General features: G+C 72.4%; 49 protein-coding genes and 1 riboswitch (2 of these 50 cut by a window edge). Of the genes, 30 read left to right on the top strand and 19 right to left on the bottom strand.

What is annotated here, in order from left to right; all coding sequences use genetic code 11:
• The 4 genes from OG439_RS25430 to OG439_RS25415 all read right to left on the bottom strand — a co-directional run.
• On the bottom strand, positions 1-192 hold the start of the coding sequence (locus OG439_RS25430) for an MFS transporter (protein ID WP_326943357.1). The gene continues 1,110 nt to the left of window position 1, outside the view; the window shows 192 of its 1,302 coding nt (coding positions 1-192); its start codon is at positions 190-192; the stop codon falls past the left edge of the window.
• 70 nt (positions 193-262) lie between these two features.
• Positions 263-700: a MarR family winged helix-turn-helix transcriptional regulator gene (locus tag OG439_RS25425; protein WP_326943356.1), complete on the bottom strand. Its 438-nt coding sequence runs from the start codon at positions 698-700 to the stop codon at positions 263-265.
• 74 nt (positions 701-774) lie between these two features.
• Positions 775-1,830 carry a hypothetical protein gene (locus OG439_RS25420; RefSeq protein WP_326943355.1) on the bottom strand — a complete coding sequence of 352 codons (1,056 nt, stop codon included), beginning with the start codon at positions 1,828-1,830 and terminating at the stop codon, positions 775-777.
• 19 nt (positions 1,831-1,849) lie between these two features.
• Positions 1,850-2,170, bottom strand: coding sequence for a hypothetical protein (locus tag OG439_RS25415; RefSeq protein WP_326943354.1), 321 nt, complete (start codon positions 2,168-2,170; stop codon positions 1,850-1,852).
• 56 nt (positions 2,171-2,226) lie between these two features.
• Here OG439_RS25415 and OG439_RS25410 point away from each other — a divergent pair, with 56 nt between their 5' ends.
• Entirely contained in the window at positions 2,227-4,851 is a 2,625-nt protein-coding gene (locus tag OG439_RS25410) for a valine--tRNA ligase (protein WP_326943353.1), read from the top strand.
• A gap of 316 nt (positions 4,852-5,167) precedes the next feature.
• Here the strand turns inward: OG439_RS25410 and OG439_RS25405 are convergent, their stop codons facing one another.
• Positions 5,168-6,157 carry a hypothetical protein gene (locus tag OG439_RS25405; RefSeq protein WP_326943352.1) on the bottom strand — a complete coding sequence of 330 codons (990 nt, stop codon included), beginning with the start codon at positions 6,155-6,157 and terminating at the stop codon, positions 5,168-5,170.
• Between the two features lie 57 nt (positions 6,158-6,214).
• Positions 6,215-7,102, bottom strand: coding sequence for a LysR family transcriptional regulator (locus OG439_RS25400; RefSeq protein WP_326943351.1), 888 nt, complete (start codon positions 7,100-7,102; stop codon positions 6,215-6,217).
• Positions 7,103-7,207: 105 nt separating this feature from the next.
• On the opposite strand from OG439_RS25400, the gene OG439_RS25395 reads away from it, so the two are divergent.
• Positions 7,208-7,984 (top strand): alpha/beta fold hydrolase, encoded by a 777-nt coding sequence (locus tag OG439_RS25395; RefSeq protein WP_326943350.1) that lies wholly within the window; start codon positions 7,208-7,210, stop codon positions 7,982-7,984.
• Between the two features lie 16 nt (positions 7,985-8,000).
• The gene (locus OG439_RS25390; RefSeq protein WP_326943349.1) at positions 8,001-8,804 is read left to right on the top strand and encodes an alpha/beta fold hydrolase; all 804 of its coding nucleotides are present in this window, start codon (positions 8,001-8,003) and stop codon (positions 8,802-8,804) included.
• A 52-nt stretch (positions 8,805-8,856) separates the two neighbouring features.
• On the opposite strand, the gene OG439_RS25385 is transcribed toward OG439_RS25390, so the two are convergent.
• Together OG439_RS25385 and OG439_RS25380 are read right to left on the bottom strand one after the other, a co-directional pair.
• Positions 8,857-9,741, bottom strand: a complete 885-nt coding sequence (locus OG439_RS25385; protein ID WP_326943348.1) for an SGNH/GDSL hydrolase family protein — start codon at positions 9,739-9,741, stop codon at positions 8,857-8,859.
• A gap of 85 nt (positions 9,742-9,826) precedes the next feature.
• Positions 9,827-10,456: a class I SAM-dependent methyltransferase gene (locus tag OG439_RS25380; RefSeq protein WP_326943347.1), complete on the bottom strand. Its 630-nt coding sequence runs from the start codon at positions 10,454-10,456 to the stop codon at positions 9,827-9,829.
• 73 nt (positions 10,457-10,529) lie between these two features.
• Between OG439_RS25380 and folC the strand changes: the two genes are divergently transcribed.
• Positions 10,530-12,185 carry a bifunctional tetrahydrofolate synthase/dihydrofolate synthase gene (gene folC, locus OG439_RS25375; protein WP_326943346.1) on the top strand — a complete coding sequence of 552 codons (1,656 nt, stop codon included), beginning with the start codon at positions 10,530-10,532 and terminating at the stop codon, positions 12,183-12,185.
• A gap of 38 nt (positions 12,186-12,223) precedes the next feature.
• Positions 12,224-12,583 carry a DUF4233 domain-containing protein gene (locus OG439_RS25370; RefSeq protein WP_247064493.1) on the top strand — a complete coding sequence of 120 codons (360 nt, stop codon included), beginning with the start codon at positions 12,224-12,226 and terminating at the stop codon, positions 12,581-12,583.
• 1 nt (position 12,584) lies between these two features.
• Here the strand turns inward: OG439_RS25370 and OG439_RS25365 are convergent, their stop codons facing one another.
• Positions 12,585-14,942, bottom strand: coding sequence for a penicillin acylase family protein (locus OG439_RS25365; protein WP_326943345.1), 2,358 nt, complete (start codon positions 14,940-14,942; stop codon positions 12,585-12,587).
• Between the two features lie 123 nt (positions 14,943-15,065).
• On the opposite strand from OG439_RS25365, the gene OG439_RS25360 reads away from it, so the two are divergent.
• Positions 15,066-16,613 carry an alkaline phosphatase D family protein gene (locus OG439_RS25360; protein WP_326943344.1) on the top strand — a complete coding sequence of 516 codons (1,548 nt, stop codon included), beginning with the start codon at positions 15,066-15,068 and terminating at the stop codon, positions 16,611-16,613.
• Positions 16,614-16,675: 62 nt separating this feature from the next.
• Here OG439_RS25360 and OG439_RS25355 read toward each other — a convergent pair whose 3' ends face one another.
• Positions 16,676-17,881 (bottom strand): IS30 family transposase, encoded by a 1,206-nt coding sequence (locus tag OG439_RS25355; protein WP_326943343.1) that lies wholly within the window; start codon positions 17,879-17,881, stop codon positions 16,676-16,678.
• A 161-nt stretch (positions 17,882-18,042) separates the two neighbouring features.
• On the opposite strand from OG439_RS25355, the gene ndk reads away from it, so the two are divergent.
• The 6 genes from ndk (at position 18,043) to OG439_RS25325 (ending at position 25,656) form a co-directional block, all read left to right on the top strand.
• A complete protein-coding gene (ndk, locus tag OG439_RS25350) occupies positions 18,043-18,453 on the top strand; it encodes a nucleoside-diphosphate kinase (protein WP_247055230.1) in 411 nt (136 codons plus the stop codon).
• A 49-nt stretch (positions 18,454-18,502) separates the two neighbouring features.
• Entirely contained in the window at positions 18,503-19,234 is a 732-nt protein-coding gene (locus OG439_RS25345) for a maleylpyruvate isomerase family mycothiol-dependent enzyme (RefSeq protein ID WP_326943342.1), read from the top strand.
• A 111-nt stretch (positions 19,235-19,345) separates the two neighbouring features.
• The gene (locus tag OG439_RS25340; RefSeq protein ID WP_326943341.1) at positions 19,346-22,693 is read left to right on the top strand and encodes a phosphodiester glycosidase family protein; all 3,348 of its coding nucleotides are present in this window, start codon (positions 19,346-19,348) and stop codon (positions 22,691-22,693) included.
• 41 nt (positions 22,694-22,734) lie between these two features.
• Positions 22,735-23,679 carry an ABC transporter ATP-binding protein gene (locus tag OG439_RS25335; protein WP_326943340.1) on the top strand — a complete coding sequence of 315 codons (945 nt, stop codon included), beginning with the start codon at positions 22,735-22,737 and terminating at the stop codon, positions 23,677-23,679.
• A 340-nt stretch (positions 23,680-24,019) separates the two neighbouring features.
• Positions 24,020-24,826, top strand: coding sequence for an ABC transporter permease (locus OG439_RS25330; RefSeq protein WP_247055223.1), 807 nt, complete (start codon positions 24,020-24,022; stop codon positions 24,824-24,826).
• Positions 24,826-25,656 carry an ABC transporter permease gene (locus OG439_RS25325; RefSeq protein ID WP_326943339.1) on the top strand — a complete coding sequence of 277 codons (831 nt, stop codon included), beginning with the start codon at positions 24,826-24,828 and terminating at the stop codon, positions 25,654-25,656. The genes OG439_RS25330 and OG439_RS25325 overlap by 1 nt, the downstream gene beginning before the upstream one ends.
• Before the next feature lie 6 nt (positions 25,657-25,662).
• On the opposite strand, the gene OG439_RS25320 is transcribed toward OG439_RS25325, so the two are convergent.
• Complete coding sequence (locus tag OG439_RS25320) at positions 25,663-27,093, bottom strand: S8 family peptidase (RefSeq protein ID WP_326943338.1); 1,431 nt, start codon at positions 27,091-27,093, stop codon at positions 25,663-25,665.
• A gap of 537 nt (positions 27,094-27,630) precedes the next feature.
• On the opposite strand from OG439_RS25320, the gene OG439_RS25315 reads away from it, so the two are divergent.
• From OG439_RS25315 to OG439_RS25290, 6 genes are all read left to right on the top strand, one after another.
• Positions 27,631-30,711: a translation initiation factor IF-2 N-terminal domain-containing protein gene (locus OG439_RS25315; protein ID WP_326943337.1), complete on the top strand. Its 3,081-nt coding sequence runs from the start codon at positions 27,631-27,633 to the stop codon at positions 30,709-30,711.
• A gap of 163 nt (positions 30,712-30,874) precedes the next feature.
• Positions 30,875-31,189, top strand: coding sequence for a 50S ribosomal protein L21 (gene rplU, locus OG439_RS25310; protein WP_247064489.1), 315 nt, complete (start codon positions 30,875-30,877; stop codon positions 31,187-31,189).
• Between the two features lie 42 nt (positions 31,190-31,231).
• A complete protein-coding gene (gene rpmA / locus OG439_RS25305; protein WP_155545674.1) occupies positions 31,232-31,492 on the top strand; it encodes a 50S ribosomal protein L27 in 261 nt (86 codons plus the stop codon).
• Positions 31,493-31,599: 107 nt separating this feature from the next.
• Positions 31,600-33,060 carry a GTPase ObgE gene (gene obgE, locus OG439_RS25300; protein ID WP_247055215.1) on the top strand — a complete coding sequence of 487 codons (1,461 nt, stop codon included), beginning with the start codon at positions 31,600-31,602 and terminating at the stop codon, positions 33,058-33,060.
• A complete protein-coding gene (gene proB, locus OG439_RS25295; protein WP_326943336.1) occupies positions 33,057-34,166 on the top strand; it encodes a glutamate 5-kinase in 1,110 nt (369 codons plus the stop codon). The genes obgE and proB overlap by 4 nt, the downstream gene beginning before the upstream one ends.
• A 50-nt stretch (positions 34,167-34,216) precedes the next feature.
• The gene (locus OG439_RS25290; protein ID WP_326943335.1) at positions 34,217-35,692 is read left to right on the top strand and encodes a class I adenylate-forming enzyme family protein; all 1,476 of its coding nucleotides are present in this window, start codon (positions 34,217-34,219) and stop codon (positions 35,690-35,692) included.
• An 8-nt stretch (positions 35,693-35,700) separates the two neighbouring features.
• Here OG439_RS25290 and OG439_RS25285 read toward each other — a convergent pair whose 3' ends face one another.
• Positions 35,701-36,165, bottom strand: coding sequence for an SRPBCC family protein (locus tag OG439_RS25285; protein WP_326943334.1), 465 nt, complete (start codon positions 36,163-36,165; stop codon positions 35,701-35,703).
• Between the two features lie 95 nt (positions 36,166-36,260).
• Here OG439_RS25285 and OG439_RS25280 point away from each other — a divergent pair, with 95 nt between their 5' ends.
• On the top strand, positions 36,261-39,116 hold the full coding sequence (locus OG439_RS25280) for an AfsR/SARP family transcriptional regulator (protein ID WP_326943333.1): 2,856 nt from the start codon (positions 36,261-36,263) through the stop codon (positions 39,114-39,116).
• A 70-nt stretch (positions 39,117-39,186) separates the two neighbouring features.
• Positions 39,187-39,729: a dihydrofolate reductase family protein gene (locus tag OG439_RS25275; RefSeq protein ID WP_326943332.1), complete on the top strand. Its 543-nt coding sequence runs from the start codon at positions 39,187-39,189 to the stop codon at positions 39,727-39,729.
• 21 nt (positions 39,730-39,750) lie between these two features.
• Here OG439_RS25275 and OG439_RS25270 read toward each other — a convergent pair whose 3' ends face one another.
• The 5 genes from OG439_RS25270 to OG439_RS25250 all read right to left on the bottom strand — a co-directional run bounded on the left by OG439_RS25270 (position 39,751) and on the right by OG439_RS25250 (position 46,667).
• Positions 39,751-40,140 carry a PPOX class F420-dependent oxidoreductase gene (locus OG439_RS25270; RefSeq protein ID WP_326943331.1) on the bottom strand — a complete coding sequence of 130 codons (390 nt, stop codon included), beginning with the start codon at positions 40,138-40,140 and terminating at the stop codon, positions 39,751-39,753.
• 12 nt (positions 40,141-40,152) lie between these two features.
• A complete protein-coding gene (argS, locus tag OG439_RS25265) occupies positions 40,153-41,874 on the bottom strand; it encodes an arginine--tRNA ligase (protein ID WP_326943330.1) in 1,722 nt (573 codons plus the stop codon).
• Between the two features lie 131 nt (positions 41,875-42,005).
• On the bottom strand, positions 42,006-43,277 hold the full coding sequence (locus OG439_RS25260) for an MFS transporter (protein ID WP_326943329.1): 1,272 nt from the start codon (positions 43,275-43,277) through the stop codon (positions 42,006-42,008).
• Between the two features lie 79 nt (positions 43,278-43,356).
• Positions 43,357-44,145, bottom strand: coding sequence for an alpha/beta hydrolase (locus OG439_RS25255; RefSeq protein WP_326943328.1), 789 nt, complete (start codon positions 44,143-44,145; stop codon positions 43,357-43,359).
• Between the two features lie 410 nt (positions 44,146-44,555).
• The gene (locus OG439_RS25250; protein WP_326943327.1) at positions 44,556-46,667 is read right to left on the bottom strand and encodes a RecQ family ATP-dependent DNA helicase; all 2,112 of its coding nucleotides are present in this window, start codon (positions 46,665-46,667) and stop codon (positions 44,556-44,558) included.
• A gap of 197 nt (positions 46,668-46,864) precedes the next feature.
• On the opposite strand from OG439_RS25250, the gene nadD reads away from it, so the two are divergent.
• The 7 genes from nadD (at position 46,865) to OG439_RS25215 (ending at position 53,338) form a co-directional block, all read left to right on the top strand.
• Entirely contained in the window at positions 46,865-47,434 is a 570-nt protein-coding gene (gene nadD, locus OG439_RS25245) for a nicotinate-nucleotide adenylyltransferase (RefSeq protein ID WP_442792347.1), read from the top strand.
• Positions 47,435-47,494: 60 nt separating this feature from the next.
• Positions 47,495-47,890 (top strand): ribosome silencing factor, encoded by a 396-nt coding sequence (gene rsfS / locus OG439_RS25240; protein ID WP_247055190.1) that lies wholly within the window; start codon positions 47,495-47,497, stop codon positions 47,888-47,890.
• Positions 47,887-48,501, top strand: a complete 615-nt coding sequence (locus OG439_RS25235; RefSeq protein ID WP_247055188.1) for a histidine phosphatase family protein — start codon at positions 47,887-47,889, stop codon at positions 48,499-48,501. Before rsfS ends, OG439_RS25235 begins: the two co-directional genes overlap by 4 nt.
• Before the next feature lie 3 nt (positions 48,502-48,504).
• Complete coding sequence (gene octT / locus OG439_RS25230) at positions 48,505-49,233, top strand: diglucosylglycerate octanoyltransferase (RefSeq protein WP_326943325.1); 729 nt, start codon at positions 48,505-48,507, stop codon at positions 49,231-49,233.
• Positions 49,234-49,237: 4 nt separating this feature from the next.
• On the top strand, positions 49,238-50,101 hold the full coding sequence (locus OG439_RS25225; protein WP_247055183.1) for a DegV family protein: 864 nt from the start codon (positions 49,238-49,240) through the stop codon (positions 50,099-50,101).
• A 142-nt stretch (positions 50,102-50,243) separates the two neighbouring features.
• Positions 50,244-50,960, top strand: coding sequence for a ComEA family DNA-binding protein (locus OG439_RS25220; protein WP_326943324.1), 717 nt, complete (start codon positions 50,244-50,246; stop codon positions 50,958-50,960).
• On the top strand, positions 50,957-53,338 hold the full coding sequence (locus tag OG439_RS25215) for a ComEC/Rec2 family competence protein (RefSeq protein WP_326943323.1): 2,382 nt from the start codon (positions 50,957-50,959) through the stop codon (positions 53,336-53,338). Before OG439_RS25220 ends, OG439_RS25215 begins: the two co-directional genes overlap by 4 nt.
• A 62-nt stretch (positions 53,339-53,400) precedes the next feature.
• On the opposite strand, the gene thrC is transcribed toward OG439_RS25215, so the two are convergent.
• Positions 53,401-54,666, bottom strand: a complete 1,266-nt coding sequence (gene thrC / locus OG439_RS25210; RefSeq protein WP_247055177.1) for a threonine synthase — start codon at positions 54,664-54,666, stop codon at positions 53,401-53,403.
• Between the two features lie 12 nt (positions 54,667-54,678).
• Positions 54,679-54,812, bottom strand: a riboswitch (SAM riboswitch).
• A 136-nt stretch (positions 54,813-54,948) separates the two neighbouring features.
• On the opposite strand from thrC, the gene holA reads away from it, so the two are divergent.
• Positions 54,949-55,929, top strand: coding sequence for a DNA polymerase III subunit delta (gene holA, locus OG439_RS25205; RefSeq protein WP_247055175.1), 981 nt, complete (start codon positions 54,949-54,951; stop codon positions 55,927-55,929).
• Positions 55,930-55,980: 51 nt separating this feature from the next.
• Here the strand turns inward: holA and rpsT are convergent, their stop codons facing one another.
• Complete coding sequence (gene rpsT / locus OG439_RS25200) at positions 55,981-56,241, bottom strand: 30S ribosomal protein S20 (protein WP_247055174.1); 261 nt, start codon at positions 56,239-56,241, stop codon at positions 55,981-55,983.
• 350 nt (positions 56,242-56,591) lie between these two features.
• Here rpsT and OG439_RS25195 point away from each other — a divergent pair, with 350 nt between their 5' ends.
• Together OG439_RS25195 and OG439_RS25190 are read left to right on the top strand one after the other, a co-directional pair.
• Positions 56,592-57,473, top strand: coding sequence for a DMT family transporter (locus OG439_RS25195; RefSeq protein ID WP_326943322.1), 882 nt, complete (start codon positions 56,592-56,594; stop codon positions 57,471-57,473).
• A 23-nt stretch (positions 57,474-57,496) separates the two neighbouring features.
• A protein-coding gene (locus tag OG439_RS25190) for a VOC family protein (RefSeq protein WP_326943321.1) crosses the window boundary here: on the top strand, positions 57,497-57,671 show its beginning. The gene runs 200 nt beyond the window's last position; 175 of the gene's 375 nt are visible here — the first part of the coding sequence; it begins with the start codon at positions 57,497-57,499; its stop codon lies beyond the right edge, outside the window.

Below are 57,671 nucleotides of genomic sequence, written 5' to 3'. Positions count from 1 at the left end.
GAGCAGCACCCGGCGGGCGCCGTAGCGGTCCACCAGCAGCCCGACCACCGGCTGCCCGACGGCGGTGGCCAGGTAGAGCGCGGAGATCAGCCAGGCCGTCTGGCCGGGGCCGGCGCCGAAGCTCCGCCCGATCGGCACGAGCGCGACGGCGATGAGCGTGGAGTTGATCGGGTTGAGCACCGCCCCGGCCACCAGCGGGGTGACCAGGCGGGCGCCGAACTTGGCGGGAGCGGTGAGGGTGGTCGTGAGGACTCCTTCGGGGTCAGTGCTGGGCGACGCGCTGCAGCAGCGGCAGAGCGCGCACGACGGTTTCGAGCTCGGCGGGGGACAGCTCGTCCACCAGCGCCTGGGCGAGCCATTCCTCGCGGTGCTGGAAGACGCCGCGCACGGTGTCGGTGCCGGCGTCGGACAGGCTGATCACCACGCGGCGCCGGTCGCCCGGGTCGGGGGTGCGGGCGAGGTAGCCCAGCTCGTCGAGGACGCCGAGGGTGGCGGCCATCGACTGCTGCCGCACGTGCTCGGCGGCGGCCAGCTCGCCCTGCGTGGCGGGGCCCCTGCGGTAGAGCCGGTTGAGCACGGCGGACTGCGACGGCGTCAGGATTCCGGCGTTGTCGACCTGGCGCAGCCGGCGGTGCAGCTGCCCGACGACCCCGCGGATCCAGCCGGCGTTCTCGGCGACGTGCGGTGGTACTTCACCCATACCCACAGCTTAGACTGCACAGTCCAGACTGTGCATCTGGCTGTGACGCACTCCTCGGCGGGAGTGCGGGAGGGTCAGTCCTTGCAGCCGTGGACGTCGGGCATGGGGAGGCTCGGGTCGTAGGCGCCCGGCACGTCCTGGTCGTCGCCGGGCAGCCCGGGCTGGTCCGGGTTGGCGTAAGCGGGCGCGAGATAACCCTGCTTGAGCGCCTCGCAGCCGATCGAGTCGTAGAAGCTCCCCCCGCCGTCGCCGGGCCACAGGCCGCGGCTGCCCGCCGCGAAGTTCTTGCCCTGGCGGACGACGTAGCTCTCGTCCGACCGCACGAAACTCACGATCTCCCACGGGCCCTGCAGCCCGTCGGGGTGGACGTTGTCGAAGGCGTACGCGGTGACGTACTTGACGTCGACGACCAGCTCGCCCGGCTTCGCGCCGGCTTTCGCGGTCATCGAGCCGAACGTGCGCGGGCCCTGGTCGAGCAGGTGGTAGCCGTCGGCCAGCTCGGTGACGTAGGCCGAGAAGTCCGGCTTGGTCCCCAGCTCCTTCGCGATGGCGCCCTCGGCGTCCTTCGCGAACAGCGCCAGGTAGGCCGCGGTGTCGTGCCGGTCGAGCACGGCGGGGTCGAGCCGGGACGCCGTGATCGCCTGCTTCACCTTCGTGTAGGCGTCGCCGACCTGCGGCGCGGTGAACGACCCCATCGCGGCCGGCGCGGGGACGGTGATCCCGTCGATGCCCTTGCGCCAAGCGTCCGCCGGGGTCCGCGCGTACGCGTGCTTCAGGTCCACCGGCGCGTACTGGGCGACCGAGGTCGGGTTGACCGTCGTCGGCACCGGCGTATCCGGGGTGCCCGCTTCGCTCGCGGGTGTGCGCTGCCCGAGCGCCACGACCACCGCCGTCGTCACGGCCAGGATCAGCACGAACGCGACCAGGCCCCACCGGCGTCCCCGGCCCGGCGACGGCGCGTTCCGCCGGGCGCGCTTCTGCTGCTTGCGGAACTTCTTCCGGTCGCTCTTCGCCCCCAGCCAGGCGTCGGTCTGGGCGTGCTTGCGCCACTCCGGGTCCATCAGGTCCGGGTGCGTTTCGAGCAGGTTGTCCTCGTCCACGTGCTTCCCCCACAGTCGATGACTGATCATCGACGGAAGCGCGGGTTCGTTACGCGGAAGTGTGCAGCGAGGCGCCGAAGAACAGGAACGGGTCCTCGTTGACGCCGACGCCCTGGACCTGGTGCACGACGACGGCCGCCGCGACCAGCGCGACGACCAGCAGCAGGGCGAGCAGCCCCGGCCACCGGCTGCTGCCGGGCCGCTCGGTGCCGCCGGTCCGGCGGTCGCGCTTGCGGCGTTTCCTCAGGTCCTTCTTGGCGCCCAGCCAGGCGTCCCGCTCGGCGTACTTCTGCCAGTCGGGGTTCATCAGGTCCGGGTGCGTCTCGAGGCGCCGGTCGTCCGGATCCTGCGGTTGCTGAGGCTGTGCCATCCCGAGTGCCTTCCCCCTGGGTGACCCGCCGTGACGGGTTCGTAGACTTGTCCATTGTGACCGAGAACGCTCCGCAGCAGACCACCGACCTTCCGGGTGCCTGGGACCCGGCCGCCGAGGAAGCACCGATGTACGACCGCTGGGTAGCGGCCGGGTACTTCACGGCCGACGCCTCGTCGGAGAAGCCGCCGTTCTCGATCGTACTGCCGCCGCCGAACGTGACCGGTTCCCTGCACATGGGCCACGCGCTCAACCACACCCTGATGGACGCGATGAGCCGCCGCCGTCGGATGCAGGGCTACGAGGTGCTGTGGCTGCCGGGCATGGACCACGCCGGCATCGCGACGCAGAACGTCGTCGAGCGCCAGCTCGCCGGTGAGGGCCTTTCGCGCCACGACCTGGGCCGCGAGAAGTTCGTCGAGCGCGTCTGGGAGTGGAAGGCCGAGTACGGCGGCCGGATCCTCGGCCAGATGAAGCGCCTCGGCGACGGCGTCGACTGGTCGCGTGAGCGCTTCACGATGGACGAGAACCTGTCGAAGGCCGTCCAGACCGTGTTCAAGAACTTCTTCGACGAGGGCCTGATCTACCGCGCCGAGCGGATCATCAACTGGTGCCCGCGCTGCCAGACCGCGCTGTCGGACATCGAGGTCGACCACAACGACGACGACGGCGAGCTCGTGTCGATCCGCTACGGCGACGGCGAAGACGCGATCGTGGTGGCCACCACCCGCGCCGAGACGATGCTGGGCGACACCGCGGTCGCCGTCCACCCGGACGACGAGCGCTACGCGCACCTGGTCGGCACGACCGTCGAGCTGCCGCTCACCGGGCGCCGCATCCCGATCGTGGCCGACAAGCACGTCGACCCGGAGTTCGGCACCGGCGCGGTCAAGGTGACCCCGGCGCACGACCCGAACGACTTCGAGATCGGCCGCCGGCACGACCTGCCGATGCTCACGGTGATGAACGAGCGCGCCGAGATCACCGTGAAGGGCCCGTTCGAGGGGCTCGACCGCTTCGAGGCGCGGCCCGCGGTGGTCGCGGCGCTGCGCGAGCTCGGCCGGATCGTCGCGGAGAAGCGGCCGTACGTGCACGCCGTCGGGCACTGCTCGCGCTGCGACACGGTCGTCGAGCCGCGGCTGTCGCTGCAGTGGTGGGTCAAGGTCGAGGAGCTGGCCAAGCTGGCCGGCGACGCGGTCCGCGACGGCCGCACGAAGATCCACCCGCCGGAGCTGGGCAAGCGGTACTTCGACTGGGTCGACAACATGCACGACTGGACGATCTCGCGCCAGCTGTGGTGGGGCCACCGGATCCCGGTCTTCTACGGCCCGGACGGCGAAGTCGTCTGCGTCGGCCCGGACGAGCAGCCGCCGTCCGGCGAGGGCTGGACGCAGGACCCGGACGTCCTGGACACCTGGTTCTCCTCGGGCCTGTGGCCGATGTCGACGCTGGGCTGGCCCTCGTCGTCGTCCGACGACCTGGCCAAGTTCTACCCGACCAGTGTCCTGTCGACCGGCTACGACATCCTGTTCTTCTGGGTCGTCCGGATGATGATGTTCGGCGTGCACCAGATGGACGGCCGCCCGCCGTTCGACCACGTCTACCTGCACGGTCTCATCCGTGACGCGCAGGGCAAGAAGATGTCCAAGTCACGCGGCAACGTGATCGACCCGCTGGAGTGGATGGACGCCTACGGCGCCGACGCCACGAGGTTCACCCTGGCCCGCGGCGCCAACCCGGGCGCGGACATGGCGCTGGCCGACGAGTGGGCCGCGGGTTCCCGCAACTTCTGCACGAAGCTGTGGAACGCCACCAAGTTCGCGATGATGAACGGCGCGTCGGTCGCCGCACCGCTGCCCGCTGCCGCTGACTTGACGGAGTCGGACCGCTGGATCCTCGGCCGCCTGGGCGCACTGGTGTCCGAAGTGGACGGTCTGTTCGAGGACTTCCAGTTCGCCAAGGTGGCGGGCGCGCTCTACCAGTTCACCTGGAACGAGCTGTGCGACTGGTACCTGGAGCTGGCGAAGGTCCAGCTGTACCAAGGGGACTCCTCCCGGGTGTCCGCCACCCGAGCGGTGCTGGGCCACGTCCTGGACACGGTGCTGCGCTTACTGCACCCGTTCATCCCGTTCATCACCGAGAAGCTGTGGAAGGCGTTGACGGGCGGCGAGTCCCTGGTCGTCGCATCGTGGCCGGTCGCTTTCGCGGGCTACGCGGACCCGGTCGCCGACGCGCACATCGCCGACGTCCAGAAGCTGGTCACGGAGATCCGCCGCTTCCGCGCGGACCAGGGCCTCAAGCCGGGCCAGAAGGTCGCGTCCCGCCTGGGCGGCTACGCGGGCGGCCACGAGGAGGCGGTCCGGTCGCTGGTGCGCCTGACCGAGCCGTCGGACGGCTTCGCGGCGAGCGCGTCACTGGAGGTCGCCCTGGCGGACGGCGTGGTCACGGTGGAGCTGGACCTCTCGGGCACGGTCGACGTCGAGGCCGAGCGCAAGCGCCTGCAGAAGGACCTCGCGGCGGCCCAGAAGGAGCTGACCCAGACGGAGGCCAAGCTGGGCAACGAGGCGTTCATCGCCAAGGCCCCGGCCCCGGTGATCGACAAGATCAAGGTCCGCAAGCAAACGGCGGCCACAGACATCGACCGCATCACGGCGCGCCTGGCATCCCTCCCGGCTTCCTGACACGGTTCGGATCGAGCCCGCTACCCCCGTTCGGAGGTAGCGGGCTCTGTCGTACGCGGCGTGAACGCCGAACGAGAAGTGCTGACTCCGCGGAACTTCTTCTCGCCAAACGGCGCGTTGACAGCGGCCGTGGGTGAGGGGACAGTCGGACGGTGGTCGATGACCGGCTTCCCGGGACACCTGAGCTGCGCATGAAGCAGTACGAGTGCAAGGTGCCCGGTTGCGGCGAGCGGAAGCCCTCGGTCGGCAAGCCGGACTGCCCCAAACACAAGCTGCCGATGAGGTTGGTGCCGGACAAGGGGCACTGAATCAGGTCTTAGCCCGATTCGGAGGAGAAGATCACCTTGAGAGTCGTGCAGTATCCGCGTGCGCTCGTGATCGCTGCGGAGTAGCTGGCCACCGCCAAGATCAGGAACGCCGCAGCGGTCACCGCGGTGCCTGCTGCCGGGCTCCGGGCCGGCACCAGGAGCGCCAGCGTGAGTCCCATCAAGCCGAGGTGGACGAAGATCAGCGTGCAATACATGTCGAGCCGAGTGCGGAACTGGTCGTGGTGCAGCCGCAGCCGGGCGGGGATGGCGTCTCCCCGTCGCAGGACGAGGTCTTGGGTGTCCTCGTTCTCGCCGGTGATTTCTTCTTCGGTGGCGCGGAGGATGTTGCCCAGCTTGGTGGGCAGCATCCGGTGTGGGTTCGGGTAATCCAGCTGCGTCTGGCGGATCCTGGCGAGTCTGCCGACCACGTCGGGAGGTAGAAACATCTGCCAGTCGAACTCGGCGGCAAGTTGTTCGCGCTTGGGCGTGAGGTGCCTCGAATAGACGCTGTCTTCAGCCACGTCGATCAAGGACCGCTTGATCTCGCTCTCGAGCAATCGAGGTCTGACTGTCTCGAAAGCCCGCTTGGTCTGCCGGTCCAGCCTCGTGGCGAGCTTTTCACGCTTTTTTGCTTTGCGCCGAACCATTACCCGGTATAGGCCGAGCCACACGAGCGGTCCCTTCCAGTAGCCCTCGAAGAACCGGATCGCCGAGAACGAGAAAGCCTGGCTTACCAGGGCCGCCAGGACGAGCGCGAACAACAGCACGACCAGGATGCCCAAGGGTTTCGCCGTCAGCCCGACCACCGCGGCGCCGAGGTCGAAATTTCTCTGGCTCCGAAGCTGCACGAGAACGGCGCCGCAGCCGACCAGCATGGCTGCCGGCATCCAGGCACTGAGGCTGAGCTGGTCGAGCACCTTGCCGATGAACTGGGACAGGCCCTCAGGCGGCTTCTGCTCTTTCTCGGCAGGTTTGGTCCCCGGCTCGGAGTCACCCATCCGGACATGATGACGTATCGCGGACGCGGGACCGGGACAACCCGCCGTAGGGGCTGCTCAGCCGGCTTCGGTCGTCCGCGCGGCTTCGATCAGTGCCACCAGTTCCGGCGTGACCCGGCGGTCCGCGGGCGTCGCCAGGTACGTCGGCATTCGTGGTGCCGGGTCGCGCAACGGGCGGAACGCCACCCCCGGCACCGGCAGCAGGTTCGCGTGCGCCCGGTAGAAGACCGTCCAGTGTGGGCGGCCGAAGCCCAGCGTGCCCAAGGTGTCCTGCGCGGTCGTGAAGTCCTTGCCCATCAACGGCTCGAAACCCGCCTCGCGGCAGCAGGCGAGCACCAGGTCGTACAGCGGCTGGTTCCGCGAAGGCGGGCTCAGGCGTGCGGGGAGCGAAGCCAGCGAGGCGAAGGAAACGATGTCGCGAGAAGTCAGCGGGTGCGACGCGGGCAGCGCGACCATCACCTCGTCCGTCCACAAGGGAGTGAAGTCCAGCCCGGATCCCGGCCACGAGCCGCGGACGATCGTCGCGTCCAGCGAACCGTCGCGGACGCGTTGCAGCCGTTGGGTCGTCGGGGCGTGGACCAGTTCCAACGCGGCCGACGGCGCGAGCCGGGCGAACGCGCTCAGCAGGACGTCCAAGCGGTCGCCGAGGCCCTCACTCGTGCCCAGGCGGACCAGTGTGCCGGGCGCGCGGAACTCCGCGGCCGAGTCCGCCGCCCGGTCCGCCGCCGCGAGCACCGCACGCGCGTGCGGCAGGAACCGCCGGCCCGCCTCGGTCAACGACACGCTCCGGGTGGTTCGGTTCAGCAACGCGACCCCCAGTTCCCGCTCCAGCCGCCGGACCTGCTGGCTCACCGCGGGCTGGACGATGTGCAGCCGCTCGGCCGCGCGCCCGAAGTGCAGCTCCTCGGCGACCGCGACGAAGTACCGCACCTGCCGTAGCTCCACCGCCGCCCCCATTCATCACTGTTCGTGATGAGTGTACGAGCGGAGTGCTCATCGGAAAACGCTCGTCCGGGCGGTTGGCTCGAACCCGAGCGAAAGGAACCCGACATGCCCTCCCTGAACGTTCGCGGCACCCGCCTCCACTACGACGACGCCGGCCGCGGCCCCGCTCTGCTCCTTCTGCACGGCTGGGGGACCAGCGGCCGCGTCTGGCAGTCGTGCCTGCCCGACCTGGTGCGCGACCACCGCGTCGTCACCCTCGACTGGCGCGGGTGCGGCCGCTCCGACCAGCCGGCCGAGGGCAACACGATCGACGGCGTCACGGCCGACGTCGCCGCGGTGATCGAGGCGCTGGAACTGGAGAAGGCCGTCGTCGTCGGCTCGTCGTTCGGCGCGGTCTTCGGCACCGAGCTCGCCCTGGCCCGCCCCGAGCTCGTCGGCGGGGTCGTCGCGGTCGACGGCCCGGCCTACTGGCCGGCCGCGGCGATGCTGGAGAAGGTCCTCGACCTGCGCGAACGGATGCTCGACGACCGCATCGGCACCCTGGCGGAATGGGTGCCGAACTGGTTCGCCCCGGGCGTCTCGCCGCAGCTGGTCGACTGGACCGTGCGCCAGCTGGCCGACTCGAGCGTCTACCTCGACGACATGTTCACCGAGGTGACGCGCTACGACCCGCGGCCGCGGCTGCCACGGCTGTCCGTCCCGATCACCTACCTGCACGGCGAGCTCGACACCGAGATCCCCCTCGAAGTCCCGCGGGCGTGCGCGGCCCTGACGCCCGGCGCCCGGGTGCACGTCATCGCCGGCTGCGGGCACATCCCGCACCAGGAGAACCCCCGCGCGTTCACCGCGGCCCTGCGCGCGATCGTCCCGGTTGCCGCCTGAACCCGGAAGGAAAGCCATGCCCACGGTCCCCGTGACCCTCGCCGGCGGGAAAGCCGCCGTGCACTACGACGTCGACGGCCACGGCCCCGCGCTGCTCCTGCTCCACGGCACCGCCGCGTCCCGCGAGCAGTGGGGACCGCTGACGGCCCTGGCTCGCGACCGCTTCACCGTGCTCGCCCCGGACTTCTCCGGCTCGGGGCTGACCACCGACCACGGCGGGCCGATCGACGTCGCCGACCTGGCCGCCGAGGTGCTGGCGGTGCTGGACGACGCCGGGGTCGCGGCCGCGCACGTCGTCGGGCACTCGCTCGGCGCCGTGGTGGCCGCGCACCTGGCCGGCACCCACCCGAGCCGGGTGCGCTCGGCCGTGCTGCACGCGGCGTGGCCGGTCACCGACGTCCGCCAGGACGCCGAGTTCCGCCACTGGCTCGAGCTGCTGGCCGACGGCCCGGCGGCGTTCGCCCGGATGCTGCCGCTGATGGCGTTCGGCCCGCGCTACTGGTCGACGGCGACCGCGGCGGGCAACGACCAGCTCGTCGCGGACCTCACGACGATGATCCAGCCGGGCACGGACCGCCAGACGGAAGCCGACCGCCACGTCGACCTGCGGCCGGTCCTCGGCGCCATCACCGCGCCGACGCTGGTGCTCGGCAGCGCCCACGACCGGATCGTCACGGCCGAGCAGCAGCGCGAGCTGGTCGCGGCGATTCCCGGCGCGCGCGCCGCCACGATCGACGCCGGCCACGGCGCCCCGGCCGAGCTGCCGGCCGAGTTCGCCCGGCTGGTCCTGGACTTCGTGGCCGCGACGGTCTCCGTCTGACCCAAAGCCGTGAGGGACACGGAGTCCCTGAGGGTGCCCCTCACGGCACGGGTCAGCGAGCCTGCTTCAGCACCACCGCGGCGATCCCGGCCATGCCCGCCTTCAGCGGGTGGTAGGCCGCCGCGACGAAGATGTTCTGGTCCTTGCCGTTGATCCACGCCGAGCCGCCGCGCGCGCAGGCGTCGTGCCCGCGGGACGGGCCGAACGTGTCCACGTAAGTGGCCTTGCCATCCGCGTCGACGGCGTCCGACAGGGCCTGGTTCAGCTCCTGCTCGACCTCGTTCAGCCAGGCGTAGTCGCCGTCGGCGAACGGCAGGACGTCCGGGCAGTAGCCGCTCGGCGGCGCGATCCGCGGGTAGCCGACGACCAGGACCCGCGCGCCGGGCGAGCGCTCGTGGATGGCGGCGAGCACGGCCTCGACCCGCGGCACGGTGTTCCCGATGGCCGTCTTCACCGTGTTGACGCCGTTGGTCGTGAAGTGCTCTTCGCACGGGCTGCCGGTCGGATCGGCCTTCCGCAGGCCCGGGCACGTCCCGACGATGCCGCCGAAGACGCCGAAGTCGTTGCCTCCGATGCCGAGGGTGACCAGGTCGGTGTCGATCCGCAGCGCGCCCAGCTGGGGCGGGTTGGTGCCGCTGAACGGCACGGACTGCGGCCGGGTCATGTTCGTGGTGTCGGCGCCGGCGCAGCTGGCGTCGTCGAAGTCGCCGACGCCGAGCGCGTCCGCCAGCACCGACGGGTAGTTCGCCGTCGACCGGCCGCAGCCGAGCGGGTCGGTCCGCTGGGCCGGGATGAACGGCCCCGAGGTGTAGGAGTCGCCGAGCGCGACGTAGTGGTGGATGCGGGAAACCGGGAGTGCCGCCGACGCCGCGGTGGCGGACGCGGGAAGCAGGATGGCTGCCGAGACGACGGCGATGAGCAGCCGGGCGATGCGCATGAAGACCCCGTTCTGTTCTGCGGAACTCCCTCCACATCTAGCGAGCACGGGGTGGTGCGGGGGCGGACTTCACCCGCCCGTGGTGTCACAACGGGTGATCGTCTTCCGGCTCACGGTAAGTGATCAGCGTGCGCCAGAACAGCAGCGGCCGGATCGTGCTCCCGGGCAGCAGCCGGGCGGCGTCGCGCCGCACCTCGGCCATCGCCGGGAACCGGAACAGCGTGGGTGCCTGCGGCCCGTCGTCCCCGCCGCCGTTGAGCCGCTCGCCGGCGTGGACGACCAGCCGGGCCAGCGCGTTGGCCGGCACCGCCGCCAGCTCCCGCAGCCAGTCGCGCGGGCCGCTCGGCCGGGCCGGCGTCAGCACCACGAGCACCCCGCCCGGCACCAGGGCGCGGCGCAGCTTGGTGACCGTCCCGAACGGCACGTGGTGCAGGGACGCGAGGCACGAGATGTAGTCGTAGTGCTGCTCCGGCAGGTCGTCGGTGGTGATGTCCGCCTGCCGGTAGACGATCTTGCCCGGTCCCGGCGACCCGAGGCCCGACGCCGCCTCCACCATGGCCGCCGACACGTCGAGGGCCTCCACCGCCATCCCGGTCGCGGCCAGCCGCCGCGCGAACCGGCCGGTGCCGCAGCCGACGTCCAGCGCGATCCCCGGCCCCGGCGGCAGCTGGTCCAGCAGCAGCGGGTGGTAGTGGTCGTTGTGGTTGAACGGCATGCGTCGAGAGTGCCACCTGAGGCGCACGTAGACTCGCAAGGCAAGCCGAAAACCCCAGGCCGGAGGAGATTCAGTGCCGCAGGATGAGACAGGTCGCAGGCCGGACCTGTCGGATCTGGACAGCTTCGCGGGCGTCGACGAACTGGGCGCCCAGGGGTACGAGGACGACGACGACACCGACCCCGAACTGAACGCCCGGGACACCGCGTTCGACGCGGGCGGCGGGTCGCGCGGCGGGATCGGCGGCGTCGGCCAGCTGGGTGACAACCTCGCCACCGGCCCGGTGCCCGACATGATCACCGCCGAGGACGCCGAGCTGCACGAGCTCGACGACCAGGGCGCACCCGAGGCGTACGGCCACCCGGACGGCCCCGAGGCGCGGCGCGAGCTGATGGCCGTCGAGGCCGAGCTGAACCAGCGCTGGCCCGAGACGAAGATCGAGCCGTCGCTGACCCGCATCTCCGCCCTGGTCCAGCTGCTGGGCGAGCCCAACCGCGGCTACCCGGTGCTGCACGTGGCCGGCACCAACGGCAAGGGCTCCACGGCCCGGATGATCGACGCGCTGCTGACCCGGATGGGCCTGCGCGTCGGCCGCTACACCAGTCCGCACCTGCAGCTGGTCACCGAGCGGATCGCGCTGGACGGACACCCGATCTCCGCCGCGCGTTACGCCGAGTTGTGGCATGACCTGGCGCCGTACGTGGCCATGGTCGACGGCGCCGCCGCGGACGGCGTGGCGATGAGCAAGTTCGAGATCCTCACCGGGATGGCGTTCGCCGCCTTCGCCGACGCGCCCGTCGAGGCCGCCGTGATCGAGGCGGGCCTGGGCGGCGCCTGGGACGCCACGAACGTCGCGGACGCCGAGGTCGCCGTCATCACGCCGATCGGCCTCGACCACATCGAGTACCTCGGCCCCGACATCCTCGGCGCGGCCAGGGAGAAGGCCGGGATCATCAAGCCCGGGTCCGTCGCGGTGATCGCCGAGCAGGACCCCGAGGTGCAGAAGGTGCTGCTGGACCGCGCGGTCGAGGTGGACGCCTCGGTGGCGCGCGCCGGCAGCGAGTTCGGTGTGCTGGAGCGCGAGATCGCCGTCGGCGGGCAGATGCTGAAGCTGCAGGGCCTCGGCGGGGTCTACGACGAGATCTTCCTGCCGCTGCACGGCGCCCACCAGGCCCAGAACGCCGCGCTCGCGCTGGCCGCCGTCGAGGCGTTCTTCGGCGCGGGCAAGGACAAGCAGCTGGTCATGGAGGCCGTGCGCGAGGCGTTCGCGGAGGTCGAGAACCCGGGCCGGCTCGAGCGCGTCCGCGCGGCGCCGACGGTGCTGCTCGACGCCGCGCACAACCCGCACGGCGCCCGCGCGCTGGCCGCGACCGTGGCCGAGGAGTTCGCGTTCCGCCGGCTGGTCGGCGTCGTCGGCGTGATGGCCGAGAAGGACGCCCGCGGCATCCTCGAGGCCCTGGAGCCGGTGCTGTCCGACGTCGTCGTCACGCGCAACTCGTCGCCGCGGTCGATGCCGCTGGAGGAGCTCAACGACCTGGCGATCTCGATCTTCGGCGAGGACCGGGTCGTCGCCGAAACCGACCTGGAGACCGCCGCCGAGACGGCGATCGCGCTGGTGGAGACCAGTGACGACCCGGAAGAGCCCCTCGCGGGCGGCGGCGTGCTGGTCACCGGCTCGGTCGTCACCGCGGGCGAGGCGCGCACGCTGTTCGGGAAGGAGCCGGCGTGAGTGAACCGACGGAAACCGCACCGAAGCCGAAGGACCCGATGAAGGGGTTCCGCGGCGTGATGTCGGGGATGCTGATCCTGGAGGGCATCACCGTCGCCCTCGCGCTGCCGGTGGTGAACAAGCTCGGCGGCGGGATCAGCACCGGCACCGGCTGGACCGTGCTGGCCGTCGCGCTGCTGCACGTCGTCCTCTGCGGGTTCGTCAAGCGGCCGTGGACGGTCCCGGTGCTCCTCGCGCTGCAGGTCGTGCTGATCGCGCTGGTGTTCTGGCTGCCCGCGATCGCCGTGCTGGGCGTGATCTTCCTGGCGGTCTGGCTGTGGCTGCTGTGGCTGCGCAAGGACGTCGCCCGCCGGATGGCGGCCGGCACCCTCGCGAGCCAGCAGCAGCCCCAGCCCTGACTCACCGCAGGACGACGACCCGCAGCGCGGGGGAGCGCAGGATGTCGGCTTCGCAGAAGCGGTCCTTCACCCACTGACCCCGGCTGTAGAGCTTCGTCTGGTCACTGAAGTACGGCGACTGCGGGTTCGCCGACTGCGAGTAGGTCAGCAACGTCGAGGAGTCGGGGCACGCGTGCCCGCTGAACCCGACCACCTGGATGTAGCTCGACCCGTGCTGGATGTCGACGACCCCGCGCGACGGGTCCCACAGCGGCGTCATCACGTTGAGGATGCCGAGCTGGCCCGGTCCGCCGTGGATCGGGATCCGCTCGCCGTCACGGGTGACGGCTTGGCCGTCCCGCAGCGGCGCGTCCGGTGCGAGCCCCGCCTTGCGCAGGTCGGCCAGCGCGTCGCCGAACGCCTTCTGCACGCCGGCATCCGCTGAGTTGAGCGTGTTCGGCGTGGTCAGCGGCGCCTTCGGGTCGAACGGCACCGCGAAGCGCGCCGTGCCGCTGAGCCGGACGGTGAACCGGTGGAACAGCAGCGAACCACGGCTGTCGAGCGAGTACGTGTGGTCCCAGTTCGCCAGGGTCGTGCACGCGGGCCCGACCGGCTGCGGGCCGGACGACGACGGCGCCTGCCCGCCGGGGAACGACGCGCACAGCTTCGCCAGGTCCGCCGCCGTCAGGTCGGCGAGCAGGCTGTGGTCGGCGAAGAGCAGCTGCTTCATCGAGTCCGTTGTGAACCCGCCCTTTTCGGCGCTCAGCAGCGCTTCCCGGGTCCGCGGTGAGCGTTCGGTGCCGATGTCGCCGGCGATCCGCGGGTAGCCCGTGATCGGGGTTTTCGCGTTCGCGAGCCACGCGCTGTCGTTCGTGTTCAGCTCGTAGTCCCGGCTCTGCTGCTGCGGCAGCCGCGACGGCGCGAAGATGCCCGGCTCCACCGCGCCGGGGTCGGAACCCCAGTTGCACGACGACTTCGAACCGTCCAAGATGGACAGTCCTTCGGCCGGGAACGTCTGCTGTCCCAGGGGCGTGCTGCACGCCTTCGCCTGCTCGTCCGTGACGTGCGGGACGACCTGGACGTCGGAGTACAGCGCGTGGCCCGCCCGGTCGGTGGCGATCGTGTTGACCCACGGCACACCCTGCGTGCGGCTCAGCGCGCGGGTGATGTCGGCCGTGCTGCGTGCCTGGTCGAGCTCGAACCAGGTGTTGAGCCCGCGCAGGTTGGTGGCGTTGGCGTCGCGCACCGCGTACGCCGACTTCGCCGTCCACGGCACCGGAATCCCGGCGACGTCCCCGATCACCGGCCCGTACCGCGTCGACCAGAACGTCTGGCGGACCGGCTTCAGCGAGCCGTCGGCCTGGCGCACCTGGACCGAGACGTCGCGCGAGGTCATCTTCTCGGCCTGGCCGTCGACCAGGTAGGTCGTCGGGTCGCCCGGCTTCAGCGGGACTTCGAACAGGCCGAACGTGATCGGCGTGGACACCGTGTGCGTCCAGGCCGCGTCGGCGGTGTGCCCGATCTGGACGAACGGCATGCCGAGCAGGCTCGCGCCGGCCACGTCGAACCGGCCCGGGATGGTCAGCTGGCTCTGCCAGAACCGGCGCCCGGCCTGCCACGGGTAGTGCGGGTTGCCGAGCAGCACACTGCCCTTGCCGGCCGCGGTGCTGTCGGCGCCGATCGCGATGCCGTTGCTGCCGAGCCCGCCCCCGCCGAGCGTCTCCCGCACGCGCGTCGCGAGCTGATCCGCGGTGCCGGTCTTGGTCGACGTCGCGCCGGTCGGCGGCGCGGTGAACAGGCCGTCGGTGATGGCGCCCTGCCCGCCGGTGATGGCGATGGCGTAGTAGTGGCGGTAGAAGTCCTGCTCGGTGATCGGCCGGACCCAGCCAGCGCCGCGGCAGGCCGGGTCGCTGATCCCGGAACGGCCGGTGCGGGCGAGGTAGGCGTTGAAGCCCTTGACGTAGCCGGAGACGATGTCGCGGACCTCGGGCCGCGGTCCCAGCGGCGCGGGCTGCGCGACCAGCCGGTCGACGACGTGGGAGTCGTTGAGCTGCTGGAAGAACAGGTCGCTGTGCAGGTTGTTCCCGGCGTCGGACAGCGACGGGTAGCCCTCGCCGTCCGGGCCGAAGTACTTCGAGCGTTGCGCGCTCACCGTCAGGTAGATGTTCGCGAGCTCGCAGACGTTGTCGGTCGCCGCCGCGAAGCCGTAGCCGTAACCGAGCCCGGCGAAGTCCTTCGCGACGATGTGCGGGACGCCGTGTTCGGTGTAGCGGAGGACGGCTTTGCCGCTGTCCTGTCCCGCTTCCGCGATGCTTGTGCCCAGCGTGGTGACGGTGAGCGCCGCCGTCAGCACCGCCAGGGTTTTCCTGAATGGTCTCATCTGACCCCCTTGTCGTGATCGCCACGTTACCGACGGCGAGCCGCCTCGGACATCGGGGAAACCCCCGGGATCCGTTCACCCGCACGCCATCCGGCGTTGGCCGGGGCGGGGTTGGATCCGCGCATGACCGAACCGACCCACCACTCCCGCCGCACGCTGTTCAAGGCCGGCCTGACCGGCGCGGCCGCGAGTCTCGTGCTGCCGTCGACCGCTTTCGCCGCGACGCCGCTCGTGCGCCGCGACCGGCCCGTGCTCACCCACGGCGTCCAGTCCGGCGACGTCACGACCGGGTCCGCCGTCGTCTGGTCGCGCGCGGACCGCCCGGCGCGCCTGGTCGTCGAGATCGCGCGGGACCCGTCGTTCCGCCACGCCCGCCGGATCACCGGCCCCGCCGTCGGCCCGGACAGCGACGGCACCGGCCGGGTGCGCGTCGCCGGGCTGACGCCGGGGACGGAGTTCCACTACCGCGTCACGGCGGAGTCGCCGGACGGGCGCGCCACGAGCGAGCCGCTGACCGGCATGTTCGCCACGGCGCCGGTCGGCCGCAGCAGCGCCCGGATCCTCTGGTCGGGCGACGTCGTCGGCCAGAACTGGGGCATCAACCCGGACCTGGGCGGCATGACGATCTTCTCGGCGATGGCCGCCCGCCGCCCGGACCTGTTCCTGCACAGCGGCGACACGGTCTACTCCGACGGCCCGCTGACCGAGACGGTCACGCTGCCCGGCGGCCGCACCTGGCGCAACGTCGTCACCGCGGAGAAGGCGAAGGTCGCCGAGACGCTGGCGGAGTTCCGCGGCCAGCACGCGTACAACCGCCTCGACGAGCACTTCCGCCGCTTCGCCGCACAGGTGCCCAGTTACGTCCAGTGGGATGATCATGAGGTCCTCAACAACTGGTACCCGGGCAAGATCCTCGACAACCCGGCGTACACCGAGAAGCGCGTCGACGTCCTCGCGCCGCGGGCCTACCAGGCGTTCCACGAGTGGCACCCGATCGACTCGCGCCAGGCCGTCGACGGCCGCGTCTACCGGAGCTTCCGGTACGGCACGCGCGCCGAGATCTTCGTGCTGGACATGCGGACCTACCGCAACGCCAACACGGCCGACCAGACGAAACCGGGCTACATCCTCGGCGACCGGCAGGCCCGCTGGCTGGCCGACGCGCTCGGCCGCAGCACGGCGACGTGGAAGATCGTCCAGGCGGACATGCCGCTGGGCCTGGTCGTCCCGGACGGCACCGCGATCGAGGCCGTGGCGAACAACCTGCCCGGCGCACCCGGCGGCCGCGAGACGGAGCTGGCCTGGGTGCTGCGCGAGATCCAGCGCCGTCGTGTCCGCAACGTCGTCTGGCTGACGGCGGACGTCCACTACACGGCGGCACACCACTATTCGCCGGACCGCGCCGCGTTCCAGGACTTCGACCCGTTCTGGGAGTTCGTGTCCGGGCCGTTGAACGCGGGCGCGTTCGGCCCCAACACGCTCGACCCGACGTTCGGCCCGGAGGCGGTGTTCGTCCACGCCCCGCCGGTCGCGAACACCGCCCCGATCGACGGCTTCCAGCACTTCGGCGAGCTGAACATCGACGGCGCCAGCGGCGACCTGACGGTGGACCTGCGCGACGCCACGGGAGCGTCGCTGTGGTCGAAGAAGCTGCACCCGCAAGGCCGCTGAAGTGAGTCCAAAGCCGTGAAGGCCTCCTTACCGGCTTTAAGAGCCGGTAAGGAGGGGCGGATTCACGCAGTGGTTGCAACACCTGGTGTTTGTTGATCTGACAGTAGCTTCGTGAGGGCCTCGGTTGGTGTCCGCCAGCCGAGGGTCTCCCGAGGCCGCCCGTTCAGCTCCTCCGCCACCCGCACCAGATCATCCGCGCTGTGCTGGGACAGGTCGGTGCCTTTGGGAAAGTACTGCCGGAGCAGACCGTTGGTGTTCTCGTTGCTGCCGCGCTGCCAGGGCGAATGCGGATCGCAGAAGTAGATCTGCAACCCCGTGTCCAGGGTGATCTTCCGGTGATGGGCCATTTCTTTGCCCTGATCCCAGGTCAGCGAGCCCAGCAGCAGCGGCGGCAACGTCTGGATCATCTCGGTCATCGCCGCGGCGACGGTGGCTGCGTCCCGCCCGTGGGGCAGGTGCAGCAGCATCACGAACCGGGTCGAGCGTTCCACCAGCGTCCCGATCGCGGACCGATTGTCCTTGCCCAGGATCAGGTCGCCTTCCCAATGCCCCGGGACCGTCCGGTCGGCGGCCTCGGCCGGCCGCTCGGAAATGTTGACCATGTCTTGGATCCCGCCCGACGGGCGTTCCCGCCGGGTTTGGGCCTGCCGCCGCGGCATCCGCAACGCCCGCCCGGTCCGCAGTGCCGCGGTCAGTTCCCGGCGCAACGCGCCCCGGCCCTGCACATACAGCGACTGATAGATCGTCTCGTGCGACACCCGCATCTCCGGCCGGTCGGGAAAGTCCAGCACCAGTCTCTCGGAGATCTGCCGCGGCGACCACTTCCGGGTCAGCCCGTCCTGCACCGCCGCCCGCAACGCCGGATCGGCGCGCAGCTTCGCCGGTTTGGGTCGTTTCGCGCGTTCCTCGGCCGCGTGCTGGGCACTGCTGGCCCGGTAGTGGCCGGTCAGGCCGGTGTTGCGGGCCAGCTCCCGTGACACTGTCGAGGCCGGCCGGTCGATCGTTCTGCCGATGGCGCGTGGGCCGTGACCTGCGGCTTTCAGACAGGCGATCTCTTCCCGCTCGGCGATGGTCAGCCGGACCGGCCCGGGCTGGTGGGGTGCGTTGCTGATCACCCCGCCAGCTTGGCGGAACAGCCGCCCGCCTGTGGCGGGGGCGAAACCGGCCGCTTGCGCGGCCGGTTTCGCGGTCAGGCCTGCCCGGATCTGCTGCCAGAACAGCAGCTGCGCCGAGCGTGGTAGCCACCGATGGGTTCGTACCCGTGTCATCGCAGTTCCACCCTTCGCTGGGCGGTGTTGCAACGACTCCATGACTCCGAGAGGCCTTCACGGCTTTCAGGCCGGTTCGTGACGTCGACTACGAAGGGCCGGCAGACCGTCGGCTAGGCTCCGCGCACCGACACTTAACCGCAACAAGGAGAAACACCGTCGTGACTGAACGCACGCTGGTCCTGGTCAAGCCCGATGGCGTCGCGCGCGGCCTCGTCGGCGAGGTCATCTCGCGGATCGAGCGCAAGGGCCTCAAGCTCGTCGCCGTCGAACTGCGGACCGTCCCCCAGGCCCTGGCCGAGGAGCACTACGCCGAGCACAAGGAGCGTTCGTTCTTCGGCGAGCTGCTGGAGTTCATCACCTCGGGCCCGCTGGTCGCGCTCGCCGTCGAAGGCCCGCGCGCGATCCCGGCGTTCCGCCAGCTGGCCGGCGGCACCGACCCGGTCGAGAAGGCCACCCCGGGCACCATCCGCGGCGACTTCGCGCTGGAGACCCAGTACAACCTGGTCCACGGCTCGGACTCCGCGGAGTCGGCCGAGCGCGAGCTGAAGCTCTGGTTCCCCGACCTGTGATCGGCACCGGGGCCACCCCCGGGTGGCCCCGGCTCGACCCGGAGACCCGATGACGACGATGCCGTTCCCGGCCCGCGACTACCTCCCCGTGCTGCGGGAGCTGACCGGCGGGTTCGCCGAAGTCCTGCGCACCGCCGACCCCGCCGCGGCCGTGCCGGACTGCGGCGGCTGGACGCTGCGCGACCTCGGCACGCACCTGGGCAACGTGCACCGCTGGGCCACCTCCGTCGTCATCTCCGGGGAATCGCAACGGCAGAGCTTCGACGACGGCCCGGGCGCCGACCTCGCGTCCTGGTACGCCGACAGCGCTAAGCAGCTCTTGGAGGCGCTCGAGGCCGCCACTCCCGAGGACCGCTGCTGGCACTTCGCGGGCACCGGGAAGGTCAAGGCCTTCTGGTTCCGCCGCCAGGTCCACGAAACCGCCGTCCACCTCACGGACGCGCACGCCGCGGCCGGCACCGCGGTCACGCTCGACCCGGCCGTCGCCGCGGACGGCGTCGACGAGGTCCTCACCGCCTGGCTCCCGCGCGTCTCGCGCTGGCACGCCCCGCCGCCACTGGCCGCGCCGCTCGCGCTGCGCACCACCGACACCGGCGACGCCTGGACGCTGCACCCGGGTGAGCCACCCGCACTCGGCCCGGCCACCGAACCCGCCGCGACCGCCGAGGCGACGGCGCAGGACCTCCTGCTGCACCTGTGGAAGCGCACCGCCCCCGCGCCGCGTCTCACCGGCGACACCGGGACCGCCGAACAGTTCCTCCAGGCGCCGTTCACGGCCTGACGCCGCAGCTGTTCTAGACCATTCAGGCGGCGTTCACCGCGAAGCCTTCCCGTGGCCGTGCCGCTGCGTTGTGCTGGTCCGGTTCACTCTCACTCGATACTGGGGTACCCGGTGAAGAAGTCACGCTTTGTGCTCTCCGGCGCGCTCTTGGCGCTGTTCACGTCCGGTCTCGTCGTCCCGGCCCACGCCGACCCGCTCGCGGCGCCGCTGGGGACGCCGCCGATCGAGGGCGCGCCCGCCGCGTCGTCGGCCCACGAAGGCCCGGCGACCTCCGCCGCCGCGGACCCCGACGACGGCCTCGTCACCGGCAGCGCGACCACCGAGGTCGCGCCCGGCCTGGACCTCACCCAGTTCGACCGGTACGACCCGGCGGGCTGGATCCGCGGCGACACCCTCGCCGTCGACCTGGGCAGCAAGGTGCTCTGGCCGACGTACCTCAGCCCGGGCACGGTTTCCGCGCGCACACCGCTCTCGCAGCAGGTCGCGCGCACCGGCGCGGTCGCCGGCGTGAACGGCGACTTCTTCGACATCAACGCCACCGGCGCGCCGATCGGCGTCGGCGTCGACCACGGGCAGCTGCAGACGGCGCCCGCGGCCGGCCACAACCTCACCGCGGCGATCACGGACGAGGGCAAGGCCCGGCTCGCATCGGTCTTCCTCGAAGCGACGGTCACGCTGCCCGGCGGCGCCGTCAAGGCCACGAATTTCAACAGCCCGGTCCTGGACCGCGACGCGATCGGCGTCTACACGCCGTTGTGGGGCCGCTCCGGCCGCGCGACGTCGGTGGCCGGCGCCGCGCGGGTCCTCGAGGTGGAGCTGCGCGACGGCGTTGTCACCCAGGTGCGCACCGCGCCGGCGGACGGCCCGATCGCGGCCGGCACGACCGTGCTCCTGGCCCGTGAGGCCGGCGCGGACGCGCTCGCCGCGCTGAAGCCGGGTGACGCGGTCGGCGTCACGTACGCGCCGCGCTCCGACGCCGGGAAGATCGCGGTCGCGGTGGGCGGCAACGAAGTCCTGCTGCGCGACGGCGTCGTGCAGCCCGTCGACAACGTCGCGATGCACCCGCGGACCGCGGTCGGCTTCTCCGCCGACGGCACGAAACTGTGGCTGGCCACTGTGGACGGACGCCAGGCCGACAGCCGCGGCATGACCGAGCTGGAACTGGCGCGGCACCTGAAGAGCCTCGGCGCCGACGACGCGATCAACCTCGACGGCGGCGGCTCGTCGACGCTGCTGGCGCGCACCGAGGGCGAGGCCGCGCCGAGCATCCGCAACGCGCCGTCCGACGGCGGGGAACGCCTGGTGCCCAACGGGATCGGCTTCGGCACGGTGCCCGGCAGCGGCCGGCTGACGGCGTTCGCGCCGGCGCCCGCGGTGGCGACGGCCGACGCGACCCGCGTCCTGACCGGCCTGACCCGGCACCTGGTCGCCGACGGGCACGACGAGACCGGCGCCGCGGTCGCCGCCGACCCGCGCTGGACGACGTCCGACCCCCGGCGGGCCTCCGTGACGTACGGGGTCGTGACCGGGCACGGTCCCGGCGGGGTCGACGTCGTCGCGAAGTCCGGCCGGGCGGCCGGGAAGACGGCGCTTTCGGTGCTGGGCAAGCCGGTCCGGCTCGGCACCAGCACCGAGCAGGTCGCGCTGTCGGCCGCCGGCGCGACCAGCACGTTCAAGGTCTACGGCTACGACGCCGACGGTTACGGCACCTGGCTGGAGCCCGACGACGTGAAGCTCGACTACGACCACGCGGTCGTGCGCGTCGTCCCGGCGGGCGACGGGTTCTCGGTGACGGCGCTGACCGCGTCCGGCGCGTCCGCGATCACCGCGACGGCGGCCGGCCTGACCACCCACCTGGCCGTATCCGTGGGCACGGTCGCGCAGGTCGCGGCGCCGCTGGACGGCCCGGCGGGCTGGACCGCCACGGTGTTCCCGGCGGTCGTCGGCGCGGCGCTGTCCGCGGCGCTGGGGCGGGACGGCGGCGCCGGTCTCGCGCTGGACTACCGGCTGACCGGCACGACCGCGACGCGTGCCGCGTACGTCACGCCTTCGGCGTCGCTGCCGGTACCGACGGGCACGCAGAAGATCGGCCTGTGGGTCAACGGTGACGGTAAGGGCGCCTGGCTGCGGGCCGAACTGCGCGACGCCGCGAACGTCGCGTCCATTGTGGACTTGTCGCTGAGCGTGGACTGGACGGGCTGGCGCTACGTCACCGCCGCGGTGCCGGCCGGGTTGCCCGCTGGGCAGCGGCTGGCGCGGTTCTACGCCGTCGAAAACGTGCCGGACCAGCAGTACGAAGGTCACCTGGTGTTCGACGACCTGACGTTCGAGGTGGCGCCGTCGGCGACGGTGCCCGCGGACCCGGCGCCGCACGACCCGGCGCTGGTCACCGACGGAACGCTCGCCGGCGGCCTGCGCGTCGCGGTCGTCAGCGACGCGCAGTTCACCGCCGACGACCCCACGGGCCCGCTGGTCGCCCAGGCGCGGCGGGCGCTGCGCGAGGCCGTCGCGGCGAAGCCGGACCTGGTGCTGCTCAACGGCGACTTCGTCGACCGCGGCACGCCGCCCGACTTCACGCTGGCGCGGCAGGTGATTTCCGAGGAGCTGGACGGCAAGGCGCCGTGGTACTACGTGCCGGGCAACCACGAAGCCGAGGGCGGAAACGGCCTCGCCAACTTCCAGGCCGTCTTCGGGGACACCCACCGCGTCGTCGACCTGCGCGGGATCCGGCTGGTGCTGCTGGACTCCTCGCGCGGCTCGCTGCGGGCCGGCGGGTTCGACCAGGTGCGGATGCTGCGCACGGCGCTCGACTCGGCGGCCGCCGACCGGAACGTGCGCGGGGTCGTCGTCGCGATGCACCACCCGGTGAAGGACCCGAGCCCGACCGGGAACTCCCAGCTCGCCGACCCGAAGGAAGCGGCGCTGCTGACCGGCTGGCTGACCGGTTTCGAGCAGACGTCCGGCAAGCCCGCGGCGGCCGTCGCCTCGCACGCCGGCGTGTTCTCGCTGTCCCGTGTGGACGGTGTGCCGTACCTGGTCAACGGCAACTCCGGCAAGGCGCCCGCGGCCGCACCGGGCGACGGCGGGTTCGTCGGCTGGACGCTGCTGCGCGTCGACCCGGCCGACCGCGCCCAGCCGGTGCGGTTCGAGACCCGCCCGAACGTCGACGCGCTGACCCTCGCGGGGCCGGCGGAGCTTGCCCGGGGTGCCCACGCCGACGTGCGCGCGACGCTGCGCCAGGGCGCCCGCGACGTCCCGGTGTCGTACCCGGTCAGCGCGGACTGGACCGGCGCGTGGGGCACGCACATCGCTTCGGCCGGGTGGCCGCCCGCGCCGTGGGACGTCGCGTCGTTCGACCCGTCGACCGGGGTGCTGACGGCGCTGCGCCCGGGCGTCGCGCGGCTGTCGGTGACGGTCAACGGGGTGACGAAAACGCTGGTGTCGACCGTTCGCGGCTAAACCGTTCGGTTTTTGTCGGTGGCGGGTCCTAGGGTTCGGGTGTGGACCAAACGGAGGAGCGAGAGCCGGCGCTGGTGCAGGCCAAGGCACTGGTGAAGCGGTTCGGCGAGTTCGAAGCCGTGCGCGGGATCGACGTCGAGGTGCGGCGCGGGGAGGCGTTCGGCTTCCTCGGCCCCAACGGCGCCGGGAAGTCGTCGACCATGCGGATGATCGCGTGCGTGTCACCGCGGACCGACGGCGACCTGCGGGTCCTCGGCCTGGACCCGGACGCCGCCGGCCCGCGGATCCGCGCGCGCCTCGGCGTCGTGCCGCAGCTGGACAACCTGGACGTCGAGCTGACCGTCCGGGAGAACCTGATCGTGTACGCCCGGTACTTCGGGCTGTCGCGGGCGGTGGCTCGCCGCAAGGCCGAAGAGCTGCTGGAGTTCGCCCAGCTGACGGACCGGGCGGACGACAAGGTGGACCCGCTGTCGGGCGGCATGAAACGGCGTCTGACGATCGCGCGGTCGCTGGTCAACGACCCGGAACTGCTGCTGCTCGACGAGCCGACGACAGGCCTCGACCCGCAGGCCCGGCACCTGCTGTGGGATCGCTTGTTCCGGCTCAAGGCCCAGGGCACCACGCTGATCGTGACCACGCACTACATGGACGAGGCGGAGCAGCTGTGCGACAGGCTGGTGGTGATGGACCACGGCCGCATCGCCGCGGAAGGCTCACCGGCCGAGCTGATCAGCCGCTACTCGACGCGCGAAGTCGTCGAGCTGCGGTTCGCGTCGGGGGAGCAGGAGTCGGCGGCCGCGCAGGTGGCGGGCCTGGCGGAGCGGGTGGAGGTGCTCCCGGACCGCGTCCTGCTCTACAGCAACGACGGCGAGGACGCCCTGGAACGCACCCACGCCCGAGGCGTCCGCCCGCTGTCGAGCCTGGTGCGCCGCAGTTCCCTGGAGGACGTGTTCCTCAGGCTGACCGGCCGAACGCTGGTGGACTGATGGACTCGGGTTCTCGTGGCGCACACGGCTGTCCCGCGCCCCTCCGCCCTCCCGGCGAGTCGGCCACTCCGGGTGGCGAGTTGGCTGCTCCGGTCGGCGGGTTGGCCGTTCGGGATGGCGAGTCGGCCGTTCCGGTCGCGACGGTGGCCCTGGCCCGGCTGCCCCGGCCACGACTCCGCCGGGCTCCGGCCGATGCCCATCGCCGGAGGGACCCGCGGGGGTGCAGCTCACGCGCGCACTCCTGCCGGGCGATCCGGCGATCGTGCCTCTGCCGGGAGACTCCACGCGCGCACTCCTGCCGGGACACCCGGCGATCGCGCCTCGGCCGGAAGGATCGGCCATGACCACCGTCGAATCCACCGGCCGGGTCGTCGGCCGGTGGCACGGGGCCTGGCTGCGCGTCGAAGGGCACTGGACCTGGTACCGCCGGCACTGGCTGTCCACTTTGTACTCCACCGGCCTGCAGCCGGTGCTGTTCCTCGCCGCGATGGGTCTCGGCTTCGGGTCGCAGGTGCGGCCCGGCACGGTCACCGGCGGCCTCTCCTACCTGCAGTACATCGCGCCCGCGCTGCTCGCGGCCGGTGCGGCACAGCAGGCGATCGGCGAGTCGAGCTACCCCGTTCTCTCCGGATTCAAGTGGCAGAAGGACTACCTGGCCGTCACCGCCACGCCGGTGTCACCCGGCCAGGTGTTCGGCGGTCACCTGATCTGGTCGGCGCTGCGGCTGACCCTGGCCGGCGCGATCTACGCGTTCGTCGCGTTGTTCTTCGGCTCCTGGACCGGCCCCGGCGTCCTGCTGGTGATCCTGGCCGGCACCGTCACCGGCCTCGCCTGCACCACGCCGATGGCCGCGCTGGCGGCGAGCACCCACGACGAGGGCCAGCGCTTCGGGCTGATCTTCCGGTTCGTCGTGATGCCGATGACGTTGTTCTCCGGCACGTTCTTCCCGATCGCCCAGCTGCCCGCCGCGATCCGCTGGCTGGCCTGGATCTCGCCGCTGTGGCACGGCACCCAGCTGGCCCGCGGCGTGAGCGTCGGCGGGGTCGGCGGCTGGGCGATGCTCGGCCACTTCGCCGTGCTCGCGGCGTTGTTCGCGGCCGGGTGGGCGCTCGCGCACCGGGCCTTCTACAAGAGGCTGGTGGTCTGATGGTGAGCGTCCAGGCTCCGCCGGCCCGCGGCGGGCTGCTGCTGCGGATCCTCCCGCCCGGGCTCTACGCCGGCCGGGCGAGCGCGCTGATCGAGCGCGCGGCCATGGTCTACCGGAACAGCTGGCTGATCTTCCTGTCCGGCGCGATCGAGCCGTTCCTCTACCTGATGGCGTTCCAGCTGGGCTTCGGCAAGCTGGTCACCGAGGTCGCGGGCCCGGACGGGCGCCCGATGAGCTACGTCGCCTTCGTCGCCCCGGCGCTGCTGGCGATGTCGGCGATGAACGGCGCCGTCTTCGAGTCGACGTACAACCTGTTCTTCAAGCTGCGCTACGCGAAGCTGTACGACGCGATGCTGGCCACTCCGATCGGCCCGCTGGACGTCGCGCTCGGCGAGATCGGCTGGGCGGTCCTGCGCGGCGGCTTCTACGCGGTGGCGTTCCTCGGCATCGCGGCGGCGATGGGGCTGCTGACGTCGTGGTGGGCGCTGCTGATGGTCCCGGCGGCCCTGCTGGTGGGCCTGGCGTTCTCGGCGGTCGGCATGGCGCTGGTGACGTTCGTGAAGTCGACGGCCCAGTTCGACTACATCCAGCTGGTGCTGACCCCGATGTTCCTGTTCTCGACGACGTTCTTCCCGCTGTCGGTGTACCCGGAGCCGGTGCAGTGGGTGGTCCGCTGCTTCCCGCTCTACCACGCGATCGAGCTGATGCGCGGCCTCGCGACGGGCATCCTGTCGCCCGGGATGCTGGGCAACCTCGCCTACCTGCTGGTCCTCGGCGGCGTGGGCCTGTGGGCCTCGACCCGCCGCATCGCGAAACTCCTGCTGACGTGACGCGGCTCAGCGGGCCGGGTCCGGCCGCCCGGTCCGCGGCGCCACCGCCGCCATCGCGTCCACCATGCCGTGGCCGTAGAAGCCGTTGAACCCCTCGTACCCCGCGCAGTACGCGTCCTGGATCCCGTCGCCGGTCAGGTCGTAGTCGGCCGGGCACGCCATCGGCGTCGCCTGCTCGTCCAGCGACCGCCGCAGCTGCCGCGGCCCGGCGCCCGGGTGCTGGGACGCCAGCAGCGCGAGCACCCCGGCGACGTGCGGCGCCGCCATCGACGTCCCGCACAGCGGCGCGTACCCGCCCGGGACCGTCGAGAGCACGCACCGGCCCGTCTCGCCGCCGGGCGCGGTGACGTCGATCACGCCCAGCCCGTACGAGCTGTAGCCCGCCTTCACCCGGTCCGCTCCCACCGCCGACACCGCGACGACGTCCCGCAGCCCGGCCGGCAGGGCCTCGCACCCGGTGCCCGCGCCGGGCGCGCCCGACCGCGCGGACGGCGTCAGGCCGACGGCCTCGTTGGTCGCCGCCGCGACGTTCAGCGTGCCCGCCGACGTGCTGTACTCCACCGCCCTGGCCAGCACCTCGTGCACGACGCCGCGGTCGTCGCCGCGGATGCACGACAGCGACCACGGGTTGACGAAGTAGCTGCTATTCGTCAGCTGCATGTGCCGCGACGCCGCCCACATCAGCCCGCACACCGCGGCCTCGGGGTCGGCGTACCCGCGGTCGTCGATCACCTTCACCGAGGCGACGCGCACGCCGGGCGCCACGCCGGTGACGCCGTGGCCGTCGTCGGCCGCCGCGATGATGCCGGCCACGTGCGTGCCGTGCACCGACGTCGTCGGCGCCCACGCGCCGCGGTCCTGGTCGGGGGCGCCGGTGAGGCAGCCGGCGGAGTCGTCGCGGTCCAGTGCCGCGGTCAGGTCCGGGTGGGCCGGGTCGATCCCCGAGTCGAGCACGCCGACCACGACGTCGCGGCTCCCCTCGGACACCCGGTGCGCCCAGCCCGCGTTGATCGCCTGCATGTCCCACTGCCGGGAGCTCAGGTCCGTGCCGGGCACCCGGGCCGGGTCGGTCGCGGCCAGCGCCGCCCGCGCGGGCTGGGGCTTGACCGGGTCGGTCGCGCGCTGCGCGGCCAGCCGCTCGCCCTGGGCGCTGAACGTCCGGTCGAGGCCGATCCGCGGCCCGAACCCCGGATCGCCGGACGTGGCCACGGCGACGGCGATCTGCGGGTAGTACACGGTCGTGGCGCCACAGGCGCCGGCGATCTGAGCGCGCGCGGCGGACTCGGCCGTGCCACGGTCGAAGGTGACGACGTAACGCAGGGTCCGCCCGTGGGCGCAGGACGGCTCGTCGGCCGCCGCCGGACCGGCGGTGACGCATCCCGAAAGCACCAGCACGGTGCACACGGCCGCCCGCAGCGGCCGCGCCAGCAGGGACACTTGACCTCCCACCGGACGCCGGAACGCGGGTGCCGGCGCGCGTGCGCCCGGCCACCCCGAGCCGCACGCTAGCCACCCCGCGCCCGGCGGACAAGCTCTGCGGCCAAGTTCGCCCGGCCGGTGCCCCGCGGCACGCCCGGGCGGCCTGCGTGAGGTACCGACTACACCGGTGCGGTCACCGGGTGTGGGATACTCGGGGAGGCCACTGGGCCGCGGGGCGCACGTGAGAGGTGCTGCCTGCGGCATTGTGGCCCGGTGAAGTGCATGAACCAGCACCACGCGCGTCGCCGCCCGCAAGCCGGGCGGCTGGACGACGTGGCGGGCGGCCCGGGGGCCGCGAGGCTTGGGCAGGCACCCGCCGAGCAGACCTTTGACCGGGTTGCGCGCCATCGGGAGTCGGTGGTGCGGCGCCCGGTCGTCGGGCAAGGATTCCCGCCGCTGGTGACCACCACGGCGGAACGAACAGAAAGGGGCCCCTGCGCGGCCGCGTCCCTGCCGGGTTGAACCGGCAGACGCGCCCGGGGGCGGAGGAGACACATGTCGAACGCGGAAACACCCGCCGAGCACACCGGCGGGAATCCCGCCACACCCACGACCGGCCCGCTGGCCGACCTGCCCGCCCGGATCCGGGTGCACGCGCTGGCCAAGCTGCTCGAGTCGCACAGCCGGGACGTCCTCGCGAAGCTGGGCGAACTGGGCGAAAGCGTCCGCAGCGCGCAGTCGAGCGTGACCCGGGAAGTGGCCCTCAAGGTCGCCGAGGCGTTCTCCGGCGGCGACGTCGAGGTCGCGCCGGCTTCCGGCGGTGACGTCGAAGCGGCGCCCGCTTCCGGTGGCGACGTCGAGGTGGCCCCCACCTCGGGCGGTGACGTCGAGGTCGCGCCCACCGGGCGGACCCGGCGCAAGCCGGAACCCGAGCCGGCACCCGCCGAGACCGAGAAGCCGCGGCCGCGGCAGAAGAGCCGCGCGCACCTGCCGGTGTTCGCCGCGCCGTCGCCGGTCTTCCTGCCGCCGGAGCCCGCCGCGACCAAGCCGGCGCGCAAGCCGGCCGACCCGTTCGCGGAGCCGCCGGCTCCGGCCCCGGTGAAGCAGAAGCGCCAGCAGCCCGAGCCCGAGATCGTCGAGGAAGAAGAGGCCGAGGACACCACGCCGGCCATCGACGCCGACGACGACGGTGACGACGCCAACAGCCGCCGCCGCCGTCGCCGTGGCCGCCGCGGCCGTGGCCGGGGCAAGGGCGCCGACGGCAGCGACGAGAACGACGGCGACGACGCCCAGGCCGAAGAGGAGCAGCCGCCGCCCGCGCGCCGCCGCTCCCGCAACGGCAACACGGACGAAAAGCCCGCGAAGGACGAGTCGGACGTCGCGGAGGAGCCCGAGGGCGACGACGCCGACAACGACGGCGACAGTGACGGTGAAGGCGGCAGCAAGCGCCGTCGCCGCCGTCGCCGCCGCAAGGGCTCGGACGGCGACGACGCCGGGGACACCGGCACCGACGACCCGCCCAACACCGTCACCCACGTCCGCCAGGCCAAGGCCGAGCAGGCCGAACGCGCCGAGCGCGAGCGCCCGGCGGCACGCGACGAGGTGCGCAGCGTCCGCGGCTCGACCCGGCTCGAGGCCAAGCGCCAGCGCCGCCGCGACGGCCGCGAGGCCGGCCGCCGCCGCGCCCCGATCCTGTCCGAGGCCGAGTTCCTCGCCCGCCGCGAGGCGGTCGAGCGCACGATGGTCGTCCTCGAGAAGGGCGACTCCACGCAGATCGCCGTGCTCGAGGACGGCGTGCTGGTCGAGCACTTCGTGACGCAGTCGGGCTCCGGCTCGATCGTCGGCAACGTCTACCTCGGCCGCGTCCAGAACGTGCTGCCGAGCATGGAGGCCGCGTTCATCGACATCGGCCGCGGCCGCAACGCCGTGCTCTACGCCGGTGAGGTCGACTGGGACGCCGCCGGCCTGGAGGGCAAGGCCCGCAAGATCGAGCAGGCGCTGTCCACCGGCGACTCCGTGCTGGTCCAGGTGACCAAGGACCCGGTCGGGCACAAGGGCGCCCGGCTGACCACGCAGATCTCGCTGCCCGGCCGCTTCCTGGTGTACGTCCCCGCGGGCGGCGCCACCGGCATCTCCCGCAAGCTGCCGGAGAACGAGCGCCGCCGGCTCAAGGACATCCTCAAGCGGATCGTCCCGGAGGACGCGGGTGTGATCATCCGCACCGCCTCCGAGGGCATCGGCGAGGAGGAGCTCGGCCGCGACGTCGACCGCCTGAAGGCCCAGTGGGACATCATCAAGGAGAAGGCCGACGCCGGCTCCGGCCGCAAGGGCGGCGCGCCGACCATGCTCTACGAAGAGCCGGACCTGCTGGTCAAGGTCGTGCGTGACCTCTTCACCGAGGACTTCACCAAGCTGGAGATCCAGGGCAACCGGTCCTGGGACACCATCGACGACTACGTCCGGCACGTCGCGCCGGAGCTGGGCGAGCGCCTCAAGCGCTACACCGGCACCGGCGACGCCTTCGCCGACCACCGGATCGACGAGCAGATCACCAAGGCCCTCGACCGCAAGGTCTGGCTGCCCTCGGGCGGGTACCTGGTCATCGACCGCACCGAGGCGATGACGGTCATCGACGTCAACACCGGCAAGTTCACGGGCTCGGGCGGCAACCTCGAGGAGACGGTGACCCGCAACAACCTGGAGTCGGCGGAGGAGATCGTCCGCCAGCTGCGGCTGCGGGACATCGGCGGCATCATCGTGATCGACTTCATCGACATGGTGCTCGAGTCCAACCGCGAGCTGGTGCTGCGCCGCCTCACCGAGTGCCTCGGCCGCGACCGCACCCGCCACCAGGTCGCCGAGGTCACCTCGCTCGGCCTGGTGCAGATGACCCGCAAGAAGATCGGCACCGGGCTGCTCGAGGCGTTCTCGACGCCGTGCGAGCACTGCAAGGGCCGCGGCGTGGTCGTCTCGACCGAGCCGCAGCGCACGGCCGGCGGCATCGCCGCCCACTCTCCCAGCGGCAACGGGGGCAACGGCGGCAACGGTGGCGGTGGCGGCAACGGCGGCAGCGGCGGCGGGGAGAAGAGCTCCCGCCGGTCGCGCGGCCGTGGTGGCAAGGGCGAGGAAGCCGCCAAGGAGCAGGCCGAGGCCGCCAAGGCCGAGGTGCACGCCGTCCCGCCGCCGGAGAAGCGCGAGTCGATCGCGTCCGCGGTGGCGGCGATGGCCAACGCGTCCAAGGTCGCCAAGGAGCAGCCGCACGAGCACGGTGCCCTCAACGGCAACGGGCCCGTCCCGGAGGTGACCGACACGGCGGAGGCCGGTCAGGCCACCGAGACGCCGGCCGAGGCCGTGGTGGCCCCGGAGCCGGCGACCGAGGTCGCGGACGTCCCGGTGACCACCGAGGCGGACGAGACGCCGGCGCCGCTCGAGGAGCTGCCGGCCGTCGAGCGCTCGTCGGCGCCCGAGCCGGCGGAAGAGCCCGTCACAGAGTCTTCGGAGGCCGCTGAGCCGGTCGCCGAACCCGAGGTCAGCGTGCCCGAACCGGCCGTGCGCTCCACCCGGCGCCGTCCGCGCCGGGCGGCGTCACGCCCGGCCGGTCCGCCGGTGAAAGCCTCGGAGCAGAGCGCTAACTGAACACCAGGGGGACCCCGGTGGTAACGCACCGGGGCACCCCACGTAACCTGTAGTACGGCCTACCACCAGAGTAGGCCGCCTGCGTGAGAGCAGGACCGCCTTCCCGGAGGCGGGCCGATCGCGCGGGGCCCCCACCCATTGTCGAGTAATGCAGGAGACTTCCGTGTCGGCGTACGCGATCGTCAAGACCGGCGGCAAGCAGTACAAGGTTGCCGTCGGCGACGTGGTCGAGGTCGAGAAGCTCGAGGGCGAGCCGGGCACCGAGCACATTCTCCCCGCCGTGTTGTACGTAGACGGTGGCGATGTCACCACGGACGTGGACGCGCTGGCGAAGGTCTCGGTCACCGGCAAGGTCGTCGAGCAGACCAAGGGTCCGAAGATCCGGATCCACAAGTTCAAGAACAAGACGGGCTACCACAAGCGTCAGGGTCACCGGCAGAAGCTGACCCGCGTCGAGGTCACCGCCATCTCCATCTGAGGACTTTCCCGGATCTTCGCAAGACTGAAAGAGGACTGAGCTATGGCTCACAAGAAGGGTGCGTCCAGCTCCCGCAACGGTCGTGACTCGAACGCGCAGCGCCTCGGCGTCAAGCGCTTCGGCGGCCAGGAAGTCAACGCCGGCGAGATCCTGATCCGCCAGCGGGGCACCAAGTTCCACCCCGGCGTGAACGTCGGCCGTGGCGGCGACGACACGCTGTTCGCCCTGGCCGCCGGTGCGGTCCAGTTCGGCGAGAAGCGTGGTCGCAAGACCATCAACATCGTCGTGCCGGTCGAAGCCTGAGTTTCGGCTTCGACGAAGACCTTCTGACGAGGGGTGGAGCCGGAATATCCGGCGCCACCCCTCGTTTGTTTTGTGTATCCCCTGCTCGCGAATGAAAGAGGCAAGTGATGGCGTCCCGGTTCGTGGACCGCGCGGTGATCCACCTGACCGCCGGCGACGGTGGGAACGGCTGCGCCTCGGTGCACCGCGAGAAGTTCAAGCCCCTCGGCGGCCCGGACGGCGGCAACGGCGGCAACGGCGGCGACGTCCTGCTGGTCGTCGACCCGAACGTGCACACCCTGCTCGACTTCCACTTCCGCCCGCACGCCAAGGCGGGCAGCGGCAAGCTGGGCCAGGGCGGCGACCGCGCGGGCGCGGCGGGGGAGACCCTGGTGATGAAGGTGCCGTCCGGCACCGTCGTGTTCACCGAAGACGGCCAGATGGTCGCCGACCTCATCGGCCCGGGCACCACGTTCGTCGCGGCCCAGGGCGGCCGCGGTGGTCTCGGCAACCGCGCGCTGTCGTCGAAGGCGCGCAAGGCGCCCGGGTTCGCGCTGCTGGGCGAGCCGGGTGAAGCCCGCAACCTCGTGCTGGAGCTGCGTTCGGTCGCCGACGTCGGCCTGCTCGGCTTCCCGTCCGCCGGCAAGTCGTCGCTGATCTCGGTGCTGTCCGCGGCCAAGCCGAAGATCGCCGACTACCCGTTCACCACGCTCGTGCCGAACCTCGGCGTGATCACCGGTGGCGACACCGTCTTCACGATGGCCGACGTCCCCGGCCTGATCCCCGGCGCGTCCGAAGGCAAGGGCCTCGGGCTCGACTTCCTGCGCCACATCGAGCGCTGCGCGGTGCTGGTGCACGTCGTCGACTGCGCGACGCTGGAGCCCGGCCGCGATCCGGTGTCCGATGTGGACGCGCTGGAGCTGGAACTCTCGAAGTACACCCCGGGCCTCGGCGGCAAGCTCGAAGAGCGCCCGCGCGTGGTCGTCCTCAACAAGATCGACGTCCCGGAGGCCGCCGAGCTCGCCGAGTTCGTCCGGCCGGAGTTCGAAGCCCGCGGTCTGCAGGTGTTCGAGATCTCCACGGCGTCGCGCAAGGGCCTGCGTGAGCTGACCTTCGCGCTCGCCAAGGTGGTCGAGGAGTACCGCGAGATGCAGCCGGTGCTGGAGCCGGAGACGATCGTGCTGCGGCCCCTCGCCGTCAACGACGAAGGGTTCACCGTCGACGTCGATCCGGAAGAAGAGGGCGCCTTCATCGTGCGCGGCTCGCGCCCGGAGCGGTGGATCCGCCAGACGAGCTTCGGCAACGACGAAGCTGTCGGCTACCTCGCCGACCGCCTCAACCGCCTCGGCGTCGAGGACAAGCTGGCGAAGCTCGGCGCGCGCCCGGGCAGCCCGGTCACGATCGGCGACGTCCAGTTCGAGTGGCAGCCGTCGACGCCGAGCGTCGCGATGCACCTGTCCGGCCGCGGCACCGACGTCCGGCTCGAGAACCACGACCGGATCGGCGCGTCCGAGCGCAAGGAAGCCCGCCGGATCCGGCGTGACGGCCCGGACGAGCCGGAAGGCGCCGACGGGGACCTGGACGCGTGAGCGGCACGCGGGAGGCGATCGCCGCCGCCCGGCGGCTGGTGGTCAAGGTCGGTTCCTCGGCGCTGACCACCGCGGGCAGCGGCCTCGACGCGACCCGGCTCGACGCGCTGGTCGACGCGATCGCGCACCGGGTCGCCCGGGACACGCAGATCGTGCTGGTCTCCTCCGGTGCGATCGGCGCCGGCCTGGCGCCGCTTTCGCTGGGCAAGCGGCCGAAGGACCTCGCCACCCAGCAGGCGGCGGCGAGCGTCGGGCAGCTCGCCTTGGCGCACGCCTACGCCGAGTCGTTCGGGCGGTACTCGCTGACGGTCGGGCAGGTGCTGCTCACCTCCGACGACGTCGTGCGCCGTTCGCACTACCGCAACGCGCAGCGGACGTTCTCGCGGCTGCTGGCGCTCGGCGCGGTTCCGGTGGTCAACGAGAACGACACGGTGGCCACCGAGGAGATCCGCTTCGGCGACAACGACCGGCTCGCCGCCCTGGTGGCGCACCTGATCGGCGCCGACGCCCTGATCCTGCTGTCCGATGTGGACGGTCTGTACGACGGCGACCCGCGCGAGGGTGCCACCCGCAAGCTCACCGAGGTGCTCTCGGAGTCCGATGTGGACGGTATCTCGGTCGGCATGTCCAGCTCCGGGCTGGGCACGGGCGGCATGGTGTCCAAACTGGCCGCGGCCCGCACCGCGGCGGGGGCGGGCATCCCGGTCCTGCTCGCGGCGGCGTCGGAGGCGTCCCCGGCCCTGACGACGGCGTCGCCGGGCACGGCGTTCGCGCCGGCGGACACCCGCCTCTCGGCCCGCCGCTTCTGGCTGGGCTACGCGGCGGACACCACGGGCAAGCTCCGCATCGACGACGGCGCGGTGACGGCGGTGGTCCGCCGCCGCCGGTCCCTGCTGGCGGCCGGCATCGTCGGCGTCGAGGGCGACTTCCAGGCCGGCGACGTCGTCGACCTGGTCGACACGAACGACCGCGCGGTGGCGCGCGGAGTGGTGGCGTTCGACGCGACCGAGCTGCCGGACCTGATCGGCCGCTCGACCCCCGAACTGCCGCCGGAGCAACGACGCGAGGTCGTCCACGCCGACGACCTCGTCCCGCTGCGCCGCTGAAAGCCGCTGATCGGGGACCTGTCCCGAACGCCCCGTCCTAGGCTCCGCGCATGACCGGCCCCGCCGACATCCTCCGCACCGCCGCGCGGCGCCACCCCGACCGGACCGCGCTCGTCACCGCGACGCGCACGCTGACCTACCGCGAGCTGGACGCGGCCGCGGCGGCCGTGGCCGGCGGCCTGCGTGACCGCGGCATCGCGCCGGGCGACGTCGTGACGCTCTACGCGCCGAACCGCTGGGAGTGGCTGGCCGCCTACCACGGTGCGCTGCGGGCCGGCGCGGTCGTCAACCCGGCCAACGCCCTGCTCACCGCCGAAGAGCTCGGCTACGTCACCCAGGACTGCCGGGCCGCGGCCGTGATCACGACCAGCGCGCTGCGCGAGCGGGTCACCGGCGTCGCGCTCGTCGTGGACCTCGACAACGGCGCGGACGCCGTCCCGTTCGCGGACCTGCTCGAAGCGGCACCCCGGGAACCGGTCGATGTGGACGGTCCGTGCACCATCGCCTACACCTCCGGCACCACCGGCCATCCGAAGGGCGCGGTGCAGAGCCACTACGGCGTCCTGGTCAACTGCGCGCTCACCGCCACGATGCACGCCCGCCGCGAAGACGACGTCGTCGTCACCGCGTTGCCGCTCCCGCACGTCTACGGAAACGTCGCCGTGCACAGCACGTTCTGCGCCGGCGGGACAGTCGTGCTGCGCGAACGGTTCTCACCCGGAGACGTCTTCGCCGCGATCGAAGAGCACCGCGCGACCATCTTCGAAGGCGTGCCCGCGATGTACGCGATGCTGCTCGCCGACCCGGCCCTCGCGCGCGCGGACCTCTCGTCGCTGACCCGCAGCACGGTCGGCGGCCAGACGATCGCCGTCACGACCATGCGGGCCTGGCAGGAGCGCAGTGGCGCGCCGCTGCTGCAGGTCTGGGGGATGACCGAGCTGTCCGGGCACGCCACCACGCACAGCCCGCACGCGCCCGAGGTCCTCGGCTCCATCGGCGTCGCCTACCCCGGCGTGCAGATCCGCGTCGCCGACCTCGACGACCCGGCCCGCGACGTCCCGGACGGCGTCCGCGGCGAGCTGCTGGTGCGCGGGCCGGTCGTGATGCTCGGGTACCACGACCGGCCCGAAGCCACCGCCGAGACGATGGACGCGGACGGCTGGCTGCGCACCGGCGACCTCGGCTACCGCGACCCCACCGGCCACCTGTTCGTCGTCGACCGCAAGAAGGACCTGATCATCACCGGCGGCTACAACGTCTACCCGGCCGAGATCGAGCGGGTGCTCGCCGGGCACCCGGCCGTCGCGATGGTCGCCGCCGGGCCGGTGCCGGACGCCGTCAGGGGGGAGCTGGCCTGCGCGTACGTCGTCCTGCGTCCCGGCGAGACCGCCACGGCCGACGAGCTGATCGCGTTCACGACCCCGCACCTAGCCCCGTACAAGCGGCCGCGGCTGGTCCGGTTCGTCGACCGGCTGCCCGCGACGCCGTCGGGGAAGATCAAGCGGCGCGAGCTGGCCGGGCTGTGAGACCGCGCTCAGCCCCGGCCGGCCAGCTGCGCGCCGAGCTGGTCGAAGAAGACCCGCGTCCCGGCTTCCAGCGCCGCGAAGTGCTCGTCGGTCACCACGCCGGTCTGCCGGAACTCCTGGCGGGTGCCGCCGTCGACGTCCGTCAGCGTCACGGTCATCTCGGTGCGCATCGGCTCGTCCGGCGACGGCTCGTCGCTGAGCCCGAGCACCAGCCGTTCACCCGGGACGACGTCGACGTAGAACCCGGCGAACGGCATGGTGAAGTCGCCGGCTTCGGACGACTGCTTCGCGGCGAACCGGCCGCGCGGCTCGACCTCCATGACCAGGTCGTGGGTGCGGAAGCCGGGGCCGACCCACCAGCCCGCGAACCGCGCGGGGTCGGTCCACGCCGCCCACACCTCGTCGCGGGACACCGGGAAGGTGTCGGTGAGCACCAGCTCGTGCGGCGTTTCCACAGTTTCCATTTCGGACATCCGGACCACTCCTCGGGTTCTTCGGTGACTGGAACCACCTTCGCCGGGCGGCCCATCCGGCCGCTATCGATCCGCTATGGACGACACTGGTGACGATGACCGAGCCCGTCACGCCGCCGCGACTCCGCCTGCTCGGGCCCGCCGAGCTCGGGTCCCCGGCCACGCCCGTGGGAAGCCCGCGGGAGTCCGTCGTGCTCGCCGTCCTCGCGCTCGACGCCAACCGCGAGGTCGGGGCCGACCGGCTGGTCGACGCGCTCTGGGGCGAGCAGCCGCCGGCGACGGCCCGGTCGCAGGTCCAGATCTGCGTGTCCGCGCTGCGCCGCCGGCTGCGCGACGCCGGCGGGTTCGCGACGATCACCACCCGCGCGCCGGGCTACCGGCTCGACGTCGCCGCCGGAGACCTCGACCTGACGCGGTTCGCGGAGCTGGCCGTGCGGGCCCGGACGGACGACGACGCCTGCGAAGCGGCGCTCGCGTTGTGGCGCGGTCCCGCGTTCGCCGGCCTGGACAGCGAGGCACTGACCCGCGCGGCCACCCGGCTCGCGGAACGCCGGCTGGACCTGGTCGAGCAGCGCGTCCGGGCCCGGCTCGAGCGCGGCGACGACGTCCTGCCCGAGCTCACCGCCCTGGTCGACGAGCACCCGCTGCGGGAGAACCTGCACCTGCTGCTCATGCGGGCGCTGCACCGCGGCGGCCGCCGGGCCGACGCGCTGACCGCGTTCCGGCGGGCGCGGGACGTCCTGGTCGACGAGCTCGGCGTCGAACCGGGCCCGGAGCTGCGTGACCTGCAGGCCGCGATCCTGGCCGGGGAGCGGCCGGCGGTCCGGGACGTCGTCGCGCCGCCCGTGCCGCGTCAGCTGCCCGCGCCCGCCACCAACTTCACCGGCCGCGACGCCGCGTTGCGCGCCATCAGCGCGCGGCTGTGCGGACCCGCCGACCCGCAGACGCCGTTCGCGGTCCGGGTCGTCGGGATCTCCGGCGCCGGCGGCGTCGGCAAGTCGGCGCTGGCGGTGCGGGCCGCGCACGAACTCGCCGCGCAGTTCCCGGACGGGCAGCTCTACGCCGACCTGCACGACGACTCGGCCGAGGACAGCACGACCTGGTCGGCGCGGGTGCTCGGCAGTTTCCTGCGCGCTCTGGGCATGGCCGAGGAGCTGCTGCCCCGCGATCCGCGCGAACGCGCCGAGCTGTACCGCACGCGGCTGGCCGACCGGCGGGTCCTCGTCGTGCTCGACGGCGTCCGGCGGGAGGCGGACGTCCTGCCGCTGCTGCCCGGCTCGGCCGGCTGCGCGGTCCTCACGACGTCACGGGCGCGGCTCACCGGCCTGCCCGGCGCGGCCGGCGTCCAGCTCGACGTGCTCGAGGAGGACGTCGCGCTGCGGCTGCTCGCGACGTTCGTCGGCGACGAACGGCTGCGCGCCGAACCGGAGGCGGCCGAGGCGCTCGTCGCCGCGTGCGACCGGCTGCCGCTCGCGCTGAGCATCGCCGGGGCGAAGCTCGCGTCCCGCGACCACTGGGCGCTCGGCGACCTGCTGGACCGGCTGACCGACGAAAAACGGCGCCTGGACGAGCTGTCCTTCCGCGGGGTCCAGCTGCGGTCGACGATCGCGTTGTCCTACCACGGCTTGAGCGACCCGGCCCGGTCCCTGTTCCGCCGGATGGCCACGCCGCAGCACCCCGACCTGCCGCACTGGGCGCCGGGCGCGCTGCTGGACCTCCCGCACGTCACGGCCGAAGACGCGCTCGCGGAACTGCTCGAAGCCAACCTGATCGCCGACGGCGCCCCGCCCTCGGCGTTGTCCCGGCGCTGGCGGTTCCACGACCTCGTGCGCGTCTTCGCGACCGAGCGCGCGGCGGCCGAGGACAGCGTCGCCGAGCACGCGGCGGCCCTGCGCCGCCTCGGCTCCGGCTGGCTCAGTCTCGCCGCACAGGCCCAGCGCCCCGAGTTCGGCGACCGCCTCGACCTGCGCGGGACCGCGCCCCGCCGGGAGCCGCCGGCCTCGGCGACGGCCGCCGTCCGCCGGGCGCCGTTGCAGTGGGTCGACGAAGAGCGCTTCGCGCTCGTCACGGCCGTGCGGGAAGCGGCGGCCGCGGAGTGGGACGACCTGTGCTGGGAGCTGGCCGTCACGGCCGCGGCGCTGTTCGAGATCCGCGGCTACTTCGACGACTGGCGGGAGGTCGCGCAGCTCGCGATCACGTCGGCGGACCGCGCCGGCGACCCGGTCGGCGCCGCCGCGGCCCGCTATTCGCTGGGCGCCCTGCTCGTCCACCAGGGCCGCCCCGGCGACGCCGCCCGGCACCTCGAACCCGCGCTGGCCGGGTTCCGCGCCGCCGGGATCGGCCACGGCGTCGGCGCGACGCTCCGGCAGCTCGCCACGGTCCGGCGGCTGAACGGCGACCTCGCCGCGGCCCGGGCCTGCGCCACCGAGGCGTTGCCGCTGCTGCACGCGGCCGGCGACCGCAGCGGCGAAGCCCACGCGCGGTCCGAGCTCGCCCGCCTCGACCTCGACGCTCGCGCGCTCGGCGACGCCGCCGGCCAGGTGGCCGAGGCGCTGCGGCTCGCGCGGGACGCGGGCGCGTCGCGCACCGAAGCGCAGATCCGCTACCGCAGCGCCGACGTCGAACTGGCTGCCGGGCACGTCGCCGCCGCCGGGGTGGCGGTGGACCGGGTCCTCGAGATCGCTTCCGGTCTGGGGGACCGGATCGGCGTCGGGTACGCGTTGTTCGGCCAGGGCCGGGTCGCCGTCGCGGCGGGCGACGCCGTCACGGCCACCGCCCGGTTCACCGAGGCGGTCACCGTGGCCGGCGTGACGGGTGACCGGCACCTGCAGGCGCGGGCGCACCGGCGGCTCGGCGAGCTGGCCGGGGACGCCGTGACGGCCGCGGAGCACGCTCACCGGGCCGAGCTGCTCCTCGCCGACGTCGCGCAGCACGCGAGCGGCGGCCGATAGCGCGTCGATAGCCCACCGGAAGCGTCGCCGCCGAACCTCGGGGCCCAGCCACCGAACCCGGGAGACCCCGATGCGCAAGATCGTCAACTCGACCTACGTGACCCTCGACGGCGTCGTCTCCGAGCCGCACCTGTGGTCCCTGGACTACTTCGACGAGGCCGCCGGCGCGTTCGCGCTCGACCAGCTGCGCGCCAGCGACGCCCTGCTGATGGGCCGGGCCACCTACCACAGCTTCGCCGGAGCGTGGCCGGCCCGCAGCGGCGACGAGTTCAGCGACACCATGAACAAGATGGTCAAGTACGTCGCCTCGACCACCTTGACCTCGCCGGAGTGGAACAACACGACCGTGCTGACCGGCGACCTGCCCGACGCCGTGCGGGAGCTGAAGCAGGCGCCGGGCGCGGACATCCTGGTGTACGGCTACGGTCCCGTCGCCCGCACGCTCGTCACGCACGGGCTGCTCGACGAGCTGCGCCTGTGGATCCACCCGGTGCTGCGCGGCGCCGGCGAGCAGCTTTTCGGCGCGGGCGTCACCGGGCGGTTCGGCAAGGTCGAGACCCGCACGTTCGCGAGCGGCACGGTGGTCCTCGTCCTGTCCGAGCCCCGGAGCTGACGGCCGACGAACTGCCGGCGCCTACGTCCCGCTGATCCGGTCCGGCTTGATCGTCAGCAGCAGCCGCGTCTGGTCGCGCCCGCCCCACCACGGGTACGGGCCGCCGAGGTACCGCTGCGCCAGCTTCTCGATGTGCTCGACGGCGCCGTCTTCGGTCATCCCGACGACCTGGCCGCGGATCGCGTAGTAGCGCGACGTCCGCTCGCGGTCGGCGACGTTGAGCGCCACCCGCGGGTCACGCTCGATGTTGCGTTGCTTCTGGTGGCCCAGCACGGTGTTCACCAGGATGTGCGTGCCGTCGGTGTCCACCCAGGTCTGGGTGAGCTGCGGCGAGCCGTCCGGCATCGACGTCGCCAGGAAGCAGAGGCTGGGCTCGCGCAGCAGCGCGAGCAGGTCGCCGGGCAGTTCCACAGTGGTCTCCCGCTAGAGCTGGTCGGGCGCGTCGATGCCGAGCAGGGAAAGCCCGAGCGCGAGCGTGTGCGCCGTCAGCGTAGTCAACCGCAGCCGGGACGCGCGCAGCTCGGGGGTCGGCGCCTTGAGGACCGGACAATCGTCGTAGAACCGGGAAAACGCGACGGCGGTCTCGTAAAGGTACGTGCAGAGCTTGTGCGGCGCGTACGCGCTTGTCGCCGCCTGAAGGGCTTCGCCGAACCGCAGCAGCTTCAGCGCGAGCGCCCGTTCCGCCGGTTCGTCCAGCAGGATCCGCGTGCCCTCGGGCTCGCCGCCCGCCTTGCGCAGGATCGAGCGCGTCCGCGCGTGGGCGTACTGGAGGTACACCGAGGTGTTGCCCTCCTTGGCGAGCATGCGTTCCCAGGCGAAGACGTAGTCGCGCTCGCGGTCGCCGGAGAGGTCGGCGTACTTGACCGCGCCGATGCCCACCGCGCGGGCGACCTCGGCCTGCCCGGCCGCGTCGAGCTCACTGCGTTCGGCGACGACCACGGCGGCCTGCGTCACGGCTTCGGTGAGCAGGTCGACCAGTTTGATGGTCTCGCCGGCCCGCGTCCGCATGGTCTTGCCGTCCGCGCCCAGCACGGTGCCGAAGCCGACGTGCTCGGCGTGCCCGGTCAGCCAGCCCGCCGTGCGGCAGGCCGAGAACACCATGGCGAAGTGCTGCGCCTGCGGCGTCCCGACGACGTAGAGCAGGTCGGTGGCGCCGCGCACGGTCGTCCAGTACCGGACGGTGGCCAGGTCCGTGGCGGCGTAGCCGTAGCCGCCGTCGCGCTTGCGGACGATCAGCGGCAGCCGGTCGCCTTCCCGGTTGCGGAACCCCTCCGGGAACACGCAGACGGCGCCGTCGCTGAGCTCGGTCAGCCCGGCCGCTTCGAGATCGTCGACGACCGCGGCGAGGTACGGGTTGTAGAAGCTCTCACCGTAGATGTCCTTGTCCGTCAAGGAGATCCCGAGCAGCGCGTAGACCTCGTCGAAGTGCCGGGTCGACTCGTCGACGAGGGTCCGCCACACGGCGAGGGTGTCTTCGTCGCCGCTCTGCAGCAGCACGACGCGGGTGCGCGCCCGCGTCGCGAACGCTTCGTCGCTGTCGAACTTCCGGCGTGCTTCGCGGTAGAAGGCGTCGAGGTCGGCGATCGCGCGCTGCTCGGACGGGACGTCGAGCAGGTGCTCGATGAGCATGCCGAACGGCGTGCCCCAGTCGCCGAGGTGGTTGTGCGGCAACACTTCGTGGCCCGCGAAGCGCAGCAGGCGCGCGAGGGCGTCGCCGATCACGGACGAGCGCAGGTGCCCGACGTGCATCTCCTTCGCGACGTTCGGGCTGCTGTAGTCGAGCGCGATCGTGCGCGGCTCAGCCGTCTTCGGCACGCCGAGCCGCGCGTCGCCGAGCACCGCGGCCGTGCGCGATTCCAGCCAGTCCTTGCGCAGCACGAAGTTGAGGAAGCCCGGCCCGGCGATTTCGGGCGCGTCCGCGATCCCGTCCAGCTCCACGGCTTCGGCGATCAGCGTCGCGACCTCGCGCGGCGGCCGGCCGAGCTTCTTGCCGAGACTCATCGCGAGGTTGGCCTGGTAGTCGACGCCGTCACGCGGCGACGCCTGGATCAGCGCCTGCTCCGGCGTCAGGTCCACGTCCAGGGCCCGGCCGGCGGCGGCCACCACGCGGCGCGCCAGCTCCTCGGTAACGTCGGCGGTGTGCACGGTGTCCCTCCTTCGGCTCGGTCAGTGAAGCCCTCAACTGCTTGAGGGGGTCAGGGTGGCGAAGCCCCCGGCACGGGGCGGAGCCCCGGATGTCACAGCCTAGCGAGCGGCACCGGCCGGCGACGACGGGATTACCCCAGCTCGCTGCCCTTCGTCTCCGGCAGCGTCAGGATCACGGCGAACGCGATCGCGGCACCGGCGGCGACGTACCAGAAGTAGAGCGTCGGCGAGATCGCGCCGAACACCGTGATGAGCAGGGGAGCGGTCCCGCCGAAGACGGCGACGGTCAGGTTGTACCAGGCGCCGATCCCCAGCCCGCGCAGCTCGGTGGGGAACAGCTCGCTCATGATCGCCGGCGCGATCGACGTCATCGCCGTGTACAGACCGAGCCCGACGCAGAACACGACGAGCAGGCCGCCGACGTCCGGACCGATCAAAGTGGACAGTGGCACGATGACGACGGCGGTCGCCCCGGACCACACGAGCAGCTGCGGCTTCCGCCCGACCCGGTCCGCGAGCGCGCCCATCGGGTACTGCAGCGCGATGAACAGCACCGTGCCGACGGACAGCGCGAGGAACACGGCCCCGGCGTCGGCGTGCCGGTTCTTCACCGCGAACGACGTGAGCGCGCTGAAGAACGTGTAGTAGCAGAGCGTCGAGAGCATGGAGAACCCGACGAGCCGGCCGACGGCCTTCGGGTGGTGCGTCAGCGTGGTCAGCAGCGGCCGCTCGAGCTTCCGCGCCTTGGTCTTCGTCCGCTCGAACAGCTCGGTCTCGGCGAGGCTGCGGCGCAGCCACAGCCCGACCACGCCGAAGACGCCGCCCAGCAGGAACGGCAGCCGCCAGCCCCAGGTCGCGAGCTGCGCCTTGTCGAGTGTCCGCGACAGCACGAACCCGAGCACGGTCGCGACGAGCACCGCGGAGCCGGTCGAGATGTAGAAGAACGCCGAGTACCGGCCCCGCCGCGCGGCCGGCGCGATCTCGCCCAGGTAGGCCGACGCGTTCGACACCTCGCCGCCGAGCGAGAGCCCCTGCGCGATCCGGGCGAGCAGCAGCAGGAGCGGCGCGAGCCAGCCGACCTGCGCGAACGTCGGCAGCACGCCGATCGCGACCGAGCCGCCCGCCATGAGCACGATGGTGAGGATCATGGCGGGCTTGCGGCCGCGCGTGTCGGCGAAGCGCCCGAGCAGCACTCCGCCGAGCGGGCGGAAGAAGAACGCGAGCGCGTAGGTGGCGAACGTGTTGATCAGGGCGAGGGTGTCGTTGCCGGACGGGAAGAACGCGCCGGCGAAGTAGATGCTGAACGTCGCGTAGATCGTCCAGTCGAACCACTCCAGCGCGTTGCCCGCGCTCGCCGCGAACAGCTTGCGCACCGGCAGCCGGTGCTGGACCCGCACGGTCATGGCAGCCTCCACGTCCCCCGAAGGTGGAACGCGACTTTGCCACATTCGTCGGCGGTACGAAAGATCCCGACCGTCCGGTTCAGCCGGCGGAACCCGTCGTCTGCTCGACGGCCCAGCTCAGCGCCTTGTCGGCCACTTCCTCCCAGCCGTCCTGCCCGACGGTGTAGTGCGTCCGCCCCGGGAACTCGGCGTAGTCGGTGACCGACGGCGCCCGGTGGTAGCGCCGGACGTTCTCCTTGTTCAGCGACGGCGGCACGATGTGGTCCGCACCGCCGGCGATGAACAGCAGCGGCGCCTTCTTCGCGGCGAAGTCCACCTTGGTCGGCGACTGGGGGTTGAAGTTCGCGAAGGCGCCCTGGAACAGCACGCGGGCGGAGCCGGGGACGTGGTACCGGTCGTAGACCTCCTGCGACTGCTGCTCGGTCAGCGTGTTGGTGAAGGCGTAGCGGAACTGCTTCGGCGTGAGCGGCACGGCTTTGTTGCGGTTGAAGGGATTCCCGAGCACGGGCCGCGCCGACCGCAACGTCGACAGCGGCAGCCCCAGCACCCCCTTGACGGGCCCCGAGTCGATCGCGACGCCCGCCGCGCCCACCCCGCGGTTCAGCAGCAGCTGCGTGAAGGTGCCGCCGAAGGAGTGCCCCATGATGATCGGCGGCTCGTCGAGCCCGCGGATGATCCGCTCGTAGTGGTCGACGATCTCACCGATCCCCAGCCCCGCAAGCGGACTCGGATCCTTCCTGATGGCCTCGACCCCACCTTCCAGCCCCGGCCACGACGGCGCCAGCACCCGAAACCCGGCGGCCTCGTACCGCTCGACCCACCCCTCCCAGCTCAACGGCGTCATCCACAGCCCATGCACCAGAACCACAGTCCGAGCACCCACGACAACCTCCACCTGATACAGAACGTTCTGTCTCAACTGGCGCTCAGCATGCCGCCCCCAGCCTCCACGGTCAACCAAAACAAGACAGATCGTTCTGTCACCTAAATCACGCGACGCCCGACCCCGCAGCCCGACCCTCCAGGCACGCGAGTCGTCCCTTCAATCACGCGTGATGTCCCTCTAATCACGCGTGATGACTCCCCAATCACACGCGATGCCCGCCTGATCACGCGAGATCCGCGTGCAATCACGCGAGTCCCGCCGCCGGTCACGCGAGATCCGGGCTCAATCACGCGAGTCGCGCCGCCAGTCACGCGAAATCGGGACTCAAGCACGAGCGTCGGCTCGCCCGCCGAGGGTGCCGCCCGGCAGAGTCGCCGCCGGGCGGCCCGAGATCAGGCCGTGCTGGCCAACGCGAACGGCAGCACCGCGGGCGCCCCGGCCCGCCGCAGCAGCCGGGTCGCCAGCGTCATCGTCCAGCCGGTGTCGATGACGTCGTCGACCAGCAGGATCGGCCCCGCGGGCAACGCCGCGGCCAGGTCGGCCGGCATGCTCAGCCGCCGCCACAGGTCGGCCAGCCGTTGCGCGCTGTTCGCCTGGCGCGGCGGCGGGCCGTCCGCGTCGAGCGCCCCGAGGAAGTCGAGCTTGCCGATGTCCGCCAGCCGCGTCGCGAGGCTGTAGACCAGCTGCGGCCGCGTCGACGACGGCACCGCGACGACCGCCACCGGCCGCTCCGACCACTGCCACCCGGCCAGCACCTGGACGCACGCCTTGAACACCGAGTCCGGCACGTCCGCGTCCTGCGCCGTCGGGCCGACGAGCTCCCGCAGCCGGTTGCCCCAGCCGACGTCCGTCAGCCGCCCGAGGACCTGCCCTGGCTCGGCCTGGTCGTCGGCGCCGATCCGGCCGGAGACCGGAACGTCCAAAGAGGACATCCCGGTGGGCCACTGCTTCCGCGGCGCGACCTCGACACCCGGACGTTGCAGGCGTTCCCGTGTCGCGTTGACGACCTCGTCGGTCACCGACGTGTCCCAGTGCTGCCCGGTGCAGTTGTCGCACCGCCCGCACGGCGCCGCGTCCGGGTCGTCGAGCTGACGCCGCAGGTACTCCATCCGGCAGTCGCCGGTCGCCAGGTAACCGAGCATCGCTTCCTGCTCGCGGTCACGCGCTTCCGCGACGCGCTGGTAGCGGCTGCGGTCGTACTGCCAGTCTTCGCCCGTGCTCTCCCAGCCGCCCTTCACGCGCCGGACCGCGCCGTCGACGTCCAGCACCTTGAGCACCATTTCCAGGCGGGAGCGGGAAAGCTCCACCGACGGCTCGAGCGCGGCCGTCGAAAGTGGACGGTCGGCGTAGGCGAGCGAGTTCAGCACCTGCGTCACCCGCAGCTCGTCCGGGAACGCCAGCGACCCGAAGTACGCCCAGATCGCCCGGTCCTCCTCGCCGGGCAGCAGGACGACCTCCGCGCGCTCCACACCACGCCCGGCGCGGCCGACCTGCTGGTAGTACGCGATCGGCGACGACGGCGCCCCGAGGTGCACGACGAACCCGAGGTCCGGCTTGTCGAACCCCATGCCCAGCGCGGACGTCGCGACCAGCGCCTTGACGCGGTTGCCGAGCAGGTCGTCCTCGGCCGCCTGCCGGTCGGCCGGGTCGGTCTTCCCGGTGTAGGCCGCCACCGGGTAGCCGCGGTCCTTCAGCAGGGAGGCGACGTCGTGCGCCGCCGCGACCGTCAGCGTGTAGATGATCCCCGACCCCGGCAGCTCGGCCAGGTGCTCCGCGAGCCACGCGAGCCGCGCCTGCGACGTCGGCAGCCGGCAGACCGACAGCCGCAGGCTTTCCCGGTCGAGGCTGCCGCGCAGCACCAGCGTGTCGCCGCCGCTGCCCATGCCCAGCTGCTCGGCGACGTCGGTGACGACGCGGTCGTTCGCCGTCGCGGTGGTCGCCAGCACCGGCACGCCGTCGGGCAGGTCGCCCAGCAGCGTGCGCAGCCGCCGGTAGTCCGGCCGGAAGTCGTGGCCCCAGTCGGAGATGCAGTGCGCTTCGTCGACCACCAGCAGGCCGGTGCTCGCGGTCAGCTTCGGCAGCACGTTGTCGCGGAAGTCCGGGTTGTTCAGCCGTTCGGGGCTGACCAGCAGGACGTCGATCTCGCCGGCCGCGACCGACGCCTGGACGTGCTCCCACTCCTGCGGGTTCGCGGAGTTCATCGTCGCCGCGTGGATCCCGGCCTTCGCCGCCGCCGAGATCTGGTTGCGCATCAGGGCCAGCAGCGGCGAGACGATCACCGTCGGCCCGCTGCCCTGTTCGCGCAGCAGAGCCGTGGCCAGGAAATAGACCGCCGACTTGCCCCACCCGGTGCGTTGCACGACGAGCGCGCGACGCCGCTCCGCGACCAAGGCCTCGATGGCCGTCCACTGGTCTTCGCGCAGCTTCGCCGAGTCGCCGGCGAGCGCCCGGAGGAGGGTCTCGGCGCGGTCGCGGAGTGCTGGGGTGGTGCTGGTGGTGTCCACGTCCCCACGTCTACCCCATGGCACCGACGAACCGGGAATCGGCGGCGGCGCGAACGGACCGTTCGTGTCGAATACCGGCCGTAATGTGAGCTGAATCACACTTCCTGCACGGTCGGGCGAGGTGTGCTGCTGGACCGGACGGCCCACGGGTCCGGTGTATAGGCTCGGGTCCCATGTCACCACGGCGGATCGGGGTCATGGGCGGCACTTTCGACCCCGTGCACCACGGCCACCTCGTCGCGGCGAGCGAGGTCCAGTCCCGGTTCGGGCTCGACGAAGTGATCTTCGTGCCCACCGGGCAGCCCTGGCAGAAGACCGACCGCAAGGTCACCAAGGCCGAGGACCGCTACCTGATGACGGTCATCGCGACCGCGTCCAACCCGGTCTTCTCGGTCAGCCGCGTGGACATCGACCGCGCCGGCCAGACCTACACCGTCGACACCCTGCGCGACCTCCACGCCGAGTACCCCGACGACCAGCTCTACTTCATCACCGGCGCCGACGCGCTCGAGCAGATCCTCACCTGGCACAAGGCCGACGAGCTGTTCGACTTCGCGCACTTCATCGGCGTCACGCGGCCCGGCTACCGGCTCAACTCGCACCACCTGCCCAGCGGGAAGGTGAGTCTCGTCGAGGTCACCGCGATGGCGATTTCGTCGACCGGCTGCCGCGACCGCGTCGAGCGCGGGGAGCCGCTCTGGTACCTCGTTCCCGACGGCGTCGTCCGCTACATCACCAAGAAGGATCTCTACCGGAAGAGCGACTGAAGCACCGCTGGTCGCGGCGGGTACTCTTCTCGGGCGAACCCGATCCGGAAAAGGAGCACCGTGACAGCCACGTCCGAGGCACGAGAGCTGGCCGTAGCGGCCGCACACGCGGCGGCGGACAAGAAGGCCAGCGACGTCGTCGTGCTGGACGTGTCCGAGCAGCTCGTCATCACCGACGCCTTCGTCATCGCCTCCGCGCCCAACGAGCGCCTGGTCGGCGCGATCGTCGACAACGTCGAGGAGCAGCTGCGAGTGGCCGGGCACAAGCCGGTCCGCCGCGAAGGCGCCCGCGAGGGCCGCTGGGTCCTGCTCGACTACGTCGACGTCGTCGTGCACGTCCAGCACGTCGAGGAGCGCAGCTTCTACGGCCTCGAACGGCTGTGGAAGGACTGCCCGCGGATCGAGGTGGCCGGTCTCGAGGAGCCGCCCGCCGATGAGGACGCGGACGCCCGGTGAGCCCGCGGCGGCTGGTGCTCTGGCGTCACGGCGAGACGGACTACAACGCCGCCGGGCGGATGCAGGGTCACCTGGACTCGGCGCTGACCCCGGTCGGCTGGAACCAGGCTCGCTTCGCCGTCCCCGCGCTGGCCCGGTTCTCCCCGGACCTCGTGATCGCGTCCGACCTGCGTCGCGCGACCGACACGGCGACCGTGCTCACCGACGCCATCGGCGTCCCGCTGCGCATCGACAAGCGGCTGCGCGAGACGCACCTGGGCGAGTGGCAGGGGAAGACCGGCGCCGAGGTCGACGCCGAGTACCCCGGTGAACGCGCCCGCTGGCGCACCGACGCCACCTGGGCCCCGCCGGGCGGCGAGAACCGCCTCGACGTCGCCGAGCGCGCCGGCGAGGTCGTGTCCGATCTGCAGCAGGCCAACTCCGACGTCGGCGACACCGTGCTGCTGGCCGCCCACGGCGGGCTGATCATCGCCCTCACGGCGGGACTGCTGAAGCTGCCGGTCGAGATCTGGCCGTCCCTCGGCGGGATCGCCAACTGCCACTGGGTCGAGCTCGGCCTGCGCGACGGCAAGTGGCGGCTGCACGCCTACAACGCGGGGATGACCGGCTAGCCGATGGCCCCACACCTGTTGGTGTTCGGCGATTCGCTGAGCTTTCACGGCCCCGAGGGGCCCTGCGCCGCGGACGAACCGCGGCTGTGGCCGAACATCGCGGCGGCGGCCCTCGGCGGCACCGCCGACCTGGTCGCCGGGATCGGCTGGACCGCCCGCGACGTCTGGTGGTCGCTCACCGGCGATCCGCGCGTCTGGGCCGATCTGCACCACGTCGACGCCGTCGTGCTGGCGATCGGGAGCATGGACACGCTGCCCTCGCCGTTGCCGACCTACCTGCGCGGCGGGCTGAAGTACCTGCGGCCCGATCCGGTGCGACGGGTGGCGCGCAAGGCTTATCTCGCCGCGCAGCCGCGGTTGTCGATCGCGTTCCGCGGCCGTCCGCGGGTGCTGCCGGTGAAGCTGACCGTGCAGTACCTCGACACCGCCGTGGAAGCGTTGCGCGTCCTGCGTCCCGAGCTGCCGATCTTCGGGATGCTGCCGTCGGTGCACCGGGCCGCGGCCTACGGCGGGGTGCACACCGCGCGGCCGGGCGCCGAGGCCGCGATGAGGGCCTGGGGCGAGCGCGCCGGCGTCCCGTTGCTGGACCTGAAAGAGGTCGTCGGCGAGCACGTCCTGAGCGGCGCGGGCAACCCGGACGGCATGCACTGGGGCTGGGCCGGGCACGCCGCCGTGGGCGAGGCGATGTCCGTGTTGCTGGCCCCGGTGGCGGCCCCCGGCCACGTAGGCTGACGGCGTGTCGGTCGCCGTAGTCACGGATTCCACCGCCCACCTGCCGGAGGGGTTCGCCGAACGGCACGAGGTCCGGGTGGTGCCGCTGCACGTCCTGGTCGACGGCGTGGTGTCGCTCGACGGCGTGGAAACCGGCCCGGCGGCGGTCGCCGAGGCGATGAGCCAGCGCAAGATCGTCACGACGTCGCGGCCGACCCCGGCCGAGTTCGCCAAGGAGTTCCGGGCGGCGCTCGCCGACGGCGCGGACGCGATCGTCTCCATCCACCTTTCCCGCGAGCTGTCGGGCACCTGGGAAGCGGCGGTGCTGGCGGCCCAGGAGGTCGGGCCGGACCGGGTGCGCGTGGTCGACTCGCGCACGACCGCGATGGGCCTCGGGTTCGCCGCGCTGCACGCCGCGGACGCCGCCGCGGCCGGCGCGGATCCGAAGGCGGTCGAGGCGGCGGCGATGACCGCGGCCAAGTGCTCCTCGACGTTGTTCGTCGTGGAAACCCTGGAGTACCTGCGCCGCGGCGGCCGGATCGGCCCGGCGGCGGCGCTGCTCGGCACGGCGCTGGCGGTGAAGCCGGTGCTGCACATGTCCGACGGCCGGATCCTGCCGCTGGAGAAGGTCCGGACCATGAACCGGGCGATCGCGCGGCTGGTCGAACTGGCGGCCCGCGCGGCGGACGACGACGACGTCGAGCTCGCCGTCCACCACCTCGCGTCGCCGGACCGGGCGGTCGAGCTGGCGAACCGGCTGGAAGAAGCCGTGCCGCGGTCGGCGGGCTGCGTCGTCTCGGAGCTGGGCGCGGTGATCGGCGCGCACACCGGGCCCGGCGTGCTGGGCGTGGTCGTGCAGCGCACGGTGCCGGCCCGGCCGGACGCCTGACCCTCCAGCATCTCATCCGGGTATGACGAAAACCGCCGTTCCCGGGCCCGGCCGGCGGCATCCGTCCACAACACCCCAGTTGTCCACAGGACGCGGCGCCACCCCTGTCGCCCGCCTCCCCGCGGCCCCTAACGTCGATCGTGTGTTCGAGCAGCCCGCCCGGGATCCGGGCCTCCCCGTCAACGACCGGCTCGCCTGGCTGGCCGACCAGCTCTCGCCCGACGCGAGCACGGTCGGGCCCGGCGGCCGGTTGGTCCGGCGCTGGCTGCCGGGCGGAGCGACCGGCGCGGGCCGGCGCCGCTGGGCGTTCGCCGGTGTCTTCGTGGCCGTCATGGTGCTCGTCCTCGGCTCGGTCGCGCTGCTGGGCGGCCGTCCGGCGCCCGAGCCACCGCCTCCGCTGCCCAGCGCGAAACCCGCGGCCGAAGCTCCGGCCGCACCGAAGGCCGGTCTCGTCGTCAGCGTGATCGGCCGTGTCCGGTCGCCCGGCCTGGTCACCGTCCCCCAGGGATCCCGCGTCGCCGACGTGCTGCGCGCCGCCGGGGGAACCGACCCCGGCGCGGACCTCAGCGCCGTGAACCTCGCCCGCAAGGTGACCGACGGCGAGCAGCTCGCGGTCGGGATCCCGGCGCCCATGGCACCGCCCGGTGCCCCCGAAGGTGGCGGCGGGAAGGTCGACCTCAACGCGGCGAGCCCGGACCAGCTGGACACCCTGCCCGGTGTCGGCGAAGTGACGGCCAAGCGGATCGTCCAGTGGCGCGCGGAGCACGGCGGCTTCACGAAAGTCGAGCAACTGCGCGACGTCGACGGCATCGGCCAAAGCAAGTTCGAGAAGCTCCGCGAGCAGGTGACGGTCGGATGAACACGATTCCCGCGACCGACACCCGGCAGGACATGCGGCTGGTCCCGGCGGCGCTCGCGTGCTGGCTCGCCGCCCTGGCCGGGCTGCTGCTCGGCTGGTGGACGGCGGTCGCCGTCGGTCTCGCCGCGGCCGTGCTCGCCGGGGTGCTGCTCTGGCGGGCACGTGGCCGGTCCCGGGTGTTCGGCGCGGCGGCGGCGCTGCTGGTGCTCGGCCTGGTCGCCGCCGGTCCGATCGCCTGGCGGATCCACGACGCCGAGCAAGACGGCCTGCGTGCGGCCGCGGCCCAGGGACTGCCCGCGACGCTCACGGTGGTCGTCGCGGAACGGCCGAAGCCGGTGCGGAGCGCGGGGTACGCCGATCGGCAGGCGGGCGCCCGGTCCGTGGTCCTGTCCGCCGACGTGCGCGCGGCGTCTGTCGACGGACAGTCGGTCGTCTCGTCCGGGCGGGTCCTGCTGCTCGCGCCGGTCGCGGACTGGGCGGGCGTGCTGCCGGGGCAGGAAGTCCGGGTGGCGGGCCTGCTGATGCCACCGCGTGGCGCGGACCTGACCGTGGCGGTGCTGTCCGTGCGTGGCCCGCCGGGTGATCCGGGCCCGGCGCCGTGGTGGCAGAAGGCCGCGGCCGGACTGCGGTCCGGCCTGCACGACCTGAGCCAGACCCTGCCGGAAGAACCCGCGGGACTGTTGCCGGGCCTGGTCCTGGGCGACACGAGCGGGTTGTCCCCTCGGATCGAGCAGGAGTTCGTCACGGCGGGGCTCGCGCACCTGACAGCGGTGAGCGGGGGAAACCTCGCCGTGGCGTGCGGCGCGGTCCTGCTCCTGCTGCGAGTGCTTCGGCTGGGCCCGCGGTTGTCGGCCGTCGCGGCGGGCCTGTGCCTGGCCGGGTTCCTGGTCCTGGTCGGTCCGGAGCCGAGCGTGTTGCGCGCCGGGGTCATGGCGGCGGTCGCGTTGCTGGCCCTGGCACTGGGACGGCGGGGCTCGGCGCTGCCCGCGCTGGCCTTCGCGGTCTGCGTGCTGGTCGTGGCGGATCCGGCGATGGCCACGGACTTCGGGTTCGCGTTGTCGGTCTTCGCCACCGCCGGTCTCGTCCTGCTGGCTCCGCGCTGGGCGGGGGTGCTGGTCCGCCGCGGCGTCCCGCCGGGCTTCGCCGAAGGGCTGGCGATCCCGCTCGCCGCCTTCGTGGTGACGGCGCCGGTGCTGGCCGGGATGGCGGGCACGGTGAGCCTGGTGTCGGTGGTGACCAACGTCCTCGCCGCGCCCGTCGTCGCCCCGGCGACGGTGCTCGGGGTGCTGGCGACGGTCGTCGGGCCGTGGTGGCCGGGCGCCGGCACGTTCCTGGTGCACCTGGCCGGCCCGGAGGCCGAGTGGCTGATCTTCGTGGCGCGGCACGGCGCGCGAGCCCCGGGCGCGGTCGTTCCCTGGCCCGGCGGCTGGGCGGGCGCGCTGCTCGCGGCGGCCGTCCTCGCGGTGCTCGTGTTCGCCGTGCGGTACCGGCGGGTCCGGCTGCTCCTGGCGGTGCTGATCGTCGGCGCGTTGCTGGTGTTCGTGCCGGTGCGGGTGCTCGCGCCCGCGTGGCCGCCGCGGAACTGGGCGATGGTCGAGTGCGACGTCGGCCAGGGTGACGCGGTCGTGCTGGCGACGGCCGAGCCGGGGCGGGCCGTGGTGGTGGACACCGGGCCCGAGCCGGGGCCGGTCGACGAGTGCCTGCACCGGCTGTCGGTCGACCGGATCCCGTTGCTGGTGCTGAGCCACCTGCACGCCGACCACATCGGCGGGCTCGCGTCGGTCTTCGACGGCCGGTCGGTCGGCGGGATCGCCGTCGGACCGGGGCGGACGCCGGAGTGGGCGTGGCGGCAGGTCGCCGCGGAGGCGTCCCGCCGCGGCGTGCCGCTGGTGGAGCTGAGCCCGGGCGAGCGGGTCGACCTGCCCGGGCTGGCGCTCGACGTGCTCGGGCCGCGGTACGTGCCGTCGCGCTCGGCCGGTCAGCAGGACGGCACGACGATCAACAACAGCTCGGTCGTCCTGCGGGCGGAAACGGCCGCCGGTCGCGTGCTGATGACGGGTGACGTCGAACTGGCGGCCCAGTCGGACCTGCTGGCCGATGTCGGAGACCTGAAAGCGGAGGTGCTCAAGGTGCCCCACCACGGCTCGCGGTACTCGCTGCCGGCCTTCCTCGCCGCGGTGGCGCCGCGCGCGGCGCTCATCAGCGTCGGCGCGGGCAACACCTACGGCCACCCGAGCAAGTCCACAGTGGACACTCTGACGGCGTTGGGCGCCTTGGTGACCCGGACCGACGTCGACGGCGACACCGCTGTGGTCCCGGACCCGTCAGGCCCGGCGATAGCCCGCCGGGGCGAGCCACGCGGCCCGCCCCACCGCTGACTTCCGTTGCCCGGCAACGCGTTCCCGCCGGGGCGGGCGTGGCTCGCCCCGGCGGGGAGACGTCAGTAGCCGAGGGCCTTGTTCACGGCCGCGGCCGAAGCCGGCACGGTCGCCTTGGGGCCGACGTGGTTCTCGATGGCGTCGAGGGTCTTGAGGCCGTCGCCGGTGATGAGGAGGACCGTCTCGGCGTCCGGGTCCAGCTTGCCCGTCTCGATCAGCTTCTTCGCCGTGGCGACGGTGACCCCGCCGGCCGTCTCGGTGAAGATGCCCTCGGTGCGGGCCAGCAGCCGGATGCCTTCGACGACCTCTTCGTCGGTGACGTCCTCGATCGAGCCGCCGGTGCGGTTGACGATGTCGAGCACGTACGGGCCGTCGGCCGGGTTGCCGATCGCCAGCGAGCGGGCGATGGTGTCCGGCTTCACCGGCTGGACGACGTCCTGGCCGGCGCGGAACGCGGCCGAGACCGGCGAGCAGCCGGTGGCCTGGGCGCCGAACACCTTGTACGGGCTGGCGTCCACGAGGCCGAGCTGGCCCAGCTCGCGGAAACCCTTGTCCACCTTGGTGAGCTGTGAACCGGAGGCGATCGGCACGACGATCTGCGGCGGGATCCGCCAGCCGAGCTGCTCGGCGACCTCGAAGGCGAGTGTCTTCGAACCCTCGGAGTAGTACGGGCGGACGTTGACGTTCACGAAGGCCCAGCTCGGGTGCTCACCGGCCAGTTCGGTGGCGAGCCGGTTGACGTCGTCGTAGTTGCCGTCGACGGCGATCAGGTCGCCGTCGTACACCGCGGTGGTGAGGATCTTGGCGCGCTCGAGGGACTTGGGGATCAGCACGACCGACTTCCAGCCCGCGCGCGCCGCCGCGGCGGCGACGGCGTTGGCCAGGTTGCCGGTCGAGGGACAGGCGAGCACCTCGAAGCCGAACTCGCGGGCCGCGGCCAGCGCCACGGCGACCACGCGGTCCTTGAAGGAGTGCGTCGGGTTGCCGGTGTCGTCCTTGACCCACAGGCGCTTGAGGCCGAGCTCCTTGGCCAGGCGGTCGGCGCGGATCAGCCGCGTCGAGCCGGGCTCGGTGTTCGGGATCTCTTCGATGTTGGACGGGACCGGGAGGAGCTTCTTGTAGCGCCAGATGTTCTTGGGGCCGGCCTCGATGTCTTCGCGGCGGACGCGGCCGAAGTCGTAGGCGACCTCGAGCGGCGAGAAGTCTTCGGCGGAGACGAACTCGGGGGCGAGCGGCTGCCGGTGGCCCTCTTCCTTCGACACCAGTTCGACGGCCGGTCCGAGATCCGGGGTCTTGGTGGTGGAGGTCGTGCCGAGGGTTGCGGTCATCGCGAGGTTCCTTCCTCATCTGCCCCGCCGAAGCGGGCCGGAATTGGCACCGTGGTCGTCAGCTATCCCGCGATCGCGGGATGACAGGCTGTACGCCGGTTGCCGGGGCTTCGTCGGGCCGTTCCCTCTGCCCCTCTGGATGAGCGGTATTCAGTTGTCGGAGCGCGCGAGAAAGCGCGCCGCCTCCAGGACACCGTACGACATGGCACTCGGGCCGTGCCATGGTGGCCGCTCGACATCACCGGAGCGGGCGCACGAAGCAGCAAGTGAGAAGATTCCCGGGTGACCGCGCAAGCCACCGCCCCGGCCCCGCTCCACCTGGTCCTGGGTGAGGAAGAACTGCTGATCGAGCGGGCCGTCCGCGAGACGCTGGCCGCGTCCCGCGCGATCGACGCGACGGCCGAGCTGACGCGGGCCCGGGTGTCCGATCTCACAGCTCCCGAGCTGGCCGAACTCGTCAGCCCGTCGCTGTTCAGCGAAGGCCGGGTGATCGTCCTCGAGTCGGCGCAGGACATCTCGCAGGAGCTGGCCGACGCCGTGACGTCGTACCTGAAGGACCCGGCGGCCGGGATCGTGCTCGTCGTCGTGCACACCGGCGGCGGGCGCAGCAAGGCGGGCAAGACGCTCCCGGCGGTGCTGAAGAAGGCCGGCGCCGAGGTGACGGAGTGCCCGAAGCTGACCAAGCCCGCCGAGCGGGAGCAGTTCGTGCGCCACGAGGTGCGCCGGGCGGGCGGCAAGATCGACCCGGCCGGGGTCGCGGCGCTCATCGACGCCGTGGGCTCCGACCTGCGGGAACTCTCCTCGGCCGCGATGCAGCTCGTCGCGGACGCCGGCGGGGTGGTCGACGCGGACGCGGTCCACCGCTACCACCGCGGCCGCGCCGACGTGACCGGGTTCGCGGTGGCGGAGAAGGCCGTGAGCGGTGACCGCGCGGCCGCCCTGGAGTCGCTGCGCTGGGCGATGCAGCTCGGCGTCCCGTACGTCCTGGTCGCCGACGCGCTGGCCGACGCGGTCCGCACGATCGCCCGCGTCTCCGGCGCGGGCCGCGGCAACCCGAACCAGCTGGCCGGGGAGCTGGGCATGCCGCCGTGGAAGGTCCGCAAGGCCCAGGGCCAGTCCCGCGGCTGGAACCAGGACGGCCTCGCCACGGCGATGCGGGTGGTCGCCCGGCTGAACGCCGAGGTCAAGGGCGTCGCGGCGGACCCGGGTTACGCGCTGGAACGCGCGGTCCTGCAGGTGGCGGCGGCCAAGGGCGACCGCTGAACATGAAGAAAGCCCCGGCCGGGGCCGGGGCTTCTCCAGAGATCAGCTCGCTCAGAGCGAGTTGACGCGCTTCGCGAGCGCCGACTTCTTGTTGGCGGCCTGGTTGGCGTGGATGACGCCCTTCGAGACGGCCTTGTCCAGCTTCTGGGCGGCGTCGCGCTGCAGCTCGACGGCCTTGGCCTTGTCACCGGAGTCAGCGGCTTCGCGGACCTTGCGGATCGCGGTCTTCACCGAGGACCGGATCGCCTGGTTGCGCTGACGCGCCTTCTCGTTCGTGGTGATGCGCTTGATCTGCGACTTGATGTTGGCCATGAGGCGCTCCTGCTTTCACTCGGTGAGATTCGCCGCCGCGCTGGTGTGGCCCCGCTGAAGCGGGTTTCCTCCATGACGGAATGCCGCACGGCAACGAGCAGCAACTTTAACAGCCCGGCCCCGGCCCGCCGCGAGCGCGTCCGGCCGGGCGTGGATCACCGGGAGTACGGTGGACGGCGGTAGTGCCTAGGGTTCCGTCACCGGTCCGCCCCAGCCAGCAGGACAACCAGGATCCGGTGGGTCTGGTCCGAGCGGCACCGTCGGCGGGTCCGGAAGTCCCGCCGTTCATCTGACGGGGCAAAAGCCTGGAGGACCCGGTTTCGCGCGCGCGAAACCCGTAAGGGGTCCCTGTGAACACCACCGCACTGTCCTTCGTCGTCGTCGCGGCCGTCGTGCACGCCGCGTGGAACCTCGCCGCCAAGCGGGTCCGCTCCGGCGGCACCCAGTTCGTCTGGCTCTACTACACGGTTTCCGCCGTCGCCCTGCTGCCGGTGACGGTCGTGCTGGTGGCCGTCGAGCCGCAACGTCCACAGTGGAGCTGGCTGCTGGCCGCGGCGGGCACGTCGGTGCTGCACGTCGCCTACGGCATCGTCCTGCAGCGCGGCTACCGCGTCGGCGACCTCTCCGTCGTCTACCCCGTCGCGCGGGGCACCGGGCCGCTGCTGTCGGTGCTGGCCGCCGTCCTCGTCCTCGGCGAACGGCCCGGCTGGCTCGGGCTGCTCGGCGCGTTCCTGGTGATCACCGGGGTGCTCGTGATCAGCACCGGCCGCCGGGGCGCCGCCGCGGCCGACCCGGCCGCCGCCAAGGCCCGGCGCGCCGGGATCTTCTACGGCGTCTTGACCGGGGCCGTCATCGCCGGCTACACGCTCTGGGACGCGCACTCGGTGACCGGCATCGGCATGCCGCCGATCGTGTACCTCGGCCTCGGCACACTGATCCAGAGCGCCATGCTCCTGCCGAGCGCGCGGGCGGGCCGGTCCGAGGTGACGCGGCTCTGGCGCGAGCAGCGGCGCGAGGTGCTGATCGTCGGGCTGCTGTCGCCCGTCGCCTACATCCTCGTGCTGTTCGCCCTGACGATGGCGCCGGTCAGCCTGGTGGCGCCCGCCCGGGAGCTGAGCATCGTGCTGGGCGGTCTCGCCGCGTGGCTGGTGCTGGGCGAGCGCGACGCCGTGCGGCGGCTCGCCGGGTCCGTGATCGTGCTGTCCGGCATCGTCGCGATTGCGGCGGCCTGAGGACCTCCGGTAGGGATGGTCGGATGGAAGTCCTGAAGAGCAGGCTGCTGATCCGCCCGCGCGACGCCGAGGCGTCGACCGCGTTCTACCGCGACACCCTCGGCCTGGCCGTGGAGCGTGAGTTCCCCGGTGGCACCGTGTTCTTCCTGGGGCACGGCTCCCTGGAGGTGTCCGGCTCGGGCGAGGCGGGCGCGTCGC

The organism is Amycolatopsis sp. NBC_01307 (assembly GCF_035975215.1).
Classification (GTDB): Bacteria; Actinomycetota; Actinomycetes; order Mycobacteriales; family Pseudonocardiaceae; genus Amycolatopsis.
This window is presented reverse-complemented; position numbering and strand designations above follow the sequence as displayed.

What these genes read in the sequence shown, in the direction of transcription:
- OG439_RS25425 (WP_326943356.1), bottom strand. Translation starts at nt 700, where the DNA reads ATGGGTGAAGTACCACCGCACGTCGCCGAGAACGCCGGCTGGATCCGC.
- OG439_RS25420 (WP_326943355.1), bottom strand. Translation starts at nt 1,830, where the DNA reads ATGATCAGTCATCGACTGTGGGGGAAGCACGTGGACGAGGACAACCTG.
- OG439_RS25415 (WP_326943354.1), bottom strand. Translation starts at nt 2,170, where the DNA reads ATGGCACAGCCTCAGCAACCGCAGGATCCGGACGACCGGCGCCTCGAG.
- OG439_RS25405 (WP_326943352.1), bottom strand. Translation starts at nt 6,157, where the DNA reads ATGGGTGACTCCGAGCCGGGGACCAAACCTGCCGAGAAAGAGCAGAAG.
- OG439_RS25395 (WP_326943350.1), top strand. Translation starts at nt 7,208, where the DNA reads ATGCCCTCCCTGAACGTTCGCGGCACCCGCCTCCACTACGACGACGCC.
- OG439_RS25390 (WP_326943349.1), top strand. Translation starts at nt 8,001, where the DNA reads ATGCCCACGGTCCCCGTGACCCTCGCCGGCGGGAAAGCCGCCGTGCAC.
- OG439_RS25385 (WP_326943348.1), bottom strand. Translation starts at nt 9,741, where the DNA reads ATGCGCATCGCCCGGCTGCTCATCGCCGTCGTCTCGGCAGCCATCCTG.
- OG439_RS25380 (WP_326943347.1), bottom strand. Translation starts at nt 10,456, where the DNA reads ATGCCGTTCAACCACAACGACCACTACCACCCGCTGCTGCTGGACCAG.
- OG439_RS25370 (WP_247064493.1), top strand. Translation starts at nt 12,224, where the DNA reads ATGAAGGGGTTCCGCGGCGTGATGTCGGGGATGCTGATCCTGGAGGGC.
- OG439_RS25365 (WP_326943345.1), bottom strand. Translation starts at nt 14,942, where the DNA reads ATGAGACCATTCAGGAAAACCCTGGCGGTGCTGACGGCGGCGCTCACC.
- OG439_RS25360 (WP_326943344.1), top strand. Translation starts at nt 15,066, where the DNA reads ATGACCGAACCGACCCACCACTCCCGCCGCACGCTGTTCAAGGCCGGC.
- OG439_RS25355 (WP_326943343.1), bottom strand. Translation starts at nt 17,881, where the DNA reads ATGACACGGGTACGAACCCATCGGTGGCTACCACGCTCGGCGCAGCTG.
- OG439_RS25345 (WP_326943342.1), top strand. Translation starts at nt 18,503, where the DNA reads ATGACGACGATGCCGTTCCCGGCCCGCGACTACCTCCCCGTGCTGCGG.
- OG439_RS25330 (WP_247055223.1), top strand. Translation starts at nt 24,020, where the DNA reads ATGACCACCGTCGAATCCACCGGCCGGGTCGTCGGCCGGTGGCACGGG.
- OG439_RS25325 (WP_326943339.1), top strand. Translation starts at nt 24,826, where the DNA reads ATGGTGAGCGTCCAGGCTCCGCCGGCCCGCGGCGGGCTGCTGCTGCGG.
- OG439_RS25315 (WP_326943337.1), top strand. Translation starts at nt 27,631, where the DNA reads ATGTCGAACGCGGAAACACCCGCCGAGCACACCGGCGGGAATCCCGCC.
- rpmA (WP_155545674.1), top strand. Translation starts at nt 31,232, where the DNA reads ATGGCTCACAAGAAGGGTGCGTCCAGCTCCCGCAACGGTCGTGACTCG.
- obgE (WP_247055215.1), top strand. Translation starts at nt 31,600, where the DNA reads ATGGCGTCCCGGTTCGTGGACCGCGCGGTGATCCACCTGACCGCCGGC.
- OG439_RS25290 (WP_326943335.1), top strand. Translation starts at nt 34,217, where the DNA reads ATGACCGGCCCCGCCGACATCCTCCGCACCGCCGCGCGGCGCCACCCC.
- OG439_RS25285 (WP_326943334.1), bottom strand. Translation starts at nt 36,165, where the DNA reads ATGTCCGAAATGGAAACTGTGGAAACGCCGCACGAGCTGGTGCTCACC.
- OG439_RS25280 (WP_326943333.1), top strand. Translation starts at nt 36,261, where the DNA reads ATGACCGAGCCCGTCACGCCGCCGCGACTCCGCCTGCTCGGGCCCGCC.
- OG439_RS25275 (WP_326943332.1), top strand. Translation starts at nt 39,187, where the DNA reads ATGCGCAAGATCGTCAACTCGACCTACGTGACCCTCGACGGCGTCGTC.
- OG439_RS25260 (WP_326943329.1), bottom strand. Translation starts at nt 43,277, where the DNA reads ATGACCGTGCGGGTCCAGCACCGGCTGCCGGTGCGCAAGCTGTTCGCG.
- nadD (WP_442792347.1), top strand. Translation starts at nt 46,865, where the DNA reads ATGGGCGGCACTTTCGACCCCGTGCACCACGGCCACCTCGTCGCGGCG.
- octT (WP_326943325.1), top strand. Translation starts at nt 48,505, where the DNA reads ATGGCCCCACACCTGTTGGTGTTCGGCGATTCGCTGAGCTTTCACGGC.
- OG439_RS25215 (WP_326943323.1), top strand. Translation starts at nt 50,957, where the DNA reads ATGAACACGATTCCCGCGACCGACACCCGGCAGGACATGCGGCTGGTC.
- thrC (WP_247055177.1), bottom strand. Translation starts at nt 54,666, where the DNA reads ATGACCGCAACCCTCGGCACGACCTCCACCACCAAGACCCCGGATCTC.
- rpsT (WP_247055174.1), bottom strand. Translation starts at nt 56,241, where the DNA reads ATGGCCAACATCAAGTCGCAGATCAAGCGCATCACCACGAACGAGAAG.